A 57,671-nucleotide genomic window follows, 5' to 3' on the forward strand; every position below is an offset into this window, starting at 1 on the left:
CTGTCGGAGAGCAAGCGCATCGGCGCCGAACTCGACGCGCTGATCGGCCCGGCCGCCCGCGGTGACCGCGACGCCGTCGCGGAGATCCTGCGCCTGGTGCATCCGCTGGTGCGCCGGTACTGCTCGGCGCGGATGGGCACCACCGGCCATCTCACCGTCACCGCCGAGGATGTCACCCAGGAAGTCCTGATCGCCACCGTCACCGCCATCCCGCGCTACCGCGATCAGGGCAAGTCGTTCCTGGCCTTCGTCTACGGTATCGCCGCCAACAAGGTCTCCGACGCCTTTCGTCGCGGCAAGCACACCGCCTACCCGACGGCCGACCTCCCCGACACCGCGAGCGCCTCTGCGGGACCGGAGGACTGGGTACTCGCCTTCGAACGCCGCGCCGCCACTCACGAACTGATGAAGGTGCTCGCCCCGAATCACCGGGAGGTGCTGGTGATGCGGATCGTGCTCGGCTGGAGCGCGGCCCAGACCGCCGAGGCCATCGGCACCAGTCCCGGCGTGGTCCGGGTGATGCAGCACCGCGCGCTCACCAAGCTGCGCGCGGAACTGAAAGTGGCGTAAGGGCTACGGCCTCACACCGTGCGTCGCCAGGGTCAGCCGCAGGTCCTCTTCGGCTTCCACCGAGGTGACGAACAGCAGTTCGTCGTCGCCCTCGAACGGATCGTCGGGTTGCGGCACGATCACCCGGCCACCGCGCAGGATCGTCACCAGCGCGGTGTCGCGCGGCATCGACAGCGTGCGCACCGGTTTGCCGGCCAGCTGGGTATCGGCGGGCAGGGTGATCTCGACCAGGTTGGCCTGTCCCTGACGCAGCGTCATCAGCCGCACCAGATCACCCACCGACACGGCCTCCTCGACGAGCGAGGCGAGCAGCCGCGGTGTCGATACCGCCACGTCGACGCCCCACGACTCGTTGAACAGCCATTCGTTGCGTGGATCGTTGACCCGAGCCACCACCCGGCGCACCCCGAACTCGGTCTTGGCGAGCAGCGCGTGCACCAGATTCGCCTTGTCGTCACCGGTGGCCGCGATCACCACCTCGTAGGTCTCGAGATCGGCGTTCTCCAGCAGCGACAGCTCGCAGGCGTCGGCGTGGACCCACACGGCGTCGGGGATGGCGGCCGGGTCGATGTGGTCGAGCTGGCGTTCGAGCAGCATCACCCGATGCCCCCCGCGCAGTAGTTCCCTGGCGATCGAGCGCCCGACCGCGCCCGCTCCGGCGATGGCGACCTTCATATGTTCAGTCCTCGCTCACGGGGGCTTTGGCGGCCAGGGCGATCGCCTCGCCGACGGTGCCGGACGTGGCCGCGACATAGACGATGTCGTCGGCCTGGACGATCGTCTTGGATTCGGGAAGCAGGCCCTGGCCGAAGCGCAGGATGAACGCCACCCGCACCTGCAGTTCGCGTTCCAGATCGCGGACCGTGCGGCCGGACCAGTCCTCGTGCAGGGTCAGCTGGGTCACCGCGACCGCGCCGGTGGGATCGCGCCAGGTGGTGGTCGAGTTGTCGCCGATGAGGGTGCGCAGGAACCGGTCGGTGGTCCACGGCACGGTCGCGATGGTCGGGATGCCGAGCCGTTCGTACACTTCGGCGCGCTTGGCGTCATAGATGCGAGCCACGACACGTTCGACACCGAACATCTCCCTGGCCACCCTGGCCGAGATGATGTTGGAGTTGTCACCGGAGCTCACCGCGGCGAACGCGTCGGCCCGCTCGATCCCCGCGCGGGTCAGCACCTCGCGATCGAACCCGACGCCGATCACCTCCTGCCCGGTGAAGCCCTCACCGAGGCGGCGGAACGCCGCGGGATCGCGGTCGATGACCGTGACCTCGTGACCCACCCGGGTCAGCGCACGCGCCAGTGACGAGCCGACGCGCCCGCACCCCATGATCACTACGTACACCGTGCACCCTCGTTCCTGGCCTACCCGTGGCGTCCGGCAAGGACCGTACCCGCCGGATGCTCCCATCGCCCATTTTCCCCGCGCCGACGCGGTACAAACAATCCGGACATCCCCGTGACGCCGATGAACGTGCGCGCGAAGGTGCTCCTCAATTCCTCTATGCTCAGCCCGGTGTCCAAGTTGACGACGGCAGCCAAGCGTGTGCTGCTCGGCAGGCCGTTCCGTAGCGATACGCTCGGCCACACGCTGTTGCCCAAGCGTATCGCTCTTCCGGTGTTCGCTTCCGATGCGATGTCGTCGGTCGCCTACGCCCCGGAGGAAATCTTCCTGGTGCTGTCGGCGGCGGGCATTTCGGCCTATGTGTACGCGCCGTGGGTCGGTCTCGCGGTAGCCCTGGTGATGGCGGTGGTCGTCGCCAGTTACCGGCAGAACGTGCATGCGTACCCCTCCGGCGGTGGTGATTACGAGGTCGCGACCACGAACATCGGCCCCAACGCGGGCTTGACGGTCGGCAGCGCGCTGCTGGTCGACTACGTGCTCACCGTGGCGGTGTCGATCTCCTCGGCCGCCTCCAATATCGGGTCAGCCATTCCGTTCGTCGCCACGCACAAGGTGCTGTTCGCCGTGGTGGCGATCGCGATTCTCACCGCGATCAACCTGCGTGGCGTTCGCGAATCCGGGACCGCCTTCGCGATTCCGACCTACGCGTTCATCTTCGGCATGGGCGCGATGCTGGTCTGGGGTCTGTTCCGGACCTACGTGCTCGGTGACGACATCCAGGCCGAGTCCGCCGGATTCGGGCTCAACGCCGAAGACGAACATCTCTACGGCATTGCTTTCGCCTTCCTGATCGCGCGCGCCTTCTCCTCCGGCTGCGCGGCGCTGACCGGTGTCGAGGCCATCAGCAACGGTGTTCCCGCGTTCCGGAAACCCAAGTCGCGCAATGCCGCGACCACCCTGCTGCTGTTGGGTTCCATCGCGATCGTGCTGCTGATGGGCATCATTATTCTGGCCCAGAAGATCGGCATCGTTTACGCCCACGACACCTCGAATCTGATCGGCGCACCCGCCGACTACCACCAGAAGACGCTGATCGCCCAGCTCGCCGAGACTGTGTTCCACGGCTTCCCGATCGGTTTCTTCTTCATCACCATCGTCACCGCGCTGATTCTTGTGCTGGCCGCCAACACCGCGTTCAACGGTTTCCCCGTGCTCGGTTCGATTCTCGCGCAGGACCGCTACCTGCCGCGTCAGCTGCACACCAGGGGCGACCGGTTGGCCTTCTCCAACGGCATCCTGTTCCTGTCGGGCGCGGCCATCGCGTTCGTGGTGCTGTTCGGCGCCGAGGTGTCCAAGCTCATCCAGCTCTACATCGTCGGCGTGTTCGTCTCGTTCGTGTTGAGCCAGACCGGCATGCTGCGGCACTGGACGCGGCTGCTGCGCACCGAAACCGATCCGGCGCAACGGTCGAAGATGAAGCGGTCGAGGGTCATCAACGCGATCGGTCTGACGGCGACTGGTGCGGTGCTGGTGATCGTGCTGGTCACCAAGTTCTTCGCCGGCGCCTATATCGCGATCATCGTGATGGTGGCGATCTTCATCGTGATGAAGCTGATCCGCAAGCACTACGACTCGGTCTCGCGCGAACTCGACGAATCCGACTGGGACGGTGTGCTGCCCAGCCGCACCCATTCCCTGGTGCTGGTCTCCAAACTTCACCTGCCGACCCGCCGGGCGCTGGCCTACGCACGGGCGACCCGCCCGGACACCCTCGAAGCGGTGACGGTCAACGTCGACGACGCCGACACCCGCAAGCTGGTACGCGAGTGGGAGAACAGCGAGATCAACGTGCCGCTGAAGGTGATCGAATCGCCGTACCGCGAGGTCACCAAGCCGGTGCTCGACTACGTCAAGCGTGTGCGCAAGAACGCACCGCGCGACGTGGTTACCGTGTTCATCCCCGAATATGTGGTCGGCCACTGGTGGGAGCAGGTACTGCACAATCAGTCCGCGTTGCGGTTGAAGGGCAGGTTGCTGTTCGAGCCCGGTGTGATGGTGACGAGCGTGCCGTGGCAGCTCAGTTCCTCCGCCCGCGCCAAGCAGACAGCAGATGTGAACGCACCGGGATCGGTGCGCCGAGGTTTCGAACGACCAGGAGATCGCGAATGAGCGGCGCACCGGTCGAGGGTGAGAGTGGGTGTAGCCGTGAGTGATTGGAGCGGACAAGAATTCGAGGTCCGTCTCGGGGCGCCGGGGCACGGTGGTTTCATCGTCGCGCGCCACGAGGGCCGGGTCGTGTTCGTGCGACACGGGCTGCCCGGTGAGCTGGTGCGGGCCCGGGTGACCGAGGACCGCGGCGGTTCGTTCTGCCGCGCCGATGCCGTCGAGATCATCGAGGCGTCCCCGGACCGGGTGCCCGCGACCTGTCCCGTGTCGGGACCGGGCGGTGCGGGGTGCTGTGATTTCTCCTTCGCCACGCCCGCGGCGCAGCGTGCGCTCAAGGCCACGGTGGTGGAGGAGCAGCTGCGCCGGTTGGCCAAGATCGAGCGTGAGGTGGCGGTCGACCCGATCGCGGGTGATTCCGGTGCGGTCACCGGCGGTTGGCGCACCCGTGTGCGGTTGGTCGTGGACCGTGCGGGGCGTGCGGGTGTGCATCGCTACCGCAGCACCGAGGTGATCGCGGATCTGGGCTGTCCGCAGCCTGTCGCCGGTGCGCTCGACGGTGTCGCGGATCGGCTGTGGACGCCGGGGGCAGATGTGGTCGTCGCGATCGACGGCGACGGTGTGCGGCACATCGTGGAATTGGCCGAGACGCCGGCCGGCGGCCCGTCCGGTCGCCCCGAGACTCCGCGTGGTGCGAGTCGCGGTCGTGGTCAGCGTCCGGGTCGTCGTCGTGAGTCGGCGCCGCCCGCGGGTGATGAGCGTGGTGCGATCCGGGACCGGGCGGCTTCGCGGAAGTCGGCGATGAACGCGCCTCGTGAAGAGTGTGTGGTCGAAGGTTCAGGTCGGGTTGTGGAGTATGTGGCGGGGCGTCGCTGGGAACTGGCGGCGACAGGGTTCTGGCAGGCACATCGTGGTGCGGCGCAATGCTATTCGGATCTGATCGCCGAATGGTCGGGGCTTGCTCCCGGTGGGTCCGGGTGGGATCTCTACAGCGGTGTCGGTGTGTTCGCCGCACGTCTGGCCGAGCAGACGGGACAGACCGGTGCGGTGACCGGTGTCGAGTCCGCCCGGTCGGCAGTGGTCGACGGTGCTGCGGCGCTGGGTGATCTGCCCTGGTTGGAATTGCGTAGCGACCGGGTCGAGCGGTGGGCTCGAAGTGCCTCCGGTAGGCCGGATGTGGTGGTTCTCGATCCGCCGCGGGCGGGTGCGGGTAAGGATGTCGTCGCCGCCGTCACCGATGCCGATCCTCGTCGGATCGTCCATATCGGTTGTGATCCAGCGGCTTTCGCCCGTGATCTGGGGTTGTACCTGGATGCGGGCTATCACCTTGCGGAGTTGCGGGCGTTCGACGCTTTCCCGGCTACCCACCATGTGGAGTGTGTGGCGTTGCTCGACCGATGACGTGGGTTCGGTAGGGCTGCGGACCTCGGGAGGGGGTCAGTCGAGGGCCCACGTCACTCGGACGCTTGCGCCGACTTCGGTTTCCCCGGGGACCATGGGGACGGGGGAGCTGGCGCGGGCCATCAGCATGGGGGACGAGTCCATCTCGGCACTGATGTCGTAGGCGCGGATCGACGGGGGAGCGGTGTCCTCGGTGATCTGGAGGACGGCGCCCAGGGTTACCCCGGCGCGGGTCGCGTACTGCTCGGCTTTCGCCTTCGCGTCGTCGAAGGCCGCGTCACGGGCTTGCTCGAGCAGTGGAGCCGGGTCGGCGATGCCGCGAGTGAGGCCGCCGAGGCGGACGTCGTCACCGCCCGCCTTCACCGCGGCGGCAACGGTTTCGGCGGGGCCGGTGCCGGTGCCGGTGTCTTCGCGCAGCGCCACACTGAGCCCGGTGGACGCCAGGTAGCCGGAGATCTCGTTGCGCCCGTTGTCGGTGTAGACGGTCTCGGTGCGCACGCTCAAGCCACTGGTCGCCATGTCCGCATCACTCACCCCGGCGGTCCGCAGCGCCGCGACGACCGCGCTCACCCGGTCACCGGCCCGCCCATACGCCGCGGCGACGGTGTCGGCGCGCGATTCCACCGACAACGTCAACCGGATCAGATCGGGCACCGCGCGCACCACCCCGCGCCCGAATGTGGTCGTGCTCGCCTGCCAGGACTTGTTGCTCACCGCGGTACTCCTGTCGGTCGAAGGCTGCTGTGCTGCTCAACGTCTCGCACCCGGACCGAGTTCCATGGCCCGGGTGAGTAATTCTCGGTGTTGCCAGAGGTGGGGTTCGGAGATGGTCAGTAGTTCTCGGCGTTCGCCGATACTGTTCGGACAGCAGCGTTTGGAGATGGTCAGTAATTGTCGGCGTTCGCCGATACTGTTCGCACCGCTGCGTCCATTTGTGCGTACGCCCCGGCCGCAAGTCGTTGCAGCAGGGCGAGTTTCAGCTGGGGGTGCTGCTCGGCGAGCTCGTCGAACACCGCCGGACTCATCACCGCCACTCGCACGTGCGTCTCGGCGACGATCTCGTTGACGAACGGTTCCTTGATCAGCATCGGAATCTCGCCGAACGACATCCCGGCCGACAACGTCACCAGCCGATGCACCCGCCCGTCGGTGCCGGGAAACGTGACCCGCACCCGCCCGTCGAGGATCAGATACAGCCCCGACCGTTGCGACGCGCGCTCGGCGATCACCTCACCACGGGCGAACGTGCGCACCTCGAAATCCGCGCACAACCGGTCCAGATCGGCCGTGTCCAGCCCGACCAGCAGCGGGTGTTCGTCGAGGCTTATCGACGTGCCGACGCCTGTGCCCGGCTGCCGATGCCGGTCCAGCACGACGTCCTCGCACCATTCGGTCGCCGTGTCCCGATCGATGAACACCCGCCCGAGCGGGTCGTCGGGGTCAAGACTCGACACCTCGTGCCCGAGCTTGGCGTCGGGATCGACCAACGCCACCCGGCTGCCGCGCCGCACGAGCTCGGTCTGCAATTCATCGAGCATGTGGCGGGCCACCTGGCTCACCTCGCCGACGCGACGCAGGTCGATCACCAACGCGTCCAGCTCGTCGGCCCTGCCCTCGATCGCCCGCACCGCACGCTCGGCCCCGGCGAACAACAGGTCGCCGTGCAGTTCGTAGACCCGCGCCCGATCACCCTGCTCGGCCAGCACCGCGGCGTCCTCGGGGGTCCGGCGCAACCGCGACGGCAGCTGCGCCACCGAGTAGTCGGCGCGGATCGCCGTGCGCGCCGACCGAGTCACGTGACAGAAGTGCAACTCGAGCCGCCGCGACAGCTCGCGGCACGCGGCGGCCCCGCGCACACTGTTGCCCTGCTCGTCCAGCCTCGGCGAATACACCGAGATCCCGAGCTGACCGGGCAGCACCGCGATGATCCCGCCGCCGACCCCGCTCTTGGCGGGCAGTCCGACCGTGGTCACCCAGTCACCGGCGGCGTTGTACATGCCGCAGGTGGTCATCACGCTGAGCACCCGTTCGGTGAGCGCGGTCGACAGCGCCCGTTCGCGGGTTCTCGGATTGACCCCGTTGTCGGCGAGGGTCGCGGCCATCACGGCCAGATCGGCGCAGGTGATCTCGATCGAGCACTGCCGGAAGTACCGGTCGACCGCGTCGTCCGGGTCGACGTCGATGATGCCGACCGAGCGCAACATGTACCCGATCGCCCGATTGCGGTACCCGGTGCGGGCCTCGGATTCGTAGACCGCCTCGTTCATCGTCAACTCGCGCCCGGCGAACCGGGAGTAACAGCGACGGACCCGCTCGAACTTGTCGGCGGCGTCGCGGCCGTTGATCAGCGAGGCCGCGGTGATGGCCCCGGAGTTGATCATCGGATTGCTCGGACGCTGGCTGTCCGGTTCGAGGCTGATTTCGTTGAACGGTTCGCCCGACGGCTCCACATCGATGTGCGCGGCCACCCCGTCGAGCCCGCGATCGGCGAGGGCGAGCGCATAGGTGAACGGCTTGGAGATGGACTGGATGGTGAAGCTGATGTCGGTGTCGCCGACCTCGTAGACGAGCCCGTCGGCGGTGGCCAGGCACAACCCGAACGAATCCGGTGCGACCGCGGCGAGCTCGGGGATGTAGTCGGCGGGTGCGCCGGAGGTGTCGTCGCGGCAGACCGCGTACACCTCGTCGAGTATGCCCGCCACCACACCCGGGTCGATCGTGCGCGTCGCGCCGTGCGGTCGGGTCACAGCGTCACTGTAGGTCGCGTCGTCGGCGGGCCGGGCGGGGACGCGCGGGAGATTGTCCTCACAGCCGAGAACGCGGTGAGGTAAGCCTTTGCCGAACCCGATTTCCGCTCGCGCGTCCTGTTCAGCGGGCATGCGGGAGTATCGTCGTCGCGACCGTAGGCCTTGCCGTGCCCACGCGGGGAAGGGCCCGCGGGCCGGTGCCCGTCACGCGGGCAAATACACTGGGCAGATCACAATGTAGTCCGGAGGGAGCGAGTTCAGGTGGGAGTGCTGTCGCGGGTGGATTCACCCGAAGATCTGCGCCGGCTGAGCGTGCCGCAACTGCGGGAACTGGCGGGCGAGATCCGCGAGTTCCTGGTGCAGAAGGTCGCCGCCACCGGAGGCCATCTCGGCCCCAATCTCGGGGTGGTCGAGCTGACCATCGCCCTGCACCGGATTTTCGATTCGCCGGCCGACCCGTTGATCTTCGACACCGGTCACCAGGCGTACGTGCACAAGATCCTCACCGGCCGCAAGGATCGCTTCGACTCGCTGCGCAGCCGCAACGGCCTGTCGGGCTACCCGAGTCGCGCCGAGAGCGAACACGACTGGGTCGAGTCCTCGCACGCGTCGGCCGCGCTGTCCTACGTCGACGGCCTGGCCAAGGCGTTCGCGCTCACCGATCAGGACCGCACCCCGGTCGCGATCGTCGGGGACGGCGCGCTCACCGGCGGCATGTGCTGGGAGGCGCTCAACAACATCGCGGGTGCCCCCGATCGTCCGGTGGTGGTGGTGGTCAACGACAACGGCCGTTCGTATGCCCCCACGATCGGTGGACTCGCCGATCGCTTGACCGCGCTGCGCACCCAGCCCGCCTACGAGCACGCGCTCGTCGCCGGGAAACGCATTCTGAAAAGTATTCCCGCGGTAGGGGATTCGGCGTATTCGATGGTCCACGCGCTCAAGGCCGGGATCAAGGACGCGGTGAGCCCGCAGGAACTGTTCTCCGACCTCGGCATGAAGTATGTGGGCCCGGTCGACGGCCACGATCTCGTCGCGCTCGAGGCGGCGATGCGGCGCGCCAAGGACTTCGGTGGTCCGGTGGTCGTGCACGTGGTCACCCGCAAGGGCAACGGTTACGAGCACGCCGAGAACCACGTCGCCGACCAGATGCACGCCTGCGACCCGATCGACGTCCGCACCGGCCGCCCGCTGGCGGGCAAGAAGCCGAAGGGCTGGACCGCGGTGTTCTCCGAGGAGCTGATCGAACACGGCTCGCGTCGTGAGGACATCGTCGCCATCACCGCCGCCATGCCCGGCCCCACCGGTCTGGCCGCGTTCGGCGAACGCTTCCCCGAGCGCATGTTCGACGTCGGCATCGCCGAACAGCACGGCATGGCCTCGGCCGCCGGTCTGGCGCTGGGCGGCATGCACCCGGTGATCGCCATCTACGCCACCTTCCTCAACCGCGCGTTCGACCAGCTCTTGATGGACGTAGCGCTGCTGAAGCAGCCCGTCACGGTCGTGCTGGACCGCGCGGGCGTCACCGGCCCCGACGGTGCCAGCCACAACGGCATGTGGGACTTCTCGCTGCTCGGCATCATCCCCGGCATCCGCGTCGCCGCCCCCCGCGACGGCGCTACCCTGCGCGAGGAACTGGCGGAGGCGCTCGCCGTCTCCGACGGTCCCACCGTGCTGCGTTTTCCGAAAGGCAGTGTCGCCGAAGACATCACGGCCGTGGAACGTCTCGACGGACTGGATGTGCTGCGGCTGGCCGTCCCCGGTGCCGGTTCGGCGCAGTCCCAGCACGGTGACGTCCTGATCGTCGCCGTCGGCCCCTTCGCCGAGACCGCCATGCAGGTCGCCGAACTGCTCGATCCCCAAGGGATTTCGGTCACCGTCGTCGACCCGCGCTGGGTCATCCCGGTTTCCGACACCCTGGTCAAGCTCGCCGAGAACTACCGCCTCGTCGTCACCGTCGAAGACGGCGGCCTGCACGGCGGCATCGGCTCCACCGTTTCCGCCCGCCTGCGTGACGCGGGTCTGGACGTCCCCACCCGCGATCTCGGTGTGCCCCAACAGTTCCTGGACCACGCCTCCCGCAACGAGATTCTCGAAGAACTCGGCCTCACTCCCGATGCCATCGCCCAGCGGATCGGCGGCTGGCTGCAATCGCGCTGATCCGGGCCGTATAGCGCGCGGCCGAGTACCCGCTGAGCCGTTCTCGGCTCAGCGGTCAGGCCGCCGGGCCACGACGGCGAAGTTCAACGGGATGCGCGGCGTGCCGTCTCGCAGCGTCCACCCTTGCTCGCAGGGCACGAGATCGGAAAACGCGGGCCAGTCCATATAGGGCAGTTCCGTCAACGCCTCGATCACGAGCCCGGCCCCGAGCAGCGCTCCGACGATCTCCCCCAGATCGTGGCGCCACTCGTGATTGGTGGTGTGGGTGATCTGCCCGTCCGATTCCTCGGTGTAGGTACCCGAGTCCGAGTAGCTCCGAGCACCACCACCGCCGAGGTAGTCGTCGTCGATCGCCCACGGTTGGCACTGCATCGCGCCCAGAATCGGATGGTCGTCGCGGATCACGAACACCCCACCCGGTTCGAGCAGATCATGGATCGACCGCGCCCACGCGGTGAGCTCCGGCAGCCAGACGATCGTTCCCGCGCTGGTCACGATGGTGTCGAAGCGCCGGTGGAGCACTGCCGAGGCGAACCGCGCGTCCCCTTCGACCCAGGTGATGTCGCGACCGTCGGCCTCGGCGATCCGCGCCGCGTGTCGCAGCGAGTTCGGCGACAGATCCAGTCCGTGTACCTCCACCGCGCCCAACCGCGCCCAGGACACGGTGTCGGTGCCGATGTGGCATTGCAGATGCAGCAGGGACCGACCCTGGATCCCGGATGCCGGGAGGTGTGGCGCCAGCATCGCGAGATCGTTGCGCACCACCGAGGAAATGTCGTCCGGATCGGCCAAGAAGGCATCGACGTCGTACATCCGCGAACGCGCGTGCACGTCGGCCCGGTCGTCCCAGTTCGCGCGGTTGGCGGCGATCGCTTCGGCTTCGGGCACAACCGGTTCAACCGGCGGATTCTGAATTGCCATGAACACCTGTATAGCCCTGTAACTGCCTCGGCGCGAGGGAGTTTCCGACGACCAGTCGGAGGATGAAGCCATTCTGCCTCAGCGGCGCGACAGCTGCCCGCTGCTCCGAATCGACATCGACCCCGCCGCAACCCGCGGCAGGGTCGATGCGTGCCTATCGGTACGCGGGCTCGTTGTCCTCGCGATAGATCGCGAGCGCCGATTTCATCAACCGCACCAGCGCTCCTCGCGCGTCACCGGTATCACCTGGGCGTGCCTCGATCACCGAGCCACGTTCGGTGATCAGGTAGCGCCCATCCGGGAAATCCATGACGTGGAAGCCCTGACCGGGTTGCGGCCGGTTGTCGATCGCGGCGCCCGGATAGCCCGCCACATATACCAGTGTCGACCGTGTTCGCCCGAAGAAATCATCCGCTTTCTGCTGCGGAGTGCGCCGATCGGCCGCCCACGGATCGTAGGGCGTTTCCTCGTCGATGTCGTTGCTGTTCATCGTGAACCCTTCCCCGGCTGCCGCCCCCGTCTTCGGCAGCCGGGAAAGGAGCTTGTCGGGCAGCTGCTCGATCTCGAGCATGCTCATCCGGATGTCACCACCGTCGCGGTCGAGCGGCACCCGCTGCTGTTCCACCAGCACCGCCTGCTGCCCCTGCACCGCCGCGAACGACCGCAATTTCTCCCCGTCGCCGTACCCGGCCAGTTCGAATCGCGCTTCCGGCTCGCGCAGAATCCGCAACGCCGTTTCCAGGGACTGGTCGAACATCGGCAGAATCCGCTGCGCCTCGTCGTGCCACAGCCGGTCGTAGTCGTCCACGGTCACCGCATCCGATTGCGTCTGCAGGGGGTAGGGCAGCACATCCCGATCCGCCGCCCGCCACAGCACGGTGAACCCGAGGGCGCTGAACTGCCACTGAGTCACGTTCACTCTCCGATCACAGGGGGAACGGTTCTGGCTCGCTGATCTTCGCTGAGCCCGGTGAGTTCTTCACCGTTCTCCTGAGTGATCAGATAGTCCTTCGTCCCGGCTTCCTTCTCGTCGTCGCCCTTGCCGCGACCGGCACCGGCACCCATACCGCCCATGCCCGACATTCCACGGCCCGCGCCGCCGGAACCCGCGCCGCCTGCGCTCGCGCCCGCCTTCCCAGCGGTCGCGCCTCCTGGCGTGCCCGGAACGGCCGCTCCTGGAACGCCGGAACCGGGTGTGCCCGCACCGGGCGAACCCCCGCCTGGCGAGCCACCGGTTCCCATCGGTGTCGTCGAGGCGGGTGTGGTGCCTGCCGGTGAGGTCGGGGTGGTCGGCACGGTGGACTGTGGTGTCGTCGCGGCCGGCTCCGTGCTCGACGGCGTGGTGTCGTCGCCGGTGTCGTCGTCGGAGGGATCCTCCGTCGTCGGCTGTTCAGTGGTCGGTTGTTCGGTGGTGGGCTGTTCGGTAGTGGGCTGCTGGGTGGTCGGCTTCGTGCCGGTGGTGTCGTCTTTGCTGCCCTGGTCGTCGCCCGGCTTCGATCCGGTGTCGAGGGGGTTGTAGGGCTGTGGCACCAGTGGGACATCGGTGTCCGCGATCTTGATCGCCTCGTAGTAGATGCCCTTGACCACCTCCGCCCCTTCGGATTTCGCGGTGTCGGCGTTGTGGCTGTCCATCTTCCAGGTGGGTCCGGGGATATAGCTCGCGATCCCGCTGAGCGTGGACCCTTCGTGCGGCTTCACCCGATCCTTGGCGATCTGCATGGCCGACTCGACGACCTTCACCTTCTCGGCCATCATCTGCGCCGACCCGAGGAGGTTGCCCGACTTCTCGACATATTCTTTGATTCCCGCACCGGCGCTGGCACCCGCGTTGCCGGTCCATTTCTCGGCGATCGCTGTCCCGATCTGGGCGTCGTAGGTCTTGAACCCCTCTTCGAGCTTGTTGCGCAGGGTTTCCCAGCGGGTGTGCAACGTATTGACGTCGGTCATCGACATCGCGGAGACCCGCTCGTACAGATCCGACATCTGGCTCGGCTCGTCGTACGAGACAACCTGCGGCTTCTGATAGGTGCCGTCGAAGTCGGTCTTCAACTCCGCCAGCCGATTCCGTGCGATGTGTGCGTCCGGACTCTCATCCGTTGAGCGGGTCGGCTTGCTGCCATCGGCGTAATCCTTCAACGTGAGGTAGGTGCTACCTCCCGGGATGGTGTTGACGACGGCCCTGCCGAGGTTGTCCAAGAATGACACTATTGACCACCGGGGATGTTGGCGCCCTGGGAATTCAGCGCTTGTGCTTGAGCTACTTGCTGGTCTTCGTACTTCTTCACCGAGATCTCGATGGTGTCGCGGATGAGCTCAAGGACCGCTATATGCTCCTCAAAGGCAGTTTTGAAATCTCGTTCGCCACCGATGGCCTTCATGCCGAGCATCGTCGCCAGCTCGTCGGCTGCATCGAAGCGGCCGAGTCCGGTGACGCTGGCCAGCATCTGGAGATCATTCTTGAGCTGCGTGAATAGGGCGATTTGTGTATTGCTTGCATCCCGGCAGCTTGTAGCGACCGACGGATCCAAGTAGAGGCGTCCTGCTTTGGCCTCTTCGTTCAGGTACTGCCAGCGGGACTTCTCGTCAGTTGGAGCCACCGCACCCCCTATATCGTTGTAATTCTATCGTGGAAGGAGTGGAACGATCGCTTCTGCAATCGGTGTTAGCCGATCGCATGGCGGTACAGACTTCGACTTAGAGCTGACATTCAGCATGCCGAGTTGTACGAATCCCGTGCTTGTCGGGAACATGATCGTGCAGTCTTCATTTACATCGTTGTGGCTTTGCCGGTACTTAGTTCCTGCGCGGCCGGCGATAGTCACGTCTGCAAAATCGACGTTGCCGGGCTTTGCCCTGACTTCATCGGAGGTGTGCACTGACGATGCGACCGAGATCCCGTAATTCGGCGGGAACTCGTTCTCTTCCCACAGGCAGATCTTCCATCCTGGCTCTTCTGCTCCGAGGATGCCTGACCGCTTCGATGCGAGGTCGATGTCGAGGCTTGTCAACGTCGAATCCGGGATCTGCGAACACGGATCCCACAAAGCCGCCGTGGCCGCCGACAGATCCGTAGACGTACTCGGCTGTGCGTTCCCACTCTCAGTGGTGGAACATCCCGCCACCGCAAGCACCCCACACAACACAGTGGTCACCACCACAGACCGTCGCCGCACGAGCATCCTCCGTCTTCCCCGATCACCGAGCCACACCAGCCGGCCGAGCCCGTCACCAACCCCACGGCCGCCCCGAGTACTCCCCGCACCCGGCCACCCCGTCGTTCCGCACAGCCTACGACACCACCCCACCCAATTCACCCCACAGCCCCCGCCCCATGGAACCTCCACAACCACACCGAGTTCCGCCGCGCCAAAATTCTGCCAACCCTCCACAGCAACCCACGCCCGCCGGCCGACGGCCGCGAGTCACACGGTCGAGCCCTATCCTCACCGCCCTGCCCATCCCGCACAATCGCGCACCGATGTGGCACTCCTGCACACCCTTAGACGCACCGAAGCCCGTTCTGGTTCCATCGATTTCACCACCATCATCAACCCATCCCGATCCGCTACGCTCGGCCATTGGCACTGCGTGCCGCAGGTCGTCGCGATTGGGTCCGACCTGCTCGATCAGGATCGAACACCGTAGGTCACGGGCAGGGAGTCCCGCCGACCAGGGGTGGCATGACGTACGAGGGGCGGGGCATCACCATGACCAGCGCTGGCGGGGAACTCAGCATCTCCCCGGACAAGATCAAATCCCACGCCACCAACGTCACCTCGGCTGGTTCAGGGTTGACCGAAGCCCTCGAAGCAGCCCAAGCCGTCTCAGCCCCCTCCGACGCTTTCGGCAAACTCTGCGCCTTCCTCGGTCCCTTGTTCGTCGACTCGGTCGAAACCGACGGCATCGACGCGATCCAGGCCGCGATCGATGCCTTCGGTAACACCAGCTCGAACCTGACCGCCGTCGCTGACGCGTTCACCACCCGCGACACCACCAACGCCGCAGCGCTCAAGACCCAAGAGTCCGGCCTGTAATGGCCGCCAACCCCCTCATCGCCGCTAAGGAAGACACCACCGACTGGTCCACCGGCATCAGCCTGGTCAGCTCCGTCACCGACCTCTCCGACGCGATCTCGGGCGGTTCCTGGATCGAAGTCGGCCTCGGCGTCATCGGCCTCGGCGCCGAAGCAGTCTCCCTCGTCGTCGACCCACTCGGCACCCTCGCCGGTTACGGCGTCGGCTGGCTCATCGAACACTGCCAACCCCTCCAGGATGCCCTGGACTGGATCGCCGGCGACCCCGCCCAGATCGAGGCCTACGCCAAAACCTGGGATAACGTCGCCACCCGCATCAGCGAAGTAGCCACCGCCCAAAACGCCGCCGTCACCGCAGACGTCGCGGACTGGACCGGCCAAACCGCCACCGCCTACAAATCCGCGGCTTCCAACACCACGAACCTGCTCACCGCGGCCAACACCGCAGCCACGGCCGCAGCTTCAGCGATCCGTATGGCAGGCGGGATCGTGGCCGCGGTCCGCGAAACCGTCCGAGACCTGGTAGCCCAAACCGTCGGCCGCCTCGCGGTCTGGGCTGCGGAACTGGTGTTCTCGGTCGGTCTGGCGACCCCGCTGGTCGCGGTCCAAGCCACCGCCTACATCGCGAAAACCGTTGCGACGATTTCGAAGTTGTTCTCGAAGCTGGCCAAGACGATGTCGAAGCTGAAGCCACTGTTGAAGCAGCTGAAGTCGGCGTTCGGTGATATCGCGAAGGCATTCAAGAAGACCCCGTCCAAGTCGAAGAATGCCGACGACACCAGCACGAGCCCCGCGGGCGCGAAGAACACCGACACCTCGACAACACCCTCGACCACGAAACAGCCTGACGCTCCGACGACCCCGGCGAGCACGCCTGACACACCCGGAAAGACAACAGAGAGCCCGGACACCTCGGGTAGCACGAAACCAGCGAGTACCCCGGGCGATGGAGGAAAGCTTCCCGACCAGTCAGGCTCGGAGAAGCCCGACCTCAACAAGACCGCGAAGCAAACCACCGACTGCGGCGACCCGGTCGACGTCGCGACCGGCGAGTTCCTACTCCCCGCAACAGATGTCGAGCTGCCTGGCGTGTTGGCCTTGGTGTTGACCCGCCGCCACCGCTCGTCCTACAGGTTCGGCCGATGGTTCGGGCCCTCCTGGGCAGCGACACTGGATATGCGCGTCGAAATCGACCAAGTCGGCGTCCGATTCGTCGGACCCGACGGTGAGCTGTGGCAATTCCCCCACACCGCCCCCGATGTCCCGGTCCGGCCGGTACACAAGGGCAACCGCGCGACGATGACTCGCACCGAAACCGGCGGATACTCGGTCCACGACCCTGACCGCGAACTCACCTGGAGCTTTCGACCCACCGGGACTACAGCCGCGTCAGAAACTCCGCTCGGCATCTATCCGATTGCCGAGATCGCCGACCGCCACCACAACCGAATCACCTTCCACTACACCAGCACCGGCCAACCCTCCGAGGTCACTCACTCCGGCGGGTACCGCGTCCGCGTAGACACCGACAGCGACCGCGTCACCGCGCTGACGGTGCTCGGCACCACCCCCACCGGCGAAGCGCTCGCAACCACTGTGCGCGAATTCGGTTACACGGCAGGTGACCTCGCCTCGGTCACCAACGGTGTCGCCGCGACCACAACCTTTCGCTACGACGATGAGCACCGCATGCTGTCGTGGCGCGACTCCCGTAGCACCGAGATGCACAACACCTACGACCGGTCCGGACGGGTCATCAAACAGGTCGGTACCGACGGCATCCTGTCGGCCACTTTCGCGTATGAACCGCTTCCCGAATTCCGGCGCTCGCGCACCCATCACACGAATTCCCTCGGCGCGACCACCGTCTTCGAGTTCGACGAAGACCTGTGCCTGCGCAACCTGATCGATCCGCGTGGCGCGACATCGATCACCGACTACAACGAGTACCGCAAACCGATCCGTCACGTCCGACGCCTACGCCAACACCACCACCTACCTCTACAACGCCGACGGCGACCTGGTCCTGGTTCGACGCCCCGACCAACAAGCCATCACCATCAGCTATGCGTCCCGACGCCGTCCGGCCACGATCACCAATGTTGACGGCACGACCATCACTCGCACCTATGACGAGCACGGTAACCTCACCAGCGTCACCGACGCCGACTCCGTCACCACGACCTACACCCATCACCCGTGTGGCGCACTGGCGTCGATCACCACCTCCGCTGGCGCTACCACCAGCTTCGACGTCGATCTTGCCGGACTACCGATTCGGATCACCGAGCCGGGCCCCGCGGCTACCACCGTCACCCGCGACGGCTTCGGTCGCCCCACCATCATCACCAACCCCCTCGGCGACACGACTATCCACCACTATTCGGCCGAGGGAAAACTGCTCTCCCGCACCGATGCAGACGGCACTACCCAGTCCTGGACCTACGACGGCGAAGCGAACCTGCTCACCCACACCAACCAGATCGGTGCGCATACCCGCTATATCTACGGCACCTTCGACCTCGTCAGCAGCCGCGAAACCGGCGACGGTGCGATCACTACCTACACCTACGACACGGAACGTCTACTCACCTCGGTCACCAACCCCCTCGGTGACACCTGGACATACGAATACGACCCGTCCGGCAACGTCAATAGCGAAACCGACTACAACGGGTCGGTCACCCGAACCGAATACGATCTGCTGAACCGGCCCAGCACCATCACCACACCGGCGGGTGTCCAACGTCGACACAACTACGACGTCCTCGGCCGATTCACCGGTGTCAGGACCGATGCCGGTGAATGGATCACCAACACTTACACCGCAGCTGGGCACCTCGCGATGGCTCGAAACGGCCTAGACGACGACACTGTCCATTCGGTCACCTTCGCTCACTCTCCCGCCGGTCGGGTTTTGTCCCAGCATGTCGATGGACGTGCTGTCACTTACGAATACGACGAGCACGGGCGCCGCGCTAAGTACACGACCCCAACGGGGGTATCGACGAGCTACGAACACACCTCGACCGGACAGATCGCTGCCCTCACTACCAACGGTCACCGCTTCGACTTCACCCACGATTCGATCGGACGCCAAAATAGTTGGCACAGCGCCGGAATCGGACAACACAACACCTACAGTCCCGTCGGCTACATCGCGCGCCGCGAACTCGTACAACTCGATCCGCAGACCAGTGCCCCCATGGAGTTGCTCGAACGCGACGAATATGATTGGCGCCCAGATGGTTACATCACCAGACATACCACCACATCGCCTATCGCGAACCGGCATCGCGACTACACGCTGGACGTAATCGGTCGTATCACCCATGTCGCCGGCCCCAGCTCCAGCGCTACCGAGAAGTACACATACGACGCGCTGTCGAACATCACCATCGCCGAAGTCACTGGGGCACCCTTTGATCCCATCGCACCGAACCCACCGGCAGGCGACCCAGCCACCGATCCGCGCTTCGAGTACCGCAACAACCTCCTTGTCCGCGCAGGCAGGACCCGCTACCACTATGACCCCGCCGGTCGCCTCATCCGCAAAGAGAAGTCCCGGCTATCCCGTAAAACCGCCACCTGGCACTACCGATACAACGCGTTCGATCAACTCATCGAAGTCACCACCCCGGACAACAACACGTGGTTCTACACCTACGATCCCTTCGGCCGCCGAACCACCAAACAACACCCCGAGAGCGAAAGCCGCACCGAATTCACCTGGGATGGTGTCCACCTGACCGAACAAATCACGCACACGCGGGCCGACCGGCACGCCACCTCCTGGACCAAACACCCTGGCACTCATATACCCCTCACTCAAACAATCGATGACCGATTCTGGGCGATCATCACTAACCTCCAAGGCGCCCCCACCCACCTCGCTAACCCGGCAACCGGCGAAATCGAATCCACCGCTACCACCGCCCTCTGGGGAAAAACCACCTGGACCGGCCCTGCCACCGATCTCCGCTTCCAAGGCCAACAACATGACCCAGAAACCGGCCTCCACTACAATCACCACCGCTACTACGACCCAGAAACCGGCCGTTACCTCACCCAAGATCCCCTGGGCCTCGCACCGTCGTCAAATCCGAACACCTACCCGCACAACTCCACCGCGTGGACCGACCCACTGGGCCTGACACCATGTCGAGACGAGGATGGCGCGTACCGATTCCGGTCACCCAACCCGGACCATCCGACTGACGGTCGACTTGATGACCTCATGAACAGAACTTATGACCCAATGGTCGATTGTTCAGAAATCGCCGATTGGATGTTGCGGCGAGCCGATGGCGAGGGACGTATCATCCGATATGAGCCAGCGCCGGGGAGCACCCTAGAGACGCCAGAAGCCGGCGGGAGGATTATGGAGCAGTATGTATTCCATGAGGTGTACACAGATGGCCGATATGCCTACGACCCCCGACTGTCTCAGACTCCAATTCCGCTGGGGGATTATCAAAGTGTCATGCGCAGTTTGAATCCAGGGATGAGTTGGCGATGAAAAAACCTTCATCGGACTCAACGCCAAGTCTGCGAGTATTGAGGATCCTCTCCAAGCTCGGAGAGGTGGAATGGGCGCGAATAGATGTAGGATACGACGATCGAAACAAACGTCGCACGCCACCGTTCGTTGTATGGAGATATAAAGAAGAAACCGCCGCAACCCGAAATTCAATCATGGATGGCGTGGGATCCTATCGAGGAGCGGTTGATTGGTACGCGGAGAATAGTCGAGGAAGGAACTGGCTGATTCAACCCTCTAGGGTGCCAGCGGATTTCTTACCTCGACTTGATGTCGGATATATGGAACTTCCTCTGAAAATATCGGAAGTAGATCCAAATTTCTGCGAATCTGCAATTTCAGACTTCCATTCACTCTTGGGGCACCTCGATAGAGTATGGACTCGGTCGGCCTGACTTCGGACCCCTTCTGTAGGCAACCCCGAAGAATTGTACGCGAAGATTGAGGCCTTCCTCCTCGTCGGCGGTGCCCGCAATAGTCCGGCAGTCCGTCTCGGCAGAGCCGGGGAACCAGGTCGGGGAACGGGAGTTGCTCGGTAGAGCTTAGGCTTCCCGATGATGGAGCTTGATGGGAGCGAGGCGATCTCGACTTTGGTGGTCGGCGGTGTAAGCGTCGAGATGTGGCGGGGTGGTGTCGAGATGCCTCCCGTCGTCACTTCGGATAGTTTTGAATCTAGTGTCGAAGTAGGCAATGAGCTGAGAATATCGATTGGAAAGCAGTTTTTTTTCGACCTCATCGGCGTCGGTAAGGCTGAACTCATTGGGATGTGAAAACAATGGTCGAGTTTATTTTCACGGTCCGCGATGACTCTCCAGAGGATGGATATTCTCTAGGCGACCTGGATGTGCTGGGTAACTCGGGATCAGTTACCACTCGCGGTCTCGAGCACCCTGATAAACGTATGATGGTGTATCCCTCCGCTGCCGCTCTTCTCTTCGAGGCTCGCCTACTGGCCAGTCGTGGAAAGGGCAATGGGAGGTTCGAAGGTCATGGTTCCATGTTCGTGATCGAGTTTTCACTACAGAAGGGCCGCGTAGCTACCCGACACGGTAAGATGGTGTTTGATTCCACTCCGTTGTCGGAATTTCTTTGCGCTGTCTACGATAGCGCGAAATCTCTGCATAACCATGGCTTCAGTGCCATTGAAGATAATCGCAAGGTATTGAATGTGTTGGAGAAGGAGATAGATGTATTCGAAGTGTGGCGAACATCCCTTGATGTCAAGCATGTGAAATCAAATGATAGACGGAACCGTTGACTTATAGATTGGGGCGTTTGATCGAGCGCGCTGTCGTCGATATCACCATGAAATTCACTAATTGGCGCAAGCTGGTGTTGATATCGTGGCAACCACGAAGGGTGATAGTCTGGAATTTGTGCCAGACTACGTGTGGGAGGTCAATTTCGCGACCCGCCCGAACGTGAAGATGTCGGGTTTGATCGCGGGTGATTCAGGGGTAGGACGAATCTGTTTGGTCTGCTGACCGATTCATACTGGCGGGAGTTGAGATGGTCGAGATTGGGTTCACCGAGGGCGATCTGCCACCGGAAAGTGGCGATGTGCATCCGGAGGTGGCGGAATTGTCCAGGAGTGACGCGCCGCTGCCAGTCTTCCGAAGCGGCCGCACACGCTGTGCGAGCGAGATGGACAACGCTGTGTACGCGCATATCAAGCAGCAGACATCGCGGCGGTGATTGCCGTTGCCGACACGCCACGGCCGGTGTCGGACTAGTCGGACGCGGGTGTCAGTGCGCTGGTCAAGGCGGGGACCGCGAGAGTGCGTTGCCAGTTGCGGGCGCCGCCGACGAGGAGGAACGCCTCGATCTTCGCGGACAACTCTTCGGGGGTGCCGACATTCTTGTAGTCGGGGAGTCCGTCCCAGCACAACCGACGAACCAGGTCGGGGGAGAGGAGATTCTCGACCGGGATCGAATGTTCGGTGGAGAGTTCGCCCATCGAACCACGGGCGGTGGTGAGGCGGGCGGCGGCGATGGGGTCTCGGCGTTCCCAGCGGTTGACCGGTGGTGGGCCGTCGAAGGGGAGGGTTAGCGGGGGGAGTTGTTTGTCGGGGAGGGTGCGGCCTCGTTCGACCGCGGCCAGCCAGTCGCGGGAGTAGCGGCGTTGGCGGGGGCCGCCGAAGACGGGGAGGGTGCGGAGTTGGGCGATCGAGCGGGGTTCGCCGGTGGCGGCGGCGATGATGGCCGAGTCGGGGAGGATGCGGGCGGGGGCGACGTCACGGGCGCGGGCGAGTTCGTCGCGGGTGGTCCACAGTTCGCGCACGATCGCCAGCTGGCGGGTGCGGCGCAGGGTGTGGATGCCGGAGGTTCGTCGCCAGCGGTCGGCCTTGGGGGAGGGTGGGTCCATGGTGCGGACGTGTTCGAATTCCTCTGCGGCCCAGTCGAATTTGCCCTGAGTGGTGAGGTCGGCGGCGACGGTGTCGCGGAGTTCGAGGAGCAGTTCGACATCGAGAGCCGCGTAGTTGAGCCATTCGTCGGGCAGCGGGCGGCTCGACCAGTCGGCGGCGCCGTGGCCCTTGCGCAGGGAACGGCCGAGCAGGTTTTCGACCATCGCGGCCAGGCCGACGCGTTCGTAGCCGGCGATCCGGCCGCCGAGTTCGGTGTCGAACAATCGGGCTGGGCGCAAACCCAGTTCGGCGAGGCCGGGCAGGTCCTGATCAGCGGAGTGCAGAACCCATTCGAGGTCGTTGATCGCCTCGGCCAAAGGAGTCAGTGCATCGGTGACGGGAATCGGGTCGATGAGGAACGAGCCCGCGCCTTCGCGACGGAGCTGGATCAGGTACGCCCGTGCCGAGTAGCGGAAACCGGACGCGCGTTCGGCGTCGACGGCCAGGGGTCCGGTGCCCGCGGCGAGGGTTTTGGCGGCCGCGGCGACCTCGTCGGCGGTCGCCAGCACAGGTGGAACCCCCTCGGCAGGGACGAGCAGTGGCTCTGCTGCGGTGGGTTCCTCGGCGACCGACATAGACGTGAACTCTACGTGGCGATCAAGGGCGATCGGTGCGGGTATAGGACTCCGGTCGTAAATGGGTTACCCCGGCGGGCGGCAACCCGGCGGCAAAGGCCAGCACCTCGCAGAACGCTTCGACGTGTCGACGCATCTCGGTGGTCGTCGCTGTCCACGACGCGCGCAGTTCGAGCTGGTGGGCGCGGGGTGGGCCCGCGATATCGCCGTAGCGGACCGAGCTGGTCGCGGTGACCGTGCCGCCGAGGGCGGTGAACGGTTCGCCACGCGATTCCAGGGAGTCGACCAGCCAGCTCCACGCCACCTCGGGTAGCAGCGGGTCGGCGGCCAGGGCGGCGTCGATGTCGGCCTGGATGTAGGCGACGAGCCGGAACACACCGTTCCAGGCCTCGTCGCCGTCGGGGTCGTGTAGCAGGATCAGCCTGCCGAACGCGTCGCCCTCGGAGTCGGTGGGCACCATCGGGCTGTCGGGGTGGGTGACCTCCGCTCCGAGCGCATAGGAGAACGGCGCCAACCGTTGCGGAGGACGGATAGGCGCCAGCTCGATTCGAGGGTGCACTGTTGCGGTGCCCATCGCATCGACCGCCGCCCGGAAAGGAGCAGGCTCGCGGGGCGTTCCCCCGGTCGGTGCGGCGCCGTCGCGGATGTCGAGCGGTGTCACGAGGAGGAACGGTAGACGGTGGGCGCCCGACGCCGTCGGAGGCGCGCCGCCGTGCGCGTTGCGGTGCCGTTCGCGTTGCGTAGGGCGCATTCTCGAGGTCGGCGCGATGCGCGATGTGCGACGCGAGGGGGTGCGGCGGGTGTCGGGTACTCGACCGGCTGAACGTGTGGTCGGTCCCACACCCGCCTGGGCGTGCGGTTCGTCCGGGCTCGACGCTTAGGATGAACGGTGATGAGCACTTACACCCGCCGCCGGTTGACCGATGCCCCTTTCCTGGCCGCCGCCACCGGCGCGACGCCCAGCAGGCGCCCGGTGTGGTTCATGCGTCAGGCCGGTCGGTCACTGCCCGAGTATCGCGAACTGCGCAAGGGCGTCGGCATGCTCGAGTCGTGCTTCGACCCGGAGCTGGTGTGTGAGATCACCATGCAGCCTATTCGCCGGCACGGCGTCGATGCGGCAATCCTGTTCTCCGACATCGTCGTTCCGCTCAAGGCCGCGGGCATCGACCTCGACATCGTGCCCGGTGTCGGCCCGGTCATCGCCTCGCCGGTACGAACCGAAGCCGATGTGCGCGCGCTGCCGCGACTGCGTCCCGAAGAGGTCGGCGCGGTCACCGAAGGCGTGCGGTTGCTCACCGACGCGCTCGGTGATACCCCGCTCATCGGCTTCGCGGGTGCTCCGTTCACCCTCGCCTCCTACCTGGTGGAAGGTGGGCCGAGCAAGCAGCACGAGCGCACCAAGGCGATGATGCACGCCGACCCGAAGACCTGGCACGCCCTGCTCGGCACTCTCACCGACATCACGATCGCCTTCCTGCAGGCTCAGCTGTCGGCCGGTGTCGACGCGGTGCAGCTGTTCGACTCGTGGGCGGGTGCGCTCTCGCTGGCCGATTACCGCGAGTACGTGCTGCCGCATTCGGAGCGGGTGTTCGCCGAGGTCGCTTCGGCGGGGGTGCCGCGTATTCACTTCGGTGTCGGCACGGGCGAGCTGCTCGGTGCGATGGGTGAGGCCGGTGCGGATGTGGTCGGGGTGGACTGGCGGGTGCCGCTCACCGATGCCGTGCGTCGGGTCGGCGCCGGAAAGGGCTTGCAGGGCAATTTGGATCCCGCGATCCTGTTCGCCGGTTTCGACGCGGTCGAGGCCGAGACGCGGCGGATCGTGCGGGAAGCGGACGAGGCGATCACCCTCGGCGCGACCGGGCACATCTTCAATCTGGGCCACGGGGTGCTGCCTGACACCGATCCCGGCGTGCTGACCGCGCTGGTCGAGCTGGTGCACTCGCTGTAGCGCGCGATCGTCCCGCTCCGTCGGCAGTAGCGGGTCGATCCCCTGCCACGGCGGAACCCGAACCCGGGTCCGGTGAACCCACGCCATCGAGCCGGGATCGGCCGGTGCGATACACCGAGATGACGGCGTCACGCCGAGTTCCGGTGTCGGCGAGGTGCCCACGGACAGTGACCCGGCCGACATCGGTCCGGGTGCGCGTCGTCAGCGGGATGCATGCGAGGTTACGGTCGAGGCATGAGGATCGCGGTCGTCGGTGGCGGAATCAGTGGGCTCGTCGCGGCTTACCGGTTGCGACAGCGGCTGGGGGGGAGCGTCGACATCGTCGTGCTCGAACAGAGTGGTCGGGTCGGCGGAGCGCTGCACACCCGCGAATTGGCTGGGGAGCCAGTCGATCTCGGTGCTGAGGCGTTCGTCGGGCGCAGGCCCGAGGTGATCGAGTTGATGAGCGAACTCGGTCTGGACGAGCAGTTGGTGCGGCCTGCGGGGAAGCGGCCGCTGATCTGGGCGCAGGGGTCAGCGCATCCGCTGCCGGGGCGCACCTTGATGGGGATTCCGTCCGATGTCGAGTCGCTGCGCGGGCTGGTCGACGATGCGACGCTCGCCCGGGTCGCGACCGAGCCGGAGCGCCCACTGCATTGGGAGCCGGGCTCTGACGTCGATGTGCAGACCCTGGTGGGCGACCGTTTCGGCAGGCAGGTGGTCGAGCGGAGCGTCGATCCGCTGCTCGGCGGGGTGTACGCCGGGATCAGTGCCTCCATCGGTGTCCGCGCTGCGCTACCCACCCTCGCCAAGGCACTCGACGACGGCGCTTCGAGCCTCACCGAGGCTGTCCGCGCTGCGATGCCCGCCCCCAGCTCAGCGCCGGTATTCGGTGGACTGCGTGACGGCTACGGAGCACTGCTCGCCGCGTTGACCGAAGCCTCGGGAGCCCGTTTTGTCACGACGACGGCCGCGACGCGCGTAGCTCGCGCACCTCGAGGCTGGGTGGTCGACCCACTCGGAGCCGTCGACGCCGTCGTCATCGCGACGCCCGCCCCGGTCACCGCCCGGCTCCTGCACTATGTGGCGCCAGAAGCAGCACGGGCGGCCGCCGGTATCGAGCTGTCCTCCTCCGCGCTCGTCGCCATGGTCCTCCCACGTGACACCGCCCTCCCGGATAACTCCGGCATCCTCGTCGCCACCGGAGAACCCTTGCGCGCCAAGGCCTTCACCCTATCCAGCCGCAAATGGCCCCACCTGGCCGAGCGCGACGTCGCCCTGGTCCGAGCCTCCTTCGGCCGCCTCGGCGACGACAAACCCCTGTCCTGGACCGACGACGACCTCATCGCCGCCGCCGTCGCCGACCTGACCACCGTCACCGGCATCCCGATCACCCCACTCGAAGCCGTCGCCCAACGCTGGCCCGGTGGCCTCCCGCAATACGCCCCCGGCCACACCGACCGCATCGCCACCCTCGAATCCGCTCTCGTCCCCCTCGACGGCCTCGCAGTAGCCGGCGCCTACCTCCACGGCGTCGGCGTCCCCGCCTGCGTCGCCTCCGGCACCGCCGCCGCGGAACGTGTAGCTAACGCCTACATCCAGAGCACACAGCGCTGATCCTGATGCTGGGTGGGCGATAGTGAAGGGGCTCGGGGTAGCGCTCGTATGGGAGGTGGCGACCCGCTCATCGCGGGCATCACTCCTCCGGCTTGACCTGGAGCGCACTCAAGATTTTACGTTCAACGCATGGCGATCACACAGCAGCACAGAATCGGTAGCGGGTTCGGCCCGCGCAGCACGGCTGAAGAGGTCGTCGACGGCGTCGACCTGACCGGGAAGACGGTCCTCGTCACCGGTGGTTACTCGGGTCTCGGCAAAGAGACCACCGTGGCGTTGGCGCGTGCCGGGGCGCACGTCGTCGTGCCTGCGCGCCGTGCCGACGTGGCCCGAAAGGCATTACGCGACACCGCGTCTGTCGAGGTGGCCGAACTCGACCTAGCGGACCTCGACAGCATCAGGACCTTCAGCGAACGATTCCTCGACACCGGACGGGCCATCGACGTCATCATCGCCAACGCGGGGGTGATGGCGTATCCGCAGCGGCGGGTCGGCCCGGGATGGGAAGCGCACTTGGCCATAATCACCTCGGGCACTTCGCGCTGGTCAATCGGCTGCGTCCGGCGCTGGTTGGGACTGGAGCGCGCGTGGTAGTGGTGGCGTCGTCCGGGCACTTCCTTTCCGATATCCGCTGGAACGATCCGCATTTCAGCCGCGGCTACGACCTTTGGCGGGCCTACGGTCAATCCAAAACCGCCAACGCGCTGTTCGCGACCCATCTCGACGTGATCGGTGCGGCGACGGGGTTACATGCGTACGCGGTGCACCCGGGCAGCATCCTCACTCCGCTTCAACGCAATATCGCCCGTGCCGAACAGATCGCACAGGGTTGGATCGGCAGCGACGGGACTCATGCTGACGGCTTCAAGACTCCGGCGCAGGGGGCAGCGACAGCTGTCTGGGCCGCGACGGCCGCACCGCTCGCCGGCTACGGCGGTGCCTACTGCCAGGACTGCGATGTCGCCGAACCTGCCGCCGACGATGACATGCTCGTCGGCGGTGTAAAATCGTGGGCCGTCGATCCCGGTTCTGCCGCGCGCCTCTGGGCTATGTCCAGCGAGCTCACCGGACTGGATAACTTCTCCGAGCACGCACGCTGACCAGCGGCGTGTCACCGCGCGGAGGTGATAGCGATGATGCATGATCGCCCGCTGTGGCCATCAATGGTGAGCAGAACAGCGGGCGGATACTGATCCTCGATCCCGATCTCGGGCCTGTCGAACTTCACGCGGGTGAGGTGACGACGGTGACCTCGGTGTTCGGTAGTGATGAATCGTCGCCGTGGCGGGCGAGTAGGCCGGTGGGGGACTGAGCCCCAGCGGCGGGCGAAAACGCCGCAGTGGCACCATAGATCCATGGCGCGACTCGACTATCAGGCTCTCAACTCCTCCATTCGCTACCTGATGTTCTCGGTGTTCCAGGTTCAGCCGGGCGTGCTCGGTGAGGACCGGGCGGGGGCGATCAAGGAGGCGAAGGCGTTCTTCGACGGGCTCGCCGACAAGGGCGTGGTGCTGCGCGGGATCTATGACGTGGCGGGGCTGCGAGCCGACGCCGATTTCATGCTGTGGACCCACGCCGAGCGGGTCGAGGATCTGCAGGCCGCGTACGCCGATTTCCGGCGCACGACCGAACTCGGCCGGGCGAGCGCTCCGGTCTGGAGCAACGTCGCGGTGCACCGGCCCGCGGAGTTCAACAAGAGCCACATTCCGGCGTTCCTGGCAGGCGAGGACGCGGGGAATTACATCTGCGTCTACCCGTTCGTGCGGTCCTACGAGTGGTACCTGCTGCCCGACGAGGAGCGTCGCAAGATGCTCGCCGACCACGGCAAGGAAGCTCGCGGATACCCGGATGTGCGGGCCAACACCGTGACCTCGATGGCGCTGGGCGACTACGAGTGGATCCTCGCGTTCGAGGCCCCCGAACTGCACCGGATCGTCGATCTGATGCGTGACCTGCGGGCGACCGAGGCCCGTCTGCATGTGCGCGAAGAGGTGCCGTTCTTCACCGGGCCGCGGGTCGAGGTCGAGCAACTGGTCACCGCACTGCCGTAAGGCTCGGTAAGGCGATCCCACACAGCGCGAGCTCGGTCGGAGTTCTCCATCCGCACGGTTCGAGCCGCCCCGCTGCCTGTAGCTGTTCGTTCCGGCATGCAGGATCAGCAGCGGCTGACGCGGTTGCGCGCTGCCCGCTTCCGCACATCGTGTACTGAAGCGGGGTGAGGAATCGGAGGACGAGTATGGAACACGAGATCACCACGCCGGTCGACCTGTGCCGACCCGATGGTCGGCTCGACCCGGCGGCCGTCGGCTGGACGCGGCGGCCGTTGCATCGGACCGATCTGCGCGGCTGGGGACGGGGTAAGCGCTGGGAGTACTGGGGGATCGTCACCCCGCGTCATATTGTCGGCATTGTCGTGTCGTCGCTGGATTACGCTGGGGTGCACGGGATCTACGTGCTCGACCGGGAGAGCGGCGAGGAAATCGCCCGCGATGCGGTGGTTCCGCTGGCACGAGGCACGGTGATGTCCGCGCGCAGCGGTGTTGGCATCACGTCGGCGCGCGGTGGTGGTGTCGAGATCGAGATTTCCGACGACGAGGGCGGTAGCGCGATCGAGGCCAGTGCCTCGGGCGTACGGCTCTCGGTGCGGTTGCCGATGCCGCCCGGTCACGAGTCGCTCGGCGTGGTGGTGCCGTGGAGTGCCCGGCGCTTCCAGTACACGGTCAAAGATGTGGGGCGGCCCGTGTCCGGGACGCTGACCTTGGGTTCGCAGGTGCATCGGATCGAGGAGGGGTTCGCGGTACTCGACCACGGCCGGGGAAAATGGCCGTACTCGATGACCTGGAATTGGGCGGCCGGTGCGCGGCCCGGATTGGGCATCCAGTTCGGTGGCAAGTGGACCGACGGGACCGGCAGCACCGAGAACGCCCTCATTGTCGACGGTCGCCTCCAGAAGATCAGCGATGAGCTGCGCTGGGACTACGACACCACCGATTGGCTGCGACCGTGGTCGATCATCGGCGACCGGGTCGAGGTCGAGTTCCGGCCGTTCCATGAGCGCGTCGCGGTGTCGAATCTGCTGATCGTCGCCGGTGAAACGCATCAGTGTTTCGGGGATTTCGCCGGCCGTGTGCGTGGTGAGGACGGTCGCTGGCTCGACCTGGACGGTGTCGTGGGATGGGCGGAGGACGCCCGGAACCGGTGGTGACCCGCACGCGGTAAGCGGGTCGGGCGGCGTTTCCAGCCGCTGATTGAAACAGTGATTGAAACGTCGATTGAAACGTGTTTCACTCTGGGTATGGTCGATGAGGTCAAGACAGGGACACGGCAGCGACTGCTGATCGCCGCCGAATCGATGCTGCTGACCGAGCCGTACGACGAAGTCTCCGTGCGCGGCATCTGTGCCGCCGCCGGTGCGAACACCGCCGCGGTGCACTACCACTTCGGATCGAAGGAAGCGCTGGTCGGTGCGCTGATCGAGGACCGGCTGGGGCCACTGTGGGCCGATGATCTGGCCCGTGCGAGCGCCGGACGCGATTCGCTGCCCGCCGTCGTCGACACGATCCTGGCCCCCTTTGTCCAGCTCGCGGGAGATCCCTTGGGCCGCTTGCATCTTCGACTGTTGTCGAGGTTCGTGCTCGGACGGCATCTCACGACGTGGCAAGGCCCGTGGTTTCGAATGGCCACCTGGGTCACGCTGCTCCCGGAGCTGAGCGGCCGGGAGAGCCGCCGTCGGTGGATGCTCGCCTTCGATCTGATCATCATGCGTTTCGGCAGCCCCGAAATCGAGGAACACGGAATGACGCAGCCGGACCTGGAGACACTGCGAGATTTCGTGGTGGCCGGTTTGACCGCGCCGACGGGAGAACAGCTATGAACGACATTTTCGCACCTGCCACGCTGGGTCCGATCACCTTGCGTAACAGGGTGATCAAAGCCGCGACCTTCGAAGGTCGCACGCCGGACGCCCTGGTCACCGACGAACTGATCGACTTCCATCGGGAGGTCGCCGCCGGCGGCGTCGGCATGACCACCGTCGCGTATTGCGCGGTCGCGCCGGGTGGTCGCACCGATCGGCATCAGATCTGGATGCGCCCGGAAGCCGTTGCCGGCCTGCGGAAGCTGACCGATGCCGTGCACGCGGAGGGTGCCGCCGCCTGCGCGCAGATCGGTCATGCCGGACCGGTGGCCAACGCCGCCTCCAATGGAGTGCCCGCGCTCGCGCCGAGCCGGATGTTCAATCCGCTCGGCATGCGATTCACCAAGACTCCGACTATCGCCGAGATCGCCGAAACCGTGGCCGCGCACGCCGATGCCGCACGCCTGGCCGAGCAGGCCGGATTCGACGCGGTGGAGATTCACTTCGGCCACAACTATCTGGCCAGCGCGTTCCTGAGTCCGATGCTGAACCGGCGTAAGGACGCCTACGGTGGCTCCCTGCTCAATCGGGCTCGGATGGCGCGTGAAATCGCTTGTGCGGTAAAGGATGCCGTGGGTGATCGGATCGCGGTCACGGCCAAGATCAATATGGAGGACGGCCAGGCCGGCGGCCTCACCATTCCCCAATCGCTCCAGTTCGCTGCCTGGCTCGAGGCCGACGGCGCGCTCGACGCCCTGGAATTGACCGCCGGCAGTTCGCTGCTGAACCCGATGATGCTGTTCCACGGCAGGCCCCCGCACCGCTCCTTCGGGAAAGTGCTGCCCACTCCGGCCCGCCAGGGCTTCCGTCTGGTCGGGAAGAAATTCCTGAAGGAGTACCCGTACAAGGAGGCCTACCTGCTCGAGCGGGCCCGGCACTTCCGGCGCGCACTGTCCATGCCGCTGATCCTCTTGGGCGGCATCACCAATCTCGACACCATGCAGCTGGCTCGGACCGAGGGCTTCGAATTCGTCGCCATGGCGCGGGCCCTGCTGCGCGAACCGGATCTGCTGCACCGCATCCAGGCAGATGAGTCGACGCGCTCGGCGTGTGTGCACTGCAACGAATGCATGCCCACCATCTACTCGGGCACGCGCTGCATGTATCGCCCCACCCTGTCGCGCGAGCCGATCGAGCTGACCCTCGGCGGACACACCCGGGGGCAGGACACACCATGAGTGGACCCCTGTCCGTCATACAGCGAATAACTGGGAGATCGTGCATGCAGATCGAGGGAAGCGTCTTCGTCGTCACCGGAGCTGGGAACGGCATCGGACGATGCGTCGCCTTGGAGCTGATCGCCCGCGGCGCGATCGTGGTCGGCGCTGATCGTGACGAGCAGGCGCTGGCCGCCACCGCCGCACTGGTCACCGACCGTGACCGCTTCACCGCCCACCCGATCGATATTTGCGACCGTGACGCCGTGGCCGCGTTCCCCGACAGCGTGATCGCCGCACACGGACAAGTCGACGGCCTGTTCAACATCGCGGGAATCGCCCAGGAACTCCAGACCGTCGCGGACCTCAGCGACGCTCGCATCGAAACGCTGATGCAGGTGAACTTCTTCGGCGCGGTGTGGATGTCGCGGGCCTTCCTCCCGCACCTGCTGCAACGCCCCCGAGGCGTCATCATGAACACCTCGAGCCTGTCCGCGATCGTTCCGGTGCCCGGCTCAGCGGTGTACGGCGCGTCCAAGGCCGCGCTCGCCCTGTTCAGCTACGGCCTGTCGCAGGATTTGCGTGGCCGCTCGAATGTCACGGTGACCACGGTGCTTCCGGGTTCGGTCTGGACCGACCTGGTGCGCAAGGTGGCCCAGCAAATGGGTGCGCCGGAGTGGCTCGCCAAGGGATTCTCGGCCCAGCCCGAGCAGGTGGCGCGCCGCATCGTCGATACGACCGCGAAGGGTAGGGGCCGTGTCGTGATAGGCAAGGACGCCCACGTCTACAACGCGGTCCGACGGCTCAGCACCCGACTGGCCGATCGGCTGTCGTACCTGCAGGTCGGTCACGGTGTCTACCCCAAGCGCACCGCACCCGCCCGCGGCAACTGACCACACCTGGCCGCGGTGGGCTTCCCGAGCGATTGAGCCCCCGGTGTCAGCTGGTGGACCCCTCCGTGGGCTGCAAGCGCAACGAGATCGAGTTGATGCAGTAGCGCTGGTCGGTGGGGGTGGGGTAGCCCTCGCCCTCGAAGACATGTCCGAGGTGGCTGTGGCAGTTCGCGCAGACCACCTCGACCCGGTGCATACCCAAGGTCTCGTCGGCTTTCAGGATCACCGCGGCGGAATCGGCTGGATCGAAGAAGGACGGCCAACCGCAGTGCGAGTCGAATTTCTCTGTGCTGCGGAATAATTCGGCGTCGCAGGCGCGACAGGTGTAGAGACCCTCGGTCTTGGTATCGGTGTATTCGCCGATGAACGGACGCTCGGTGGCAGCCTCGCGCAGGACCGCGTATTCCTCGGGGTCCAGTTTCGCCCGCCATTGCTGCGGCGTCAGCTGGATACGCGGCGTGGGCAACGAAGTATCGGAACTCATGGCTCCACGCTAATGGGTTCGGCCGGTGCGCGCCGTGAGCGGTGCGTCACCGGCCGATAACTTACTTGAGCGCGGGCTCACGATCCTCGACCGGCGCCACCGGATCCTCGCGGGGCGAAGGGGTGTCCTCGATCGGCGCGACGGGCGCTGGTTCGTCGGTGCCGTCCCGCGAATCGGGCGCACTCGTGATCCACGTCGGGTCGATCCCGAGGTGCAGCCTGCCCTCGCGACGCGCGGCCAGGTAGCGGTCACCGAGCACACAGAACACGACGATGAGCAGCAGCCCCCAACCGAAGGTCACCCGCAGGTATTCGAGGTTGCGACCGACGCCCTGCCAGCGATCCGAGAGCCACTTGTCGTAGGTCATGAACCCGAAGATCGCCAGCCACGCGGGCCAGTTACGCAGCACCGAATTACGCAGCACCACGGTCATCAGGAACGGGAATACCATCATCGAGTAGTACATCTGGCCCAGCGAGGGCAGCAGGAACCACGCGGTGAGCAGCACACCGGAGAACGTGGTGACGAAGAACAGCTCGTCATGGCGGTAGTACCGCCACAGCAGCCACAGCGACACCGCCACCACGCCGGCCATCACGACCTTTACCAGCAGGGTCAGCCAGTCCGGCAATCCGTAGTAGAGCCCGTTGCCCCCGATCGAACTATTGAAGTAGTCGCGCGTCTCAGCCAGATACGGCATAACGACGGTGACGAACTTCTCGGGGTCCGCCGACAGCGGCCAGGCTATCGCGGTGAGCAGCAACGGCACACCGAGCGCGGTGATGAACACCTTCCACTGGCCGCGAACGGCCGCGACGAGCAGCAACGGCGCCAGCGTCGGCTTGACCGCGATGCTCAAACCGAGTGCCACACCGGCCCAGAGATCCCGACGGGCCAGCAGCAGCGTGATGAACAGCAACTCGGCCAGCAGCAGACAACCGTTGACGTTGGTGAAGACCAACGTATTGGTCACCGTCTCGGAGGCGAACATCGCCAGCAGCAGCGCGGGCGCGGCGATCGAGCCGAGACCGAACTTGAACAGGCGAAGCAGCAGGTACCAGGCCAGCAGGATCGCGACCGCGTTGAGCCCGATGAACAGCCAACGCGACAGTTCGTAGTCGATCACCGCCACCGGCGCGATCAGCAGCGTGCCGCTCGGATAGTAGAGATAATGCGGGTCGACCGACGAGAAATCGGCGGTGTACAAAGGCCTGCCGTTCAGGAACTCGAACGAGGCGTTGTACACGGGCCGGTAGTCGTCGGTGACGAAACCGTTGATCGCCTTGATGAAGACGCGGTTCAGCACCATCATGACCGCGAAGGGCCAGAGCGCGAACTTGATCACCTCTGCGGAGGTGCGAGCGGTACGAGGCTCGAGCTGTCGGAACAACACTGGGGCACGGTACACCGGATCGGGTTGCGATGGTGTCGCCGGACCCGGATGACGCGCCGGAACCGGGCGGTTGCCCCGAGGAGGATCAGGCCGGGCAGGCGCCGCCGTCGGCGGGCAGCTTCGCCTCCGCGAGGTAGTCGTTGACCGCCTTCTGCGCGCATCCGGAGTGGGGGACGACCGGATGCCCCCAGCCCTGCCAGGTCATCGTGGCGTGCCGGGCACCCGCCGAGCCGAGCGCGCCGGTCACCGAGGCGGCGGCCCCGCCGACGACCGGATCGGCGGCACCGGCGAACACCAGCACCGGCAGGTCGAGTTTCGTCGGCAGCGGCGCCGCGGTGGAGACCGGCCAGGCAGAACAGACCATCAGCCCGATGGCGGCAGTGCGCCCGAATACCGGATATTTGCTCGCCCAGGTCTCGGCGAGTTCACGGGCCTTGTCCGCGGTCGGAGGCTGCTGGCTGTCGGTGCACCGGTTGACGAACTCGCCGTCGGAGGTGATCGCGGCGGCCTCGCGCACGACCATGGCCGAGAGCGGTCCGCGATCGCCACGGTCGGCGGCGGCCAGGATGTCGGCCAGGGCGGTGACCCGATTCGCCTGATCACCGCGGGGACTGGACAGGAAACCGGTGAGCGCGGTCGACAGGTCCGCGGCCGAGATCTCGCCGAGCCCGCCGCTGCTCGCCTTGCCCATCAGCGCGACGATCGCCGCACGCGGATCGGCCCCGAGTGCGCAGTTGGCGGCCTTACAGCGCTGCGCGAACGCGGTGAGGGCCGCTTCGGCGCCGGTGACGCGCGCCTCGGCCATGGTGGTGGCGTCGGCGCCGACCGGTTCGGGGGCGTCGAGCACGAGTCGGGCCAGGTGGTCGCCGTAGCGGCGGGCGTAGCTCAGGGCCACCTTGGCGCCGTTGCCCGTGCCGAGCAGGTTGATCTTGTCCACCTGCCACTGCTTGCGCAGCTGTTCGATGTCGTCGGCGGCGTGCGGTGCGTCGAACGTGCCTTCGTAGGGCTGCAGGAAATCGCGGCAGGCGATGGTGGCGTCCTGGCTGAAGCCCGCGACGGCACCGACCTGATCGGCGTTGCCCACTCCGGTCTGGCCGAGGTCGGTCATCACCGCGCGCAGCTGCGCCGGAATGCAGTCGATGGGCTGGGAGGCGCCGATGCCACGCCGGTCCACCGCGACGATCGGCTGCGCGGCCAGCAACGCGCTGTTGGGCCCGATCGCCAGACCGGCCAGCGTCGAGGCCGACGAACGGTCCGAACCGGAGGTGAGCACCAGCGGGGCCGCGTCGGCGGGTGTCTGTGGCAAACGGGCACGCAGGGCGCCGGCGCGGAAGGTGCCGAGCACGGTGCCCGCGGTGTCGATCGGCGTCGAGAACTCGGCGCAGTCGAGGACCAGACCCGCGGGGGCGGCGCCGAAGTCGAGCGAGCTCAGGGTGGCCGCGGTGCAATCACGCCAGGCGAGATCGGTTTCGGGCACCTCCGCCTTGGCCAGATCCTGCGGCGCGGGCGCTTCGGTCTGGGCGCCGCCTGCCCCCGGGCGCTCGACGGCGACGACGGGCCGATCCGACGGTCCGGCGCCACAGCCCGCGAGCATGATCGACAGTGTCGCGGCCGTCGCCGCGGCCCGAGTCCAACGCATGCGCTACACACTGCCAGGTTCGGCGCCAGGTTTCATCGACGGGCCCAGCGGGCCAGAACGGTGCCGTCCTCGGCGAGCACCAACTGCTTGCGGGCCATCGGCAGGTCGAATGAGCTCGCCGACAGCGAGATTCGCCCGCCCGTGCCCCCCACCAGCATCGGGGCGGTGGTCAGGCACAGTTCGTCCACCACACCGGCCTCGGCCAGCTGCCCGAACAGATGGGGTCCGCCTTCACACAGCACTCGGTACAGACCGCGCTCGGCGAAAACCCGGATCAGCGCGGCAGGCATGATCGCGGCCTCACCGGCGACCACCACCTGCGCGCCCGCGTCCTCCAGCGCGCTGACCTGCTCCGGGTCCGCATGACTGGTCGTGATGATCAGCGGTGGCACCTCGGCGTCGGTGAAGAATTTCGCACCGGGATCGAGCTTGGCGGTGGCGGTGACCACCGCGATCGGTGGCGGGGTGCCATCGGGGTGACCACCGATTCCTTGTCGGTGGTGCGCGATGCGCCGTTGCGGGTCGGGGTGCGCACCGCCGTAGTTCTCCGCGCGCAGGGTGCCCGCGCCGATCACGACCACGTCGGCCAGTTCGCGCAGCACCGTGAACACCGTCTTGTCCGCTTCGGTGCCCAACCCCTCGGACACACCGTCGATGGTGAACGCACCGTCGACGCTGCTCACGAAGTTCGCCCGTACCCACGGTGCGTCCAGATGCCGCGGATAGGCATAGCACCTGGCCAGTGCGTCGGGGTCGAGGTCTGCGAGCTGGGTCACATTGTGGATACGCTGCATAGGGATCGATGCAACCACGTCCGTACGATTTGTCCATGCAAGAACGCCTCGTCGATCGCCATCCGGAGGTCCCAGCCGACCAACTCGTCGCGCAGATGGTGCCCCCGCCCATGTTCGACGAGGTCAGCTTCGCCTCCTACATCCCCGACCCCAAGGAACCGAGCCAGTCGGCCGCGGTCGCCAAGGCGGAGGACTTCGCAGGTCAGGTGGCGAAAATCCACAAGGCCAACTCGAAGAAGAGCCTCTTCGGCAAGAAGAAGGCAGTGTCGGGCGCGGGTCTGTATCTCGACGGCGGCTTCGGTGTGGGCAAGACCCACCTGCTCGCCTCGATCTTCCACAGCTCCCCGGCGCCCAAGTCGTTCGGCACCTTCGGCGAGGTCACCAACCTGGTCGGCGCGCTGGGCTTCAACAACGCCGTCGAGCGGCTCTCGGCCAACAGCGTGCTGTGCATCGACGAGTTCGAACTCGACGATCCGGGCGACACGATGCTGGTCTCGCGACTGCTCACCGAACTCTCGGCCCGTGGCGTGTCCATCGTGGCGACCTCCAATACGCTGCCCGGCCAGCTGGGCGAGGGTCGTTTCGCGGCCTCGGACTTCCTGCGCGAGATCAAGAAGCTCGGCTCGATCTTCGATCCGGTGCGCGTCGACGGCCCCGACTACCGCCACCGCGACTTGCCGCCCGCCCCGGAACCCACTTCGACCGAGCTGCTCGTCGAGCGTGCCGTGCTCACCCCGGGTTCCACGCTCGACGAATTCGACGTGCTGCTGAAGCATCTGAGCACGCTGCATCCGTCGAAGTACGGTGCCTTGATCCAGGGCGTGGCGTCGGTGTTCATCTCCGATGTGCACACCGTGACCGATCAGGCCGTCGCGCTGCGCGTGGTCGTGCTGGCCGACCGCCTCTACGACGCGAGCATCCCGGTGACGGTCTCGGGCGTCAAGCTCGACGAGATCTTCTCGAAGGAGATGCTCGACGGCGGTTACCGCAAGAAGTATCTGCGCGCGATCTCGCGTCTGCTGGCGCTGTCGCGTTTCGAGGCCGCTGCGGCATAACCTTCGGCCGCGACGGGTCATCGGCCCGTCGCGGCGCCGGTCAGACGAGCGTCACAGCGCGCGTTCGAAGACGAAATCGGAGTGCAGCTGGCTGCCGACCGTGAAGGTCTTGGTCCCCACCTGCCGAAAACCGTGCTTGGCGTAGAACTTCTGCGCGCGCTCGTTGGCCTGGTTGACCCCGAGCCACACCGTGCCTGCCCCGGAGTCTCTCGCGGTGTCGACCGCGGCTTCCATCAGCGCCGCGGCGACACCGCTGCCGTGGTGCCCGGGCAGCACATACATCTTGCTCAGTTCGACGACCTCGCCCGCGCTCACCTGCGCGTCGACCTCCGGGTCGCTCGGCCTGCCCATGATCAGCATGGCGTAGCCGACGATCTCGTCACCCTCGACGGCCTTGAGCACGGTCCTGGCCGGGTCGGACAGATATTCGCCGAAGCGTTCGCCCGAGAGCATCTGCTCGAGGAAGATCTCGATATCGCCCGCGGTGGCCTCGGGCGGGCAGGCGAGCGGGAAAGTCGCGGCGGCGACATCGCTGAGTGCCTCGGCATCCCAGAGCCCGGCTCGGTCGACGACAACGGAACTGTTGGTCATCCTTCCAGTACAGCACGGGTCGCTCAGGGGCAGTGTGACTGTGGCCTGCACAGTGCGGTGGCACCGGGCCTACGTTGCCGAGTACTCTCCGTCGCATGACGAGCGGTAGCCGCATCGGGATCGTCGGTGCGGGAGTGGCAGGTTTGGCCTGCGCGAAGGTATTGAGTCAGGCGGGGTTCCCGGTCGAAGTCTTCGACCGGGCCCCCGACGTCGGCGGGGTGTGGAGTGCCACCCGCCGGTATCCGGGACTTCGCGCGCAGAACAGCAAGTCCACGTACGCGTTCAGCGATCACCCGATGCCCGAAGATTTTCCCCGCTGGCCGGACGGTCAGCAGATGCAGGCCTACCTGGCCGGATATGTGCAGGAGTTCGGCCTCGGCCCGCACCTGCGCCTCGGCACCGAGGTGGTGGCGGCCGACCCGGTCGACAGCGGCTGGTTGCTCGAGATCCGCGACCAGATGGGCGGGCACCGCACCACCTGCGATCACCTGATCGTCGCCAACGGCGTCTACAGCGACCCGGTGCTGCCCGACCTGCCGGGCGCCGCGGCTTTCCGTGCCGCGGGCGGGCGACTGTGCCATGTCTCGGAATTCCACGATGTCGAGCAGGCGCGCGACCGCTCGGTGGTCGTGCTCGGCTACGGCAAGTCCGCGTGTGATGTGGCCGAGGCCGTGAGCCATATCGCCGACGAGACCACCGTGGTGGCGCGCAGACTCACGTGGAAGATGCCGCGCAAACTCGGCTTCGGCGTCGACTACGAGCGACTGCTGCTGACCCGCGCGGGTGAGGCGCATTTCTCCTCCCGCTTCCCGCGCCGCACCGAACGACTGCTCGACCGCCTCGCGCTGCGCCAGGCGAACATGGACCTGCTGCAAGAGCGGGTGACGCGCAAGCTGCGGCTGCGGGAGCTCGACCTGCTGCCGACGGGTCCGATCTCCGAGATCGGCACCAGCAGCGCGAGCTTGGCCACCGAAGGCTTCGCCGAGCAGGTCGAGGCGGGCCGGATCAGCGTGCACCGCGACACCGAGATCACCGAATTGATCGGTGGCCCGCACGGGCCCGCGGTGCGCTTGGCCGACGGCAGCCTGAAACTGGCCGAGATCGTCGTCTGTGCCACCGGATACCGGCAGGAGGTGCCGTTCCTCACCCCGTTCGTCCGGCGCGCCCTCACCGACGAGGTGAGCGACTTCCGGCTCTACCGCCACATCCTGCCGGTGGAGGTCCCCAACCTGAGCTTCGCCGGCTACAACAGCTCCCATGCGAGTGCCCTCAGCGCCGAGGTGGGCGCGCACTGGATCGCCGGGCTGCTCACGGGCAGGTTCGTGCCGCCGATGGCCGAGCTGATGAACAACGATATCGACGCGCGCCTGGAGTGGTCGCGCGAGCGCAGCGACGGTAACCACGCGCACGGTGCCTCGGTGGTCCCGTTCTCGCTGGCCAATATCGACGAGATGCTCGACGATCTCGGCACGCCGCTGCCGCTGCTGTCGCGGCTGGCACAGTGGGTGCGACCCGTGCGGCCACCGTCCTACCGCGGGGTGTTGCGCAATCGCGCGGTGGCCGCTCCCGTGGCGCCGACCCCGGCGTCCGTAGCGGAGCGGTAGCCGACACGCCGGATCGCCGTCGGCAACGCTTGGCGGCGATCGGTGCGTTGGTCATAATCCTCGCGTGGACGCGCTGGATCTGAACCTACTGCTCGCTCTCGACGCGCTGCTCGACACCAACAGCGTGACCGAGGCGGCCCGGCGACTGAATACCTCGACCTCGGCGATGAGTCGCACCCTCACCCGGCTGCGCGAGGTGCTCGGCGATCCGCTGCTCGTTCGCTCCGGCAGACAGATGGTGCCGACTCCGCGAGCGCTGGAACTGCGCCACGATGTGGCGAGCCTGGTCGATCAGGGACGGTTGCTGCTCACCGCCCGCGACGGACACGGGCCCGGCAGGCATCGTGATTTCGTTGTCCGGGTGGGTGATTCGGTGGGCGCGAGCCTGTCCGGTCCACTGCTGGCCGCGGTAAACACACAGCTACCAGGGGTGACGGTGCGGCTGCTCGCGGCCGACGCCGCCGACGGTGCGGTGGCGTTGCGCGACGGCCGGGTCGACGTCGAAGTCGGCATGATCGGGCAGACCGATCCGGAAACGGTGGTCAAGCGCCTGTTCACCGACCGCTGGATCGGTGTGGCCGCGCCGGACCACCCGTTCGCCACCGACCGCCCCACCGTCGCCGCCTACGCCTCGGCCCGCCATCTGGAGGTTTCCCCCACCGGTCGCACCCACGGCCCGATCGACGACCGCCTCGCCCTGCACGGGCGCACTCGCCGCGTGGTCGCCACCGTCGCCGACCTGCCCACCGCGCTGCTCACCCTCACCTCGACCGAATTGGTCTGCCCCGCACCGGAACTACTGTCCCGAGCCGCACGCACCGCGCTCGGCTTGGCGATGTTCGAGATCCCGCTGCCGCTGCCCGCCCCCGTCGTCGCCATGGCGTGGCATCCCCGCAACACCGCCGACGCGGGCCATCGTGCCCTGCGCGACCTGATCGGCACCGTCCTGCGCGAACCACCGAAACCGGACGTCGACCCTGGTCTCGTCCCGCTGGCAACGCCCGCCTGACAGTCACGGGTCGCGGAGCACTCGTCAGCCGCTCTCGCGTCGTCGAGCGAACGCGGAGGTACGTCAGATTTCGGATGGTCGGGGCGAAACCGGCGACCGGCTCGTAACAGCGATCGTCGGCGGATGCCGGAGCGAGGTGGCGGTCCGCCGATAGGCACAGCTGCGACAGCGTTCCTCAGTCGCGCATGGCCGGAGCGCAGGCGGAGGTACGCCTAACCGAGGTCCGGGGTGGGTGGGCCGAATACGTCGCGGCGGCCCGGTGGGAGGCCGGCCGAGCGTTTCAGCTCGTCGAGCATGGCCTGCAGCTTGTCGACGTGCGCGCGTTCGATGTCGAAGGCACGGTAGGTGCCCGTAACGGTGATTCCGGCGGAGTCGGTGGCGGTCGGCGGAATCGGGTCGGAGACAGGGCGTTCGAGGGGATCGGGGGTGCTCGTCGACATGCCACGACCGGTCGGCAGGCCGAGGGTCGGTGGATCTGAGTTGTCGAAGTCGTCGGCTGGGCGATCGTGGTTCGTGAGCGGCGCGTGGTTCGACAGGCCGTTGTGGTCGGGCAGTCCGCCGGTGTTCGTCGGTCGATCCGTGCTCGACGGCCGATTCGGGTATGCCGGGCTGTCGCTGAGATCCGGTGCGCCGTTGACGTGCGATGAGCTGGGGATGCGCGTGGAATCCACCGGGACGTGGTTCGGCTGGGTGGTGAGTTCTGTCGGCGGGGTCAGACGTGCGGGCGGGCCCGAGACGGTCGGCGGCTCGGGGGTTTCGCCGGTGGTCAGGCGGTCGCGGGGGGTGAAATCGTCGAAGAGGGAATCGGAGCGGCGCGCGGAGTCGGTGGTGAAGCCGTTGCGGGCGTGTCCGTTCAGGTCCGGGCTAGCTGGTGAGGGTGCCGGATCGTCCGAGAAGGACCAGTGGATGCCGTTGGCGGTGTTCTCCGCGGGCCGCGCGACCGCTGACGCATCGGATCGAGCGGGGAATCCGGGGGAGTGCGCCTCGAATCCGTTGACCGGCTTACCGTTCGGCGCCGCAGCGGCACGGTCACCCGTCGTGAATCCCGAGGAGAGGTGGTCGTTCGCCGTGTGGGTGGGGTGCGCCGACGCGGACCGTGCGACACCGTTCCCGTTGCTGGACTGCGCATCCGGCGACGGAGTGCTGAGTCTGTCGGCTCCTGTGGCCGAGCTCTCCGGCGGCTTCTTGACCGGGCGGGCTCGCTCGATAACGGCTTCGGGGTCGATTCCCGCCGTCAGCGGATCTGCAGCCTCTGCCGTGGCCCGCACCGACTGCGCTTCGCCCGGGACATCCTGCGTCGCACCGGAACTGAGCCCGTTCCCGTTCACACCACCGATCGTCACGTCACCCGCACGCACGACAGTGCTCACATCGGCACTCCCGGGCAGGGCTGAGCTCGCAGCCGGCGTCGCTGTCTCGACATCCGCGCGGTCGAGATCTGACGTGGGCGCGCGATCCTCGGAGAGCACCGCCGCGGTGGTCTTCGCAGACGTCGGCGCACTCGTTCCGGATGTGTGATCGCCAGCGGGTGCCGTCAACACCGTTCCGATCACCGCGGGCACCGGAGTGCCGTTTCGTCGGGACGCGATGTCGCCGGACACGCGATGCGCGGTGCCGTTGGTCCCGTTCGTCGACGTCGCGTTGCCGACCGAGGCAGCCGCGACCCTCTCACCGGAGGCAGCGCCGTTGCCGGAGGCCACTGCCCCGCTGAGCCGGGTAGGCGCGGGCCGCCGACTCGGTGTCGTCGGTTCCCCACCGGCGCCGTTGCCACCGGCCGCGACGGCCGAGTCACTGTCGAACGAGATCGGTTGGCCGAAGGGCGCCACCGCCTCGGCCGAGGCGGGACGCGGGATCGGCGCCGCGGCCAATGCGGTGGGATCGCCGAGGTGGTCGGTGGTCGGCCGGGCGGGGGAGCTGCGACGTTCGAGCGGTGGCCGGGAGCCGTCGATATCGCGGTTCTGGTGGGGCGCTAAGGGATCGGCGACCGGCTGGTGGTCGTCGAGTCCGTCGGCGGCGCGTTCGGCGGCCTCCGCGGCTTCGCGGACCTCGCGGCGGCTGCGCGTGCCCCGCGCCGGAGCACCGGAATCGGGCTCGCCCTCGTTGTCGAGGGCGTCGAGGCGCGAGCTCAGGCGGGAAATGTCCTGTGACGCACGGAATGCCCAGGATTCCAGGCGCCGGATCCGGATGTGGTCGGGCAGATCCTCGTCGACCGGGAAGGTGGGCACATCGAGCTGGACCCGCGCGGCGACGATATCGAGCTTGTCGCTGACTTCGCGCAGCGCCGTGGCGATACTCGCCAGCATCGACCCGATGGACTCGTCGTGCTCAGCGTGGTTCATGCACACCCTACTTCCCGTGGTCGCCCGAGCGTGCCCGCCTCGGCCGCAGCGATCATATCCACCGGGGCAACAGCACGTGTTGTCGTGACCGCTTACGCGACGCGCCGAACTGATGCGAAATCAGGATGAAACGGACATGCAACAGGCCGGGTCTGTGTATCGAAATGATCAAGATCTAGGCGTCTTTGTGCGACGTTGACACAATGAAATGGCTTGATATACAAGCAGAGTCGCATTTGTGATCTCAATCACCGGTCGGTGACGCACCCGAGCGCGGGTCAAGGGGGCTGGCGCCTTGGCGATGGCTGCGGGAACCTGATGTCCGGGACGTGTGCGTGAGCGTACGGCAGGTCCGTTGGTGAGGGAGTGATGGTGTGAGGACGAAGCGGCTGAGCGAGACCCAGGTGGCGTGTGGACGACAAGCGCTGCTCGACGAACTGGGTATTTCCGAGGGCAGCCGCCGCGCCGTCACCGAACGCACCGGGTATGGCTGTGGGTGCCCCGAATGCGCTGCGATGCAATGGAATACGCAGCGTCTCGAACACTGGATCTGTGGCAGGCTCACGGCCGCGGGAGCTGACGAGGCCGAGGTCGACGCCCGGATCGACGATATCCCCGTCGATATCTACTGGCGCCGCGGCGACCGGCGCTGCGTGGTCGAGCTGCGCAGCGGCCCACTCGACATCACCGCGGCCCGCGCGCACCGGAAACGCTTGCAGGCGGCCGGAATCGACGATGTGCTGTGGGTATGCCCGCAGGGTTTCTGGGTGCCGCTGGTCCCCGCGGTCGGCCTCGCCGATTTCGCACCCGCGGCCGCCGACTACCGCATCGACCAGGGCATGCTCGCCGCGGGCGAGCGCGGTTTCGCCGCGCCGGCTCGGGGCACCACGGAGTTGCGCGATTTTCTCGAAGGTTGGGTGTCCGGCGAAATCCACTGGGGACACGCGGATCTCACGACAGGGGGGTGGTCCGACGTGGGCACTTGGGAACGGCACACCGCGGCACAGGCCGCGATGATCGAGCACCAGCGCACGGAGTTGCGCGATCAGCGGGTGGAGCTGGCGGTATCGCGCCAGGCCGTGCGCGACAAGCAGCGGCTGGTCGGCCGCCTGCACCACCGGATCGATCGGGCCGGGGTGAACGCCGATGCCGAAGCCATCACGATGGCCGGACTGCGCAGCGAAATCGTTGCCCAGCAGCGCGTCGCGGCGAGCCTGCGCGCGAGCATCGGGCGGATGGATCGGACCTTGAATCAGTGGCAGTGGCTCACCTGCTGCGCGATGCTGTTGGTCCTTACGGTGATGGTCGGTGCGATGGTGATGCGCTGAGCCGCATCGGTAACCGGTCCCACTGCCAGTTGTTGCGCAGGACGAGACCGGCCAGGTCGAGGAGATCGAGGCCGGTTTCCGCGCTGGCTGTAGCCAGCGCCTGCCGATCGTAGGGGCCCTGTTCGAGGTCGGTGGCCAGCCGTTCCTCGATCGAGGTGTCGACGGTGCGCGCCGCGAGCTGGGATGTACCGAGCGCACTGCCGGTCCAGGCGAGCCAGCCCCAGCCGTGCTCGCGTGCGTAGTCGCGGCCGAGCTCGCTCTGGATCCGGTTGTGGTGGAAGGCGATGCGGCCCAACGGGACCACGTCGACGAGTACGGTGCGGCCGTCGGTGAGCTGCGCGGCGACCGCCGGATAGTGGACCTGGTCCTCGCCGCCGAAGGCGTAGGTGAGCGCGGTCGGCTCTTCCTGGAACGCCGCCACGGCCGGGTCGGCGTCGAGGGTTCGGAGCAGCCGGGCGGCCATCGCGGAGTCGTAGGCGACGTCGCGGCCCGCCTTCGCCAAGTAGAACCGTCCGCGGTCGGCGTCGTCACCGTCGGCCACGCGTGCCGACTCGGTGGGGATCGGGGCGACGGACCCGGTCGACCACTCGACGTCGGCCAGTAGCGCCCGCAGATCGTCGGCGCCCTCCTCGGGGACCTGCAGCTTGGCCAGAATGCTGGCAGTCTTTTTCTGCCAGCCCAGGATTCGCTGCATCACGTAGCCCGCGACCCGCTTGGCGTCGCCCTGTTCGTGGCCGGCCAGCCGGAGCTTGAGATAGGACCATTCCATGGCCACCAGGTCGGTATCGGTCGCGTAGGTCTCGGCCAGCAGCATGCGCACCAGGCGCAGATCCCCCGCCTCGACCGGATAGCGGTGCGCGAACACCCGCGCCGACCGGTGTCCCGAGCGGGCGGCTTCACGCACGATCCGCCCGATCGCTTTGGTGTAGAGCTGGCGGACCCGGTCGCGGGCCAGGTCGTAACGTGCGCCGATGCGGGTGAGGGTTTCCGGACGCTGCCCGCCGATCCCGAGGCGCAACGCGACGATCCGCGCGTCGCGGGCCGCGCGTTCGGCATGGTCGGTGAGGAGTTCGCCGACCAGTTCGTCGAGTTCCTCGAGCTCGAACGAGACGTCGGCGGCGATATCGTGGCCCGGTGGCATGACGATCTCGGCACTCACAGCGGCGACCTCCCTCGCTCGATCGGGTCAGCGTAGCCGCAGGCCCCGACAACTAGAGCGAGGTCAGGTACTCGCTGTAGAACAGGCAGAGCCCAGTCGCCGACGCGATCCCGGCCAGCACCCAGAACCGGATGATCACCGCGGTCTCGGGCCAGTTGTTGAGTTCGAAGTGGTGATGGAACGGCGCCATCCGGAACAGCCGGGTGTGGGTGGTGCGGAACACCACGATCTGCAGCACCACCGACATGATCTCGGCGACGAACAACGCCCCGATCACCACCGCGAGCAGCTCGGTGCGGCTGGTGATCGACAGCCCTGCCAGCAGTCCACCCAGGCCGAGCGAACCGGTATCGCCCATGAAGATCTTGGCCGGCGCCGCGTTCCACCACAGGAACCCGATGCACGCGGCAGCGCCCGCGGCACTGACCATCGCCAGGTCCAGCGGGTCACGGACCGTGTAGCAGGCGCGTCCAGGGCTGATCTCGCACGAATTGTCGTACTGCCACAGTGTGATCACCACATACGCGCCGAGTGTGAGGCTCATCGAACCCGCCGCCAGTCCGTCGAGCCCGTCGGTGATGTTCACCGCGTTCGACCACGCGACCACCAGCAACACGATGAACGCGACGAAGAACAGCGATGCGAAGGTGATGGTGCTGATGTCGCGGACATAGGACAGGTTGCGACCGGCGGGCGTCAGCCCGGTGGCGCCGGGAAAGCGCAGCACCAGCACGGCGAACACCACCGCGGCCCCGATCTGCCCGATGTACTTGCCCGCCGCGGTCAACCCGAGATTGCGGTGCTTGCGCAGCTTGATCGAGTCATCGAGGAACCCGACCACCCCCAGCGCCGACGCCAGCAGCAGTACCAGCACCCCTGACGCGCTCGGTCCCGGCGCGTCCCACAACAACCCGATCAGATACGATCCCAGATACCCGGACCACACCCCGGCCCCGATCGCCAACCCACCCATCGTCGGCGTTCCGCGCTTGGCGTGATGGCTGGCAGGCCCGTCGATCCGGATTTCCTGCCCGAACCCCCGCCGCGCGAACACCCGGATCAAACCCGGCGTGAGAGTGATGGTGACGACAAGGGCGATCCCCGCCGCCAACAGGATCTGCCTCACTCGATTGCCCCTCCATGCCGCCGGTCCCGCACCGGGTCGCCCGGCGACGCCGTGTGCCGATACTAGGGGAGCTCACTCCCACACCGTGCCGAGAGTGATCTGGGTTACATGCCGCGGTTCACTCGGTCGATGACGCAAACAAGTCAGGCCCCCTCGAAAGGGGGCCTGACTCGATACGGTGGTGCGCGATACTGGGATTGAACCAGTGACCTCTTCCGTGTCAGGGAAGCGCTCTCCCGCTGAGCTAATCGCGCGAGGTGGAGACGGGAATCGAACCCGTGTGCACGGCTTTGCAGGCCGTTGCCTCACCACTCGGCCACTCCACCGTACAAAGGAGGATAGGGCTAGTGCCTTATCTACCTCTCGAGCGGATGACGAGATTCGAACTCGCGACCCTCACCTTGGCAAGGTGATGCGCTACCACTGCGCCACATCCGCATTTACTTCACACTTAGGGGAGCGGCTCGGCCTGGCGGCTTCGCTGCTCTCTGCGGTGCGATGAGAACATTAGCCGACGTTCGACGCAGACTACAAATCGCCTGGTAAACAGGCCTAAATGTGAATTACACGCATGTCGTCCCCGCCCACCTGAACCGATCCGCAGCCCAACACCCCCTTGATGCCCACATCATGAAACATAGATATGCGCATCTATCGATGACGCCGACTGGAGCGCCCGGCGCGGACATCGATCGCCCGCCCGCGCACACACGCGCGCGAGCGCGAGCCCTGACCCACCAGCTCGGCTCCCCTTCACCGAAACCCCGCTTCACAAGGCGATTTGGTGTCATCCCGGCCCCCCGTGCTAATGTTCCATCTCGTTCGAGCGGCTCAAAATCCGCCCGGCGCAGTGTTCGGTCCCATAGCTCAGCGGGAGAGCGTCCGCCTCACACGCGGAAGGTCGCTGGTTCGAAACCAGCTGGGACCACAGTAAAACGGCAGGTCAGAGCCCTAACGGCGATGGCCTGCCGTTTTCGTTGAATATACGTTGAATATCGTCCCGAAATCGGGACGCGGAGGCCCCGAAATTGGGAGCTCGTAGCCTGCTCGATGCGGGCCGTGGCTGTGATGCTCGTCACGCGATTTTGGGTCAATTGATCGGGCGCATGGCGGCCTCGATGTCTTCGATTGCGACTCGTATCTGGCCTCGGAACCGGTATGCGGGAAGCGAACCGTCGGCGATCATCCGTCGGATGGTGTCTGTGCTGACGCCGGCGCGTTCGGCAGCGAATTTTATCGACACGTAGCGGCTCGGGTTCAGAGTCCGCTTCGGGCTACGCCTGGACATGACCCGTTACCTCACTCGGGCGACCGTGGGTTTCGCGCAGTCTGCAGTGGTTGGTGAAGGCGCCTGTGGTCGCTGCAAAATGGCGGATCGACGCGACACGAGCACGCGGAGGTGGGAGACCGGTGGTCGGGTAGTTGAGGCCGCGGCACTGCCGGATTGCCGAGGTCGAGGCACCGATGTTCCTCGTGGCCCTTGAGGGCGTCGGTATGGCCTGCTCGAAGTTGTGCATCGTGAGACTTGCTGAATGTGCATCGGGCACCCTGTTCGCTTGCCCGATCAGTGACTCGTCCATCTCCAGGAAACCTGATGATGAGCGATCCCGCCAGCACTGCATCGACAGCGGAGGTTGTACGACGGAAGCCACTGCATCGGGCCTGTAACCCTGCTGGCACGACCGGTCTCGGTGCGGCACCCCGCACCGGCACTGCTCGCACCCCACCCATGCCGTGTTGTGGCTGAGGGAAGTTCGCTGAGGTGGGTGTGAATTATTTGAGGCCCAGCATCAACAATCCAGCTCCCCCCGCGACAGCCAAACCTGTTGGCGACGCGGACGTCGACTCGATGACAGCGAGTGCGCTGACGGCACCCCCGACAACCGCAAGATCGATTGCATGAAAGGACGGCAGCTCCCACAACCGAACCGTGCCATCGAAGCCGCCGGTGGCCAGCACGGTCCGGCCATTCGACAACGGCACCGCCGCGACCGCGCTCACTCCGCCTGCGTGGCTGGTGAGGGGTTCGCCGACCGGGCGGCCGGTTGTTGGGTCCCACAGTCGAACCGTGCCATCGTCACTGCCGGTGGCCAACAGCGTCCCCCCGTTCCGTAACATCACCGTCCCGATCGTGGTTACCCAGCTCGCGTGTCCGGTGAGGGGTTCGCCGACCGGGCGGCCCGTGGTCGGATCCCACAACCGAACCGTTCGGTCTGTGCCGCCGGTAGCCAGGAGGGTTCGGCCGTCCGGCAATCGGACTGCTGCGACTGCGGTCACCCTGCCTGTGTGGCCGGTGAGAGGCTCGCCAGCCGGGCGGCCGGTGGTCGTGTCCCATAACCGCACCATTTCGTCCGTGCTGCCGGTGGCCAGTAAAGTTCGGCCGTCCGACAGTGGCACTGCCGCAACCGAGTACCCGAACGGGGTGTCGCCGGTTAGGAGTTCGCTGACCGGCTCACACTTGGTCGGGTCCCATAGCCGAAGCGTGCGATCGTAACTGCCGGTGGCCAGTAACGTTCGTCCGTCCGGCAACGGCACAGGCGCGACGGCGAACACCCCGCTGGAGTGGCCGCAGAGCGGTCGGCCGACCCGGTGGCCGGTGGCCGGGTCCCATAACCGTACCCTGGCATCGAAGCCGCCGGTCGCCAGCAGAGTCCTGCCGTCCGGCAACGACACAACTGCAACCGCGTTCACCGGGGCGGTGTGGCCGGCAGGGGGTTGGTCGGCTGGGTTGCGGGTGGTCGGGTCCCATAACCGCACCGTGCCATCCTCACTGCCGGTTGCGAGCAGGGTCCGGCTCTCCGACAATGACACCGCCGCGATCGAATTCACCCTTTCGGTATGTCCAGTCAGGGGTTCGCGAACGGGGCGGCCGGTGATGGGGTCCCACAACCGAACCGTTCTATCTGTGCTGCCAGTGGCCAGTAGAGTTCGTCCATCCGGTAACGGCACTGCCGCGATCGCGGTCACCCAATGAGTGTGGCCGGTAAGGGGTTCACAGACCGGGTGGCCGGTGGTCGGGTCCCATAGTCGAACCGTGCGGTCGTCACTGCCGGTGGCCAGTAAGGTTCGACCGTCTGCCAATGGCACTGCCGCGATCGCGTTCACCCTATCGGTGTGGGCGGTGATTGGTTCGCCGACCGGATGGCCGGTGGCCTGGTCCCAAAGCCGCACGGTGCCATAGGAGTTCCCGGTGGCCAGTACCGTCCGTCCGTCCGGTAACGGCACTGCCGCGATCGCGTTCACCCAGTTGGTGCGGCCGGCGAGGCGTTCACCCACCGCGTGGCCGGTGGTTACGTCCCACATCCACACTTCTTCATCGGCGGTTCCAGCTGCCAGCACAGCACGCCCGTCCGGTAACGGCACTGGCGCGATCGCGGTCACCCAGCTCGTGTGTCCGGTGAGGGATTCGCCGACCTGGTGGCCTGCGGTCGGGTCCCACAACCGGACCATCCCCTCGTAGCTGCTGGTGGCCAGCAGGGTCCGGCCGTCCGGTAACGGCACCGCTGCGATGGTGCTGACGCCGCCGGTGTGAGCGGTGATCGGTTCGCCGATGGGGTGCCCGGAGGCAGGATCCCAAAGCTGCAGAGTGCCGTTAGAGCTCCCAGCGGCAAGCACGGCCCGTCCGTCAGTCAACGGCAGTGTCGCGAGTGTATTAATCGCACCATCTACGTGTGCCAGAATATTGCTGCCGACTCGGCACTGCGACCACAGAGCCCAAACTTGTCGATTAGAAGCCCGATCGACAGATGGCCATGCCCTCGCTGAAATCGCGATATCCAGGCTCAGTGCGCGCGACGAAGGTTCTACCTCGGTGACGAACGGTTCCAGCCCCGCCCATGCGGCAAGATTTGTGGCTTCGAGCTCTGGTTTTGTCGGTATTCCTACGTGGCTGCGTACCAGGCCGCTGGTTTCCCAGGGTAGGAACGACGCCGGGACATGCTCGTCGTCAAGGACATCGCCTTTCGCCGCGTGCGTTACGAGTTCCCTGCGAATGTAGGGGTGCGGCGGGATCTCGGCGACCGTTGGTAGCTGTGCGCGCAGTGCTTTGCTGATCCTGGCCTGAACAGCGACCTCGTCTCCTGGCTCGACTGCGTATGTCACGGCCGTTCCTCTCGTAGTGCGTCAGGTTGGGAACGCAATACCTCCCGGAGCCGTTCGTGTACTGGCCGATACGTGACGATCCGCTCGTCCACATCTCGGGTGAGGTATCCGATTAGAGGACCGCTCAGGACATGGTCGATCGTGCCGTCCGGTAGCGGTCGGTCGAGGACCGCGGCAGCCATCACCGACCAGATTTCGCCGACTGGAACCCCGGCTCCGCCAGCGAATGCGGCGGCACGCAGCACCGCCAGTAGTGCGTCGGTGTCGTGGTCGTCGGCGGCGTCGCGGATATCGCGTCGGAGCAACCCGATGGTTCCGTCGGAGAGGGACTGCAGCCAGATCGGGTCGTCGAGCGATTGTTGTGCGTCGAGTCGGCGCAGTCGTTCGCCGACGAGGCGGGCGTCGAGAAAGGACAGTCCGATTCGGTCCGTGACCAAGTTCGCAAGCTGCTTCCGTCCGATGGAGTCACCTTGGTATGCGTGTGCGTTGGTCAGCAGTGCTTCCAGGTAGTCGGCGATGTCGTTGGTTGTCTCGGGCCCATCAGTACGTAACGTTGTGACACCGTCGGCGGCGATCTTGGTCAGCTCGGGCAGCAGTCCGTGCGGCCCTCGGCCCGGTGAACCTGCTGAGGTGTCGCTGCGGACACCGATCACCCACCGAATCATATGTGCGCCGTGCTGGTCGCGCCAGCCCGCGAGGGGGCTCACGACCTCCGGGAGTAGGAGCATCGGCTGGTCGGCCTCGTCCAAACCGTCCAGGACGATCGTCACTGTCCTCCCCATGCTGATGAGATGCTGTTGCAGGCGATTCCGCAACTGTTGGGTGCTTGCCCGGTCTGTGGCTGTCGGCGTGATGCCGGTGGCGGTCAGGATCTGTTCGAGGATCGCAGGCGCACGTTTCTGGCGGGCCAGGACAGCGGCATCGACCGAGTTGATAGGTGGCAGTGATTCTGCGGGGGCCGTCTCCACTGCCAGGGCGTAACGCGGGTCGCTGCGGAATTTTGGGTCCGACAGTGTCACTGCTCGCGCGATGATCGCTGACTTTCCGGTTCCTGCCGCGCCGGTGACGATGAGCATGCCTGCCCCAGAGCGAAGGAAGCTCGCAACTTGCCGCGTCAGGGTCCGTCGACCAGCGAAGTACCAGCCGGGATCGTCGGCGGTCGCGCGGCCACTAGCACGATCGAGCCAGTACTCCACTTCGGCACGGGAGTCGGCGACCTGGCGTCGAGCGTCGTACACAGTGGGGTCGGCGGGCGTGTAACCGGGGTTGGGCAGGCACAGGTGCGGGTCGCTGGTCCAAGACTCACCGAACACGAGCTTGACACCGACCGGGGACTCCTTGTCGGGATCAGCCAATTTTACGGCGTAGTCGAGCTCCCGCAGGAAATCGCCGATGCTCAGGTGCGACTTCGCGTAACCGCCCTGCAACAGGGTCGTGCGGACGGTTTCGAGCGCTCGGGTGAAGTCGAGGATGCGGGGCCGCTGGTCGAAGTCGCCGATCGTGAACACATGGAGTGAGCTGAGTTCGCGCCGGGACGACGATAAATCCTCCCAGTGCTTCGCGAGCTCGGAGCGCAATGCACCAGAGTGGCACGTATTCACGATGACCAGCAGATGTTGGGCCTGCGAGCCGAGGATCGCGGTGACAACATCGGCGGTCGGATAGGCGTGGGTGTATTCCTGGCCGGGCGTGTCCGGCAGCATCAGATAGTGGCGGCCGCTCTCGGCTTTACGTCCGTGCCCGGTGACGTACAGGACCGCGACATCCTCGGCAGTGAGGAAGCGAAGTCCCAGTTCGTGCACCTGGTTCTCGACATCACGCCGGGTGGTGACGGCGGTGGAGCAGCGAGCGGTGAAGGCTCGCTCCTTCAGCTGGTCGTGGCACCACCAGTCCTGAACCACTCGGATCTGCTCGTCGATGCCTTCCGCGAACTGCCCCCAATCGTCGTCGGGGTAGTCGCGGGCTGCGATGACGAACAGGGAACGCGCGCCGAAAGGCTTGTCGGTCACGCGAATTCCCCCATCCAGTCGGCTTGTGGGCGATGATATCGACTGTGTCGCACGAATGGACCTTTCCCGCAGCGAAATCCGACGACCTGCCGAAGTCGCCATGGAGCGAGACGTTGACATTCCTTGACCCGGTGCATGGTTCGGATCGAGTCATCGATGATGCTGTGATCGTCGTGCCGGGGATCATGGGCACCGAGCTGATCGATATCGATACCGAGAAGAGACTGTGGGGACTGGATCCGGGTTTGATCGCACGGATGTGGACCGCGCCTACCAATCGGTTGACCCCGCTGGCTGTCGACCCTGAGCGCACAACGGTGCGGCCCGGACGCCTTCTGCGGGCACCAACTTTCGCGCCATTCCTGCGCGGAATCGAGCCTTACACCGAGCTGGTGCGCGGACTCGAACGCATCGTCCGGCACCCGGCCGCAGTCTACGAGTTCGGCTACGACTGGCGACTGCCTGTGCGTCACAACGCACTCCTACTGGCCGAGGTCATCGACGCACACCTGCAGTGGTGGCGGCGTGAGTCCAAACGTCCCGAGGCGCGAGTGCATCTCGTCGCTCACTCAATGGGTGGACTGTTGTGCCACGAACTGTCCGCGAACCCCGGAGCCACCGACAATGTCGGTGAAATCATCACCCTCGGCACCCCTTTCAAGGGCGCCCCGAAGGCCATAGTCATGCTCGGTACGGGGGAGGGAGCGCCGCTGCCCGCCCGGCAGCTGCAGCGGATCGCGGTCACCATGCCGGGCCTCTACGACCTACTGCCGAGCTTCCGCTGCGTGGACACCGGCACCGACGTGCGGCTACTGACCCCCAGCGACATCACGGCCATCGGTGGTCGCGGTGACCTCGCCGAAGCCGCGCTGGCCCACCGCGCCGAGCGCGCCACGGTTCTTATGCCGGATCATCGTCCGGTGGTCGGTGTCGAACAGCCGACCCTGTGTAGCCTCAAGATCAATTCGGGGCGAGTCGAAGGACAGCGCCACGCATTCGCCTTCGGTTGGGCGGGGGTGCAGAGAGACGCCGCCGGTGCCCCGCTTCGCGAGATGATATTCGGTGACGGGACTGTGCCGCGGAACTCTGCACTGACGCCAGGGAAACTGATCCTGACGAAGGAAGACCGGAACAAAATGCATGTGCTGCCACAGCAGCATGGCCCGCTCGCGAAGGCCCAGTCGGCAATCACCTTCGTGAGAGACGTTCTGCTGAACCTCGATGCGGACCTCGGCCCGCAGATGGGTGCCGGCGATCTCGGCATCGACACACCCGACGTCGTCACCGTCGGTTCGGAATTCGACATTGGAGTCGAGGGGGCGGCCAAGCCGAACGATATCCGGTGCACGGTCACCGAAATCGGTACGCGCTTGCCCCGGCGAGCCGAAGCACACTGTCGCGACGGCCGACTTCTTGTATCCAGCACCGTCTACGAGCCAGGCTTGTACCGGGTGGAGGTCGCTGGTAGTGGGAATTCCGCAGTGGAACAGATCATCATGGCGGTGGATACCGACCGATGACGGATGGCCCCGAGTTCTTCCCGATGGCGATCGGCTGGTATCGCGAACACGGCCACCTCGATGTCGATACCGAAGTTGCTGCGGTGACCGCAGTACTTGAGCCCTTCAACGTTCGAGTACAAGACTGGAACGTCGCCAAGGAGGAGCGTGGCGCGGATAGTGTCGAGGAGCGAATCGATGTGTGGAGCAACGCCGAACATCCCGCCACGATCTTCTACTGGGTCGGCCACGGCTACACGAATAACTACGAAACCGCTGTCCTCTACCACGCAAAGAGCAAGCGGAGCAGCCGCACTCAGGGTACGACGCCGGAGGTTCTGGCGAAGGCGATTGCGAGTCGGCTGTCGGACAAAGACAGGTGGGCGATCGTCGTGGTCGACGCGTGCGGATCCACGCGTTTCATCAAACTGCTGAAGATCGAACTGCTGAACAGTACGGTCGCCGGGCGATATCTGCTGGTGGGTGGAATGTCCGGCGACGGCGCCACCGAGCTCGGCCGGTTCAGCCAAGACCTGGACTACCTGATCAACGTCACTTTCCGGGGCGAATTCGAAATCGACCTCAGCAAACTGCCGGTCGAGTTCGGGCGGCTGTCCGCGACAGTCGAAAGCGATCGATTCTTCGACATCGTTCTTCGCCGCCGCCACGCCGTTCTCGTCAACAGCCCCGTCGCGGATACCGACGAACTCGAAGCCGCCTTGTCGGGGCTGAGTGACGACGAACTACGCCACTTCCTGCCGAAAGCACATGGCGGTGAACTGCCGTTCAAGGAAACAGCGCTCGGCGAGCAATCGTGGTACTTCGAAGGACGCCAGACCGAGACGCGTCAGATCGTCGACTGGCTCGCTACAGCGACATCGGGAATGCTCGTTGTTACCGGCCCTGCAGGATCAGGAAAGTCGGCACTGCTCGGGCACTTGGTGGTCCACAGTAACCCGACGCTGCGCACCGCGCTCCTGAAAGCTGGCGTGCTCGATGAAGTTCCGGAGGCCGAACGCCCGACTGGCGGGGTATTCGACCTCGTCCTCCACCTCACCGGCACCTCACCGGAGGAGATCGTCTCCCGGATCGCCAAGGGGATCGACGCAGGCGAATCACCGTCCGGATCAGTATCGGAGTCGACCCAGTGGCTCTGCAAACAGCTAACCGACCGACCGATGACGACCATTCTTGTCGACGCACTCGACGAGGCAGTCGACCCGTTAGCTGTGTCAGGCGTGGTGCTTCGCACCCTGGCCGGTGTGTCGACCGTCCGCTTGCTGATCGGAACGAGGCTGAGCACAAACGAAGGCCCCGATCACCCCGCTCCGGATACGAACCTGGTCGACGCGCTCGGCCCCACTGCCGCCCGCGTGCACATCGACCGGGACGACACAGCCGTCGAACGCTACGTCGAGCGGCGACTGTATCGAGCACGCAAACTGCTCGACGAGTCATTCGATGTCACCGCATTCGCGCGCGCGGTACGAGAGCAACGACGTCAATTCTTGTTCGCTCGGTTGGCGGTGCATGAAGTATTGGCAGACCGGCGCTGGCAGTTTCCGTCGACCTGGGAGCGTCTGCTCGGGCAGGACCACCAACATCTGTTCGAGGTCGCGGTCGACCGACTGGAGGCCCGGCACCCGAGCCACCGTCCACTGCTGCGCGCCCTGGCGTTCGCCCGCGGCCGCGGTGTCCCCGACCAAGGCGGCCTGTGGGTCGTCCTCGCACGGGCGCTCGCACCTGGTCAGGACATCAGCGGCGAGGATGTCCAGCGACTGGTACGCGACGCTGCGCCCTATGTCCTTGTCGATCGCGAATACGGCCAGACCGTCTTCCGGCTGGCGCACCGCACGTTCGCCGAGTACTTCACCAATGAAGCCGAACCGAGTGTCGCAGACCGCCAAGCGCACCTCGCGATCACGCGGTCTCTAATAAAGGCCGCGACTACCGACCTCGGCGCAGTGCTCGACGGCTCCAAGACGCTGAACCCTTACCTGAGCCTTCTGCTGTCCGCGCACGCTGGCACAGCCGGTGAGATCGGCTGGCGGTCGCTCGACGAAAACCGAGACCTTCTCCTTGCGCTCAACCCGGAATCGGTCGCCCGGGATGTGCACCAGTATGCGTTCGGCCGATTGATACTGCCGCCTGCGCTCAGCGTATTGCTGAGTTCCTGGCAACGCCTTCAGTGCGTAGATCTAGTGGACCGTGGTGTTGTGTTCCAGATTGCATTCGCGCGGATTGTTGGCGGCACAGTACGCGGACCCGTCGGGTTGAAGGAGGGCTACCGGCTTCGCTTGCAATGGGCTGCACTAATAGGTGTCGCGCCGCACCGTGTGCTTCTTAATCCCGGTCCAGTGACGTCGCTCGCGGTGGTGCCAGTGTCTGATGGACGTATCCTGCTGGCCGTCGGCCTACTCGACGGGAAGGTGCAGTTGTGGGAACCGGCTACTGGCCTCCCGGCAGGGGAACCCTTCAGTTGCCAAACAGACTGGGTCAGGTCGGTCGCGGCGGTGCCGTTGCCGGATGGGCGGGTGCTCCTCGCAACCGGGAGCGGCGATGGGACGGTGCGATTGTGGGATCCGAATACCGGCGATCCGGTCGGTGCATTCCACACCGACTGGGTGAAATCAGTTACGGCGGTGCCCTTGCCGGATGGCAGGATCCTAGTGGCGGCTGGGAGCCGCGATGGCACGGTGCGGTTGTGGGACCCGACCGCTGGTCAGCAATTCGGCCAACCTCTCACCGGACACTCTGACGCCGTGTTCGCGGTTGCGGCGGTGCCGTTGCCGGATGGCCGGATTCTGGTGGCGGCCGGCAGCGTTGATGGCACGGTGCGGATGTGGGACCCGACTACCGGTGAGGAGTGCGGGGAACCGCTCACTGGCCACGCCGGGGGGAGGTTCGCCCTGGGGGTGTTCGCGGTTGCGGCGGTGCCGTTGCCGGACGGGCGAACCCTGCTGGCATCGAGCAGTATTGATGGCACGGTGCGATTATGGGACTCTACTACCGGTCAGCAGACCGGGGAACCCCTCACCGGCTACAACCCTGCGGTGTTCGCCGTCGCAGCAGTGCCGTTGCCGGATGGGCGGACTTTGCTGGCGACCGGCGGCGACGGCCCACTGCGGTTGTGGGACCCGGCCACCGGTCACTCGGTCGGCGAGCCCCTTG

The 57,671-nt window shown here is 66.1% G+C and carries 47 protein-coding genes and 4 tRNA genes (2 of these 51 running past the window's edge); 26 read left to right on the forward strand and 25 right to left on the reverse strand.

Going from position 1 to position 57,671, the window contains the following annotated elements; genetic code table 11:
- Window positions 1-570, forward strand: partial view of a sigma-70 family RNA polymerase sigma factor gene (locus tag ACFWO8_RS07100; protein WP_378946205.1) — the 3' portion only. It extends 75 nt beyond the left edge of the window; only the last 570 of its 645 coding nucleotides appear in the window; its start codon lies beyond the left edge, outside the window; it ends in the stop codon at window positions 568-570.
- 3 nt (window positions 571-573) lie between these two features.
- Here ACFWO8_RS07100 and ACFWO8_RS07105 read toward each other — a convergent pair whose 3' ends face one another.
- Both ACFWO8_RS07105 and ACFWO8_RS07110 read right to left on the reverse strand, forming a co-directional pair.
- Window positions 574-1,245, reverse strand: coding sequence for a potassium channel family protein (locus ACFWO8_RS07105; protein WP_378905736.1), 672 nt, complete (start codon window positions 1,243-1,245; stop codon window positions 574-576).
- 4 nt (window positions 1,246-1,249) lie between these two features.
- Window positions 1,250-1,915 carry a potassium channel family protein gene (locus ACFWO8_RS07110; protein ID WP_378944941.1) on the reverse strand — a complete coding sequence of 222 codons (666 nt, stop codon included), beginning with the start codon at window positions 1,913-1,915 and terminating at the stop codon, window positions 1,250-1,252.
- Window positions 1,916-2,086: 171 nt separating this feature from the next.
- Here ACFWO8_RS07110 and ACFWO8_RS07115 point away from each other — a divergent pair, with 171 nt between their 5' ends.
- Window positions 2,087-4,084: an APC family permease gene (locus tag ACFWO8_RS07115; protein WP_378944944.1), complete on the forward strand. Its 1,998-nt coding sequence runs from the start codon at window positions 2,087-2,089 to the stop codon at window positions 4,082-4,084.
- 36 nt (window positions 4,085-4,120) lie between these two features.
- On the forward strand, window positions 4,121-5,479 hold the full coding sequence (locus ACFWO8_RS07120; protein WP_378944949.1) for a class I SAM-dependent RNA methyltransferase: 1,359 nt from the start codon (window positions 4,121-4,123) through the stop codon (window positions 5,477-5,479).
- 36 nt (window positions 5,480-5,515) lie between these two features.
- On the opposite strand, the gene ACFWO8_RS07125 is transcribed toward ACFWO8_RS07120, so the two are convergent.
- Both ACFWO8_RS07125 and glsA read right to left on the reverse strand, forming a co-directional pair.
- Window positions 5,516-6,193, reverse strand: a complete 678-nt coding sequence (locus ACFWO8_RS07125; protein WP_378944953.1) for an SIMPL domain-containing protein — start codon at window positions 6,191-6,193, stop codon at window positions 5,516-5,518.
- Between the two features lie 170 nt (window positions 6,194-6,363).
- Entirely contained in the window at window positions 6,364-8,358 is a 1,995-nt protein-coding gene (gene glsA, locus ACFWO8_RS07130) for a glutaminase A (RefSeq protein ID WP_378944956.1), read from the reverse strand.
- Between the two features lie 129 nt (window positions 8,359-8,487).
- Here glsA and dxs point away from each other — a divergent pair, with 129 nt between their 5' ends.
- Window positions 8,488-10,386: a 1-deoxy-D-xylulose-5-phosphate synthase gene (gene dxs, locus ACFWO8_RS07135; RefSeq protein WP_378944959.1), complete on the forward strand. Its 1,899-nt coding sequence runs from the start codon at window positions 8,488-8,490 to the stop codon at window positions 10,384-10,386.
- A gap of 48 nt (window positions 10,387-10,434) precedes the next feature.
- Here the strand turns inward: dxs and ACFWO8_RS07140 are convergent, their stop codons facing one another.
- The 5 genes from ACFWO8_RS07140 to ACFWO8_RS07160 form a co-directional block, all read right to left on the reverse strand.
- A complete protein-coding gene (locus ACFWO8_RS07140) occupies window positions 10,435-11,307 on the reverse strand; it encodes a class I SAM-dependent methyltransferase (RefSeq protein WP_378944963.1) in 873 nt (290 codons plus the stop codon).
- Between the two features lie 154 nt (window positions 11,308-11,461).
- Window positions 11,462-12,220 carry an ESX secretion-associated protein EspG gene (locus tag ACFWO8_RS07145; protein WP_378944966.1) on the reverse strand — a complete coding sequence of 253 codons (759 nt, stop codon included), beginning with the start codon at window positions 12,218-12,220 and terminating at the stop codon, window positions 11,462-11,464.
- A gap of 2 nt (window positions 12,221-12,222) precedes the next feature.
- Window positions 12,223-13,512: a hypothetical protein gene (locus ACFWO8_RS07150; RefSeq protein ID WP_378944969.1), complete on the reverse strand. Its 1,290-nt coding sequence runs from the start codon at window positions 13,510-13,512 to the stop codon at window positions 12,223-12,225.
- Window positions 13,512-13,904 (reverse strand): hypothetical protein, encoded by a 393-nt coding sequence (locus tag ACFWO8_RS07155; RefSeq protein WP_378944972.1) that lies wholly within the window; start codon window positions 13,902-13,904, stop codon window positions 13,512-13,514. The genes ACFWO8_RS07150 and ACFWO8_RS07155 overlap by 1 nt, the downstream gene beginning before the upstream one ends.
- 24 nt (window positions 13,905-13,928) lie before the next feature.
- Window positions 13,929-14,459, reverse strand: a complete 531-nt coding sequence (locus ACFWO8_RS07160; RefSeq protein WP_378944975.1) for a DUF3558 domain-containing protein — start codon at window positions 14,457-14,459, stop codon at window positions 13,929-13,931.
- Between the two features lie 528 nt (window positions 14,460-14,987).
- Here ACFWO8_RS07160 and ACFWO8_RS07165 point away from each other — a divergent pair.
- The 5 genes from ACFWO8_RS07165 (at window position 14,988) to ACFWO8_RS07185 (ending at window position 21,138) form a co-directional block, all read left to right on the forward strand.
- Window positions 14,988-15,341 (forward strand): type VII secretion target, encoded by a 354-nt coding sequence (locus tag ACFWO8_RS07165; RefSeq protein WP_378944979.1) that lies wholly within the window; start codon window positions 14,988-14,990, stop codon window positions 15,339-15,341.
- A complete protein-coding gene (locus tag ACFWO8_RS07170; protein WP_378944982.1) occupies window positions 15,341-17,446 on the forward strand; it encodes a DUF6531 domain-containing protein in 2,106 nt (701 codons plus the stop codon). Before ACFWO8_RS07165 ends, ACFWO8_RS07170 begins: the two co-directional genes overlap by 1 nt.
- Before the next feature lie 10 nt (window positions 17,447-17,456).
- The gene (locus ACFWO8_RS07175) at window positions 17,457-19,859 is read left to right on the forward strand and encodes an RHS repeat-associated core domain-containing protein (protein WP_378946209.1); all 2,403 of its coding nucleotides are present in this window, start codon (window positions 17,457-17,459) and stop codon (window positions 19,857-19,859) included.
- Window positions 19,860-20,434: 575 nt separating this feature from the next.
- Complete coding sequence (locus tag ACFWO8_RS07180) at window positions 20,435-20,650, forward strand: hypothetical protein (RefSeq protein WP_378944985.1); 216 nt, start codon at window positions 20,435-20,437, stop codon at window positions 20,648-20,650.
- Between the two features lie 5 nt (window positions 20,651-20,655).
- Complete coding sequence (locus tag ACFWO8_RS07185) at window positions 20,656-21,138, forward strand: hypothetical protein (RefSeq protein ID WP_378944988.1); 483 nt, start codon at window positions 20,656-20,658, stop codon at window positions 21,136-21,138.
- A gap of 471 nt (window positions 21,139-21,609) precedes the next feature.
- On the opposite strand, the gene ACFWO8_RS07190 is transcribed toward ACFWO8_RS07185, so the two are convergent.
- Together ACFWO8_RS07190 and ACFWO8_RS07195 are read right to left on the reverse strand one after the other, a co-directional pair.
- Window positions 21,610-22,860: an HRDC domain-containing protein gene (locus ACFWO8_RS07190; protein WP_378944993.1), complete on the reverse strand. Its 1,251-nt coding sequence runs from the start codon at window positions 22,858-22,860 to the stop codon at window positions 21,610-21,612.
- 22 nt (window positions 22,861-22,882) lie between these two features.
- Window positions 22,883-23,521, reverse strand: a complete 639-nt coding sequence (locus ACFWO8_RS07195; protein ID WP_378944996.1) for a DUF3000 domain-containing protein — start codon at window positions 23,519-23,521, stop codon at window positions 22,883-22,885.
- A 231-nt stretch (window positions 23,522-23,752) separates the two neighbouring features.
- Between ACFWO8_RS07195 and hemE the strand changes: the two genes are divergently transcribed.
- The 10 genes from hemE to ACFWO8_RS07245 all read left to right on the forward strand — a co-directional run bounded on the left by hemE (window position 23,753) and on the right by ACFWO8_RS07245 (window position 32,370).
- On the forward strand, window positions 23,753-24,808 hold the full coding sequence (hemE, locus tag ACFWO8_RS07200; RefSeq protein WP_378945003.1) for a uroporphyrinogen decarboxylase: 1,056 nt from the start codon (window positions 23,753-23,755) through the stop codon (window positions 24,806-24,808).
- Window positions 24,809-25,042: 234 nt separating this feature from the next.
- Window positions 25,043-26,404, forward strand: coding sequence for a protoporphyrinogen oxidase (locus ACFWO8_RS07205; protein ID WP_378945006.1), 1,362 nt, complete (start codon window positions 25,043-25,045; stop codon window positions 26,402-26,404).
- A gap of 129 nt (window positions 26,405-26,533) precedes the next feature.
- Window positions 26,534-26,998, forward strand: a complete 465-nt coding sequence (locus tag ACFWO8_RS07210; protein ID WP_378945010.1) for an SDR family NAD(P)-dependent oxidoreductase — start codon at window positions 26,534-26,536, stop codon at window positions 26,996-26,998.
- Window positions 26,998-27,504 (forward strand): hypothetical protein, encoded by a 507-nt coding sequence (locus tag ACFWO8_RS07215; protein WP_378945013.1) that lies wholly within the window; start codon window positions 26,998-27,000, stop codon window positions 27,502-27,504. The genes ACFWO8_RS07210 and ACFWO8_RS07215 overlap by 1 nt, the downstream gene beginning before the upstream one ends.
- Window positions 27,505-27,557: 53 nt before the next feature.
- On the forward strand, window positions 27,558-27,716 hold the full coding sequence (locus ACFWO8_RS07220; protein WP_378945016.1) for a hypothetical protein: 159 nt from the start codon (window positions 27,558-27,560) through the stop codon (window positions 27,714-27,716).
- Window positions 27,717-27,759: 43 nt separating this feature from the next.
- On the forward strand, window positions 27,760-28,455 hold the full coding sequence (gene hemQ, locus ACFWO8_RS07225; RefSeq protein ID WP_378945019.1) for a hydrogen peroxide-dependent heme synthase: 696 nt from the start codon (window positions 27,760-27,762) through the stop codon (window positions 28,453-28,455).
- Between the two features lie 185 nt (window positions 28,456-28,640).
- Window positions 28,641-29,609 (forward strand): DUF2804 domain-containing protein, encoded by a 969-nt coding sequence (locus tag ACFWO8_RS07230; protein ID WP_378945022.1) that lies wholly within the window; start codon window positions 28,641-28,643, stop codon window positions 29,607-29,609.
- A 90-nt stretch (window positions 29,610-29,699) separates the two neighbouring features.
- Window positions 29,700-30,278, forward strand: coding sequence for a TetR/AcrR family transcriptional regulator (locus tag ACFWO8_RS07235; RefSeq protein WP_378945026.1), 579 nt, complete (start codon window positions 29,700-29,702; stop codon window positions 30,276-30,278).
- Entirely contained in the window at window positions 30,275-31,498 is a 1,224-nt protein-coding gene (locus ACFWO8_RS07240; protein ID WP_378945029.1) for an NADH:flavin oxidoreductase, read from the forward strand. Before ACFWO8_RS07235 ends, ACFWO8_RS07240 begins: the two co-directional genes overlap by 4 nt.
- 44 nt (window positions 31,499-31,542) lie before the next feature.
- Complete coding sequence (locus ACFWO8_RS07245) at window positions 31,543-32,370, forward strand: SDR family NAD(P)-dependent oxidoreductase (RefSeq protein WP_378945034.1); 828 nt, start codon at window positions 31,543-31,545, stop codon at window positions 32,368-32,370.
- 46 nt (window positions 32,371-32,416) lie between these two features.
- On the opposite strand, the gene msrB is transcribed toward ACFWO8_RS07245, so the two are convergent.
- From msrB to ACFWO8_RS07265, 4 genes are all read right to left on the reverse strand, one after another.
- Complete coding sequence (msrB, locus tag ACFWO8_RS07250) at window positions 32,417-32,854, reverse strand: peptide-methionine (R)-S-oxide reductase MsrB (protein ID WP_378945039.1); 438 nt, start codon at window positions 32,852-32,854, stop codon at window positions 32,417-32,419.
- 61 nt (window positions 32,855-32,915) lie between these two features.
- Window positions 32,916-34,247 (reverse strand): glycosyltransferase family 87 protein, encoded by a 1,332-nt coding sequence (locus ACFWO8_RS07255; protein ID WP_378945042.1) that lies wholly within the window; start codon window positions 34,245-34,247, stop codon window positions 32,916-32,918.
- 85 nt (window positions 34,248-34,332) lie between these two features.
- Window positions 34,333-35,886 (reverse strand): alpha/beta hydrolase, encoded by a 1,554-nt coding sequence (locus tag ACFWO8_RS07260; RefSeq protein WP_378945046.1) that lies wholly within the window; start codon window positions 35,884-35,886, stop codon window positions 34,333-34,335.
- A 32-nt stretch (window positions 35,887-35,918) separates the two neighbouring features.
- Complete coding sequence (locus ACFWO8_RS07265; RefSeq protein WP_378945049.1) at window positions 35,919-36,680, reverse strand: pyrimidine reductase family protein; 762 nt, start codon at window positions 36,678-36,680, stop codon at window positions 35,919-35,921.
- A 35-nt stretch (window positions 36,681-36,715) separates the two neighbouring features.
- Here ACFWO8_RS07265 and zapE point away from each other — a divergent pair, with 35 nt between their 5' ends.
- A complete protein-coding gene (gene zapE / locus ACFWO8_RS07270; protein ID WP_378945054.1) occupies window positions 36,716-37,735 on the forward strand; it encodes a cell division protein ZapE in 1,020 nt (339 codons plus the stop codon).
- Window positions 37,736-37,786: 51 nt separating this feature from the next.
- Here zapE and ACFWO8_RS07275 read toward each other — a convergent pair whose 3' ends face one another.
- On the reverse strand, window positions 37,787-38,326 hold the full coding sequence (locus ACFWO8_RS07275; protein WP_378945058.1) for a GNAT family N-acetyltransferase: 540 nt from the start codon (window positions 38,324-38,326) through the stop codon (window positions 37,787-37,789).
- A 95-nt stretch (window positions 38,327-38,421) separates the two neighbouring features.
- Between ACFWO8_RS07275 and ACFWO8_RS07280 the strand changes: the two genes are divergently transcribed.
- Together ACFWO8_RS07280 and ACFWO8_RS07285 are read left to right on the forward strand one after the other, a co-directional pair.
- Window positions 38,422-39,930, forward strand: coding sequence for a flavin-containing monooxygenase (locus ACFWO8_RS07280; protein WP_378945061.1), 1,509 nt, complete (start codon window positions 38,422-38,424; stop codon window positions 39,928-39,930).
- Between the two features lie 64 nt (window positions 39,931-39,994).
- Window positions 39,995-40,939, forward strand: a complete 945-nt coding sequence (locus ACFWO8_RS07285) for a LysR family transcriptional regulator (RefSeq protein ID WP_378945066.1) — start codon at window positions 39,995-39,997, stop codon at window positions 40,937-40,939.
- Window positions 40,940-41,151: 212 nt separating this feature from the next.
- Here ACFWO8_RS07285 and ACFWO8_RS07290 read toward each other — a convergent pair whose 3' ends face one another.
- Window positions 41,152-43,278 carry a hypothetical protein gene (locus tag ACFWO8_RS07290; RefSeq protein WP_378945069.1) on the reverse strand — a complete coding sequence of 709 codons (2,127 nt, stop codon included), beginning with the start codon at window positions 43,276-43,278 and terminating at the stop codon, window positions 41,152-41,154.
- A gap of 374 nt (window positions 43,279-43,652) precedes the next feature.
- On the opposite strand from ACFWO8_RS07290, the gene ACFWO8_RS07295 reads away from it, so the two are divergent.
- Complete coding sequence (locus ACFWO8_RS07295; RefSeq protein ID WP_378945072.1) at window positions 43,653-44,606, forward strand: hypothetical protein; 954 nt, start codon at window positions 43,653-43,655, stop codon at window positions 44,604-44,606.
- Here the strand turns inward: ACFWO8_RS07295 and ACFWO8_RS07300 are convergent.
- From ACFWO8_RS07300 to ACFWO8_RS07320, 5 genes are all read right to left on the reverse strand, one after another.
- Complete coding sequence (locus ACFWO8_RS07300; RefSeq protein WP_378945076.1) at window positions 44,572-45,765, reverse strand: hypothetical protein; 1,194 nt, start codon at window positions 45,763-45,765, stop codon at window positions 44,572-44,574. The two genes, ACFWO8_RS07295 and ACFWO8_RS07300, sit on opposite strands and share 35 nt — an antisense overlap.
- A 52-nt stretch (window positions 45,766-45,817) precedes the next feature.
- Complete coding sequence (gene mraY, locus ACFWO8_RS07305; RefSeq protein ID WP_378945081.1) at window positions 45,818-46,891, reverse strand: phospho-N-acetylmuramoyl-pentapeptide-transferase; 1,074 nt, start codon at window positions 46,889-46,891, stop codon at window positions 45,818-45,820.
- Window positions 46,892-47,070: 179 nt separating this feature from the next.
- Window positions 47,071-47,145, reverse strand: a tRNA-Val gene (locus ACFWO8_RS07310).
- 1 nt (window position 47,146) lies between these two features.
- Window positions 47,147-47,217, reverse strand: a tRNA-Cys gene (locus tag ACFWO8_RS07315).
- A gap of 40 nt (window positions 47,218-47,257) precedes the next feature.
- Window positions 47,258-47,329 (reverse strand) — tRNA-Gly (locus ACFWO8_RS07320).
- 418 nt (window positions 47,330-47,747) lie between these two features.
- Here ACFWO8_RS07320 and ACFWO8_RS07325 point away from each other — a divergent pair.
- Window positions 47,748-47,819, forward strand: a tRNA-Val gene (locus ACFWO8_RS07325).
- A 162-nt stretch (window positions 47,820-47,981) separates the two neighbouring features.
- Here ACFWO8_RS07325 and ACFWO8_RS07330 read toward each other — a convergent pair.
- From ACFWO8_RS07330 to ACFWO8_RS07340, 3 genes are all read right to left on the reverse strand, one after another.
- The gene (locus ACFWO8_RS07330) at window positions 47,982-48,179 is read right to left on the reverse strand and encodes an excisionase family DNA-binding protein (protein WP_378945084.1); all 198 of its coding nucleotides are present in this window, start codon (window positions 48,177-48,179) and stop codon (window positions 47,982-47,984) included.
- A 485-nt stretch (window positions 48,180-48,664) separates the two neighbouring features.
- Window positions 48,665-50,992, reverse strand: a complete 2,328-nt coding sequence (locus ACFWO8_RS07335) for a hypothetical protein (protein ID WP_378945087.1) — start codon at window positions 50,990-50,992, stop codon at window positions 48,665-48,667.
- Window positions 50,989-53,001: an AAA family ATPase gene (locus ACFWO8_RS07340; protein ID WP_378945090.1), complete on the reverse strand. Its 2,013-nt coding sequence runs from the start codon at window positions 52,999-53,001 to the stop codon at window positions 50,989-50,991. The genes ACFWO8_RS07335 and ACFWO8_RS07340 overlap by 4 nt, the downstream gene beginning before the upstream one ends.
- Window positions 53,002-53,045: 44 nt before the next feature.
- On the opposite strand from ACFWO8_RS07340, the gene ACFWO8_RS07345 reads away from it, so the two are divergent.
- Together ACFWO8_RS07345 and ACFWO8_RS07350 are read left to right on the forward strand one after the other, a co-directional pair.
- Window positions 53,046-54,521, forward strand: coding sequence for a hypothetical protein (locus tag ACFWO8_RS07345; RefSeq protein ID WP_378945093.1), 1,476 nt, complete (start codon window positions 53,046-53,048; stop codon window positions 54,519-54,521).
- Window positions 54,518-57,671, forward strand: the 5' portion of a protein-coding gene (locus ACFWO8_RS07350; protein ID WP_378945096.1) for a PQQ-binding-like beta-propeller repeat protein. 1,109 nt of this gene lie beyond the right edge of the window; the window shows 3,154 of its 4,263 coding nt (coding positions 1-3,154); its start codon is at window positions 54,518-54,520; the stop codon falls past the right edge of the window. The genes ACFWO8_RS07345 and ACFWO8_RS07350 overlap by 4 nt, the downstream gene beginning before the upstream one ends.

It is taken from the genome of Nocardia sp. NPDC058480 (assembly GCF_042720495.1).
GTDB lineage: Bacteria > Actinomycetota > Actinomycetes > Mycobacteriales > Mycobacteriaceae > Nocardia.

Bases quoted from the DNA above. Each gene is read 5' to 3' on its own strand.
- ACFWO8_RS07290 (WP_378945069.1), bottom strand. From the start codon at position 43,278: ATGAACCACGCTGAGCACGACGAGTCCATCGGGTCGATGCTGGCGAGT.
- ACFWO8_RS07280 (WP_378945061.1), top strand. From the start codon at position 38,422: ATGACGAGCGGTAGCCGCATCGGGATCGTCGGTGCGGGAGTGGCAGGT.
- ACFWO8_RS07245 (WP_378945034.1), top strand. From the start codon at position 31,543: ATGCAGATCGAGGGAAGCGTCTTCGTCGTCACCGGAGCTGGGAACGGC.
- ACFWO8_RS07205 (WP_378945006.1), top strand. From the start codon at position 25,043: ATGAGGATCGCGGTCGTCGGTGGCGGAATCAGTGGGCTCGTCGCGGCT.
- ACFWO8_RS07105 (WP_378905736.1), bottom strand. From the start codon at position 1,245: ATGAAGGTCGCCATCGCCGGAGCGGGCGCGGTCGGGCGCTCGATCGCC.
- hemE (WP_378945003.1), top strand. From the start codon at position 23,753: ATGAGCACTTACACCCGCCGCCGGTTGACCGATGCCCCTTTCCTGGCC.
- msrB (WP_378945039.1), bottom strand. From the start codon at position 32,854: ATGAGTTCCGATACTTCGTTGCCCACGCCGCGTATCCAGCTGACGCCG.
- ACFWO8_RS07185 (WP_378944988.1), top strand. From the start codon at position 20,656: ATGGTCGAGTTTATTTTCACGGTCCGCGATGACTCTCCAGAGGATGGA.
- zapE (WP_378945054.1), top strand. From the start codon at position 36,716: ATGCAAGAACGCCTCGTCGATCGCCATCCGGAGGTCCCAGCCGACCAA.
- ACFWO8_RS07230 (WP_378945022.1), top strand. From the start codon at position 28,641: ATGGAACACGAGATCACCACGCCGGTCGACCTGTGCCGACCCGATGGT.
- ACFWO8_RS07170 (WP_378944982.1), top strand. From the start codon at position 15,341: ATGGCCGCCAACCCCCTCATCGCCGCTAAGGAAGACACCACCGACTGG.
- ACFWO8_RS07265 (WP_378945049.1), bottom strand. From the start codon at position 36,680: ATGCAGCGTATCCACAATGTGACCCAGCTCGCAGACCTCGACCCCGAC.
- hemQ (WP_378945019.1), top strand. From the start codon at position 27,760: ATGGCGCGACTCGACTATCAGGCTCTCAACTCCTCCATTCGCTACCTG.
- ACFWO8_RS07210 (WP_378945010.1), top strand. From the start codon at position 26,534: ATGGCGATCACACAGCAGCACAGAATCGGTAGCGGGTTCGGCCCGCGC.
- ACFWO8_RS07240 (WP_378945029.1), top strand. From the start codon at position 30,275: ATGAACGACATTTTCGCACCTGCCACGCTGGGTCCGATCACCTTGCGT.
- ACFWO8_RS07165 (WP_378944979.1), top strand. From the start codon at position 14,988: ATGACGTACGAGGGGCGGGGCATCACCATGACCAGCGCTGGCGGGGAA.
- ACFWO8_RS07180 (WP_378944985.1), top strand. From the start codon at position 20,435: ATGATGGAGCTTGATGGGAGCGAGGCGATCTCGACTTTGGTGGTCGGC.
- glsA (WP_378944956.1), bottom strand. From the start codon at position 8,358: ATGCCCGCTGAACAGGACGCGCGAGCGGAAATCGGGTTCGGCAAAGGC.
- ACFWO8_RS07190 (WP_378944993.1), bottom strand. From the start codon at position 22,860: ATGTCGGTCGCCGAGGAACCCACCGCAGCAGAGCCACTGCTCGTCCCT.
- ACFWO8_RS07140 (WP_378944963.1), bottom strand. From the start codon at position 11,307: ATGGCAATTCAGAATCCGCCGGTTGAACCGGTTGTGCCCGAAGCCGAA.
- ACFWO8_RS07275 (WP_378945058.1), bottom strand. From the start codon at position 38,326: ATGACCAACAGTTCCGTTGTCGTCGACCGAGCCGGGCTCTGGGATGCC.
- ACFWO8_RS07330 (WP_378945084.1), bottom strand. From the start codon at position 48,179: ATGTCCAGGCGTAGCCCGAAGCGGACTCTGAACCCGAGCCGCTACGTG.
- ACFWO8_RS07260 (WP_378945046.1), bottom strand. From the start codon at position 35,886: ATGCGTTGGACTCGGGCCGCGGCGACGGCCGCGACACTGTCGATCATG.
- ACFWO8_RS07235 (WP_378945026.1), top strand. From the start codon at position 29,700: ATGGTCGATGAGGTCAAGACAGGGACACGGCAGCGACTGCTGATCGCC.